The organism is Stenotrophomonas sp. STEN021 (assembly GCF_056760175.1).
The window spans coordinates 1-50,205 of record NZ_JBRREH010000029.1 but is presented as its reverse complement, the minus strand read 5'-3'; the positions used below and the strand labels follow the sequence as shown (position 1 = coordinate 50,205).

At 64.3% G+C, this 50,205-nt stretch carries 42 protein-coding genes; 14 read left to right on the top strand and 28 right to left on the bottom strand.

Going from position 1 to position 50,205, the window contains the following annotated elements:
• The first annotated feature begins 147 nt into the window (after positions 1-147).
• Both ACVOL0_RS08455 and ACVOL0_RS08450 read left to right on the top strand, forming a co-directional pair.
• Positions 148-504, top strand: a complete 357-nt coding sequence (locus ACVOL0_RS08455) for a DMT family transporter (RefSeq protein WP_481548707.1) — start codon at positions 148-150, stop codon at positions 502-504.
• A gap of 1 nt (position 505) precedes the next feature.
• On the top strand, positions 506-820 hold the full coding sequence (locus tag ACVOL0_RS08450) for a DMT family transporter (RefSeq protein ID WP_481548706.1): 315 nt from the start codon (positions 506-508) through the stop codon (positions 818-820).
• A 140-nt stretch (positions 821-960) separates the two neighbouring features.
• On the opposite strand, the gene ACVOL0_RS08445 is transcribed toward ACVOL0_RS08450, so the two are convergent.
• Entirely contained in the window at positions 961-2,274 is a 1,314-nt protein-coding gene (locus tag ACVOL0_RS08445; protein ID WP_481548705.1) for a polyhydroxyalkanoate depolymerase, read from the bottom strand.
• Positions 2,275-2,355: 81 nt separating this feature from the next.
• Complete coding sequence (locus ACVOL0_RS08440) at positions 2,356-2,952, bottom strand: class I SAM-dependent DNA methyltransferase (protein WP_481548704.1); 597 nt, start codon at positions 2,950-2,952, stop codon at positions 2,356-2,358.
• Positions 2,953-3,015: 63 nt separating this feature from the next.
• Between ACVOL0_RS08440 and ACVOL0_RS08435 the strand changes: the two genes are divergently transcribed.
• Positions 3,016-3,471, top strand: a complete 456-nt coding sequence (locus ACVOL0_RS08435; protein ID WP_481548703.1) for a CopD family protein — start codon at positions 3,016-3,018, stop codon at positions 3,469-3,471.
• Positions 3,472-3,599: 128 nt separating this feature from the next.
• On the opposite strand, the gene ACVOL0_RS08430 is transcribed toward ACVOL0_RS08435, so the two are convergent.
• The 5 genes from ACVOL0_RS08430 to ACVOL0_RS08410 all read right to left on the bottom strand — a co-directional run bounded on the left by ACVOL0_RS08430 (position 3,600) and on the right by ACVOL0_RS08410 (position 10,826).
• A complete protein-coding gene (locus ACVOL0_RS08430; protein ID WP_481548702.1) occupies positions 3,600-4,367 on the bottom strand; it encodes an alpha/beta hydrolase in 768 nt (255 codons plus the stop codon).
• Between the two features lie 191 nt (positions 4,368-4,558).
• Positions 4,559-5,314: a tetratricopeptide repeat protein gene (locus ACVOL0_RS08425; RefSeq protein ID WP_481548701.1), complete on the bottom strand. Its 756-nt coding sequence runs from the start codon at positions 5,312-5,314 to the stop codon at positions 4,559-4,561.
• Positions 5,315-5,341: 27 nt separating this feature from the next.
• Entirely contained in the window at positions 5,342-6,301 is a 960-nt protein-coding gene (locus ACVOL0_RS08420; RefSeq protein ID WP_481548700.1) for an acetyl-CoA carboxylase carboxyltransferase subunit alpha, read from the bottom strand.
• A 76-nt stretch (positions 6,302-6,377) separates the two neighbouring features.
• Positions 6,378-9,968, bottom strand: coding sequence for a DNA polymerase III subunit alpha (dnaE, locus tag ACVOL0_RS08415; protein WP_481548699.1), 3,591 nt, complete (start codon positions 9,966-9,968; stop codon positions 6,378-6,380).
• Positions 9,969-10,181: 213 nt separating this feature from the next.
• Entirely contained in the window at positions 10,182-10,826 is a 645-nt protein-coding gene (locus ACVOL0_RS08410) for a hypothetical protein (protein WP_481548698.1), read from the bottom strand.
• Positions 10,827-10,971: 145 nt separating this feature from the next.
• Here ACVOL0_RS08410 and ACVOL0_RS08405 point away from each other — a divergent pair, with 145 nt between their 5' ends.
• Together ACVOL0_RS08405 and ACVOL0_RS08400 are read left to right on the top strand one after the other, a co-directional pair.
• Positions 10,972-13,200 carry a winged helix-turn-helix domain-containing tetratricopeptide repeat protein gene (locus tag ACVOL0_RS08405; protein ID WP_481548697.1) on the top strand — a complete coding sequence of 743 codons (2,229 nt, stop codon included), beginning with the start codon at positions 10,972-10,974 and terminating at the stop codon, positions 13,198-13,200.
• A 50-nt stretch (positions 13,201-13,250) separates the two neighbouring features.
• Entirely contained in the window at positions 13,251-13,715 is a 465-nt protein-coding gene (locus ACVOL0_RS08400; protein WP_481548696.1) for a hypothetical protein, read from the top strand.
• Between the two features lie 17 nt (positions 13,716-13,732).
• Here the strand turns inward: ACVOL0_RS08400 and ACVOL0_RS08395 are convergent, their stop codons facing one another.
• From ACVOL0_RS08395 to ACVOL0_RS08305, 19 genes are all read right to left on the bottom strand, one after another.
• Complete coding sequence (locus tag ACVOL0_RS08395) at positions 13,733-14,350, bottom strand: ribonuclease HII (RefSeq protein ID WP_481548709.1); 618 nt, start codon at positions 14,348-14,350, stop codon at positions 13,733-13,735.
• A 35-nt stretch (positions 14,351-14,385) separates the two neighbouring features.
• Entirely contained in the window at positions 14,386-15,594 is a 1,209-nt protein-coding gene (gene lpxB, locus ACVOL0_RS08390) for a lipid-A-disaccharide synthase (RefSeq protein ID WP_481548695.1), read from the bottom strand.
• Positions 15,591-16,382 (bottom strand): acyl-ACP--UDP-N-acetylglucosamine O-acyltransferase, encoded by a 792-nt coding sequence (lpxA, locus tag ACVOL0_RS08385; RefSeq protein ID WP_062166472.1) that lies wholly within the window; start codon positions 16,380-16,382, stop codon positions 15,591-15,593. Before lpxA ends, lpxB begins: the two co-directional genes overlap by 4 nt.
• A 17-nt stretch (positions 16,383-16,399) precedes the next feature.
• Complete coding sequence (fabZ, locus tag ACVOL0_RS08380) at positions 16,400-16,858, bottom strand: 3-hydroxyacyl-ACP dehydratase FabZ (protein WP_481548694.1); 459 nt, start codon at positions 16,856-16,858, stop codon at positions 16,400-16,402.
• Positions 16,855-17,877: a UDP-3-O-(3-hydroxymyristoyl)glucosamine N-acyltransferase gene (lpxD, locus tag ACVOL0_RS08375; RefSeq protein ID WP_481548693.1), complete on the bottom strand. Its 1,023-nt coding sequence runs from the start codon at positions 17,875-17,877 to the stop codon at positions 16,855-16,857. Before lpxD ends, fabZ begins: the two co-directional genes overlap by 4 nt.
• Positions 17,878-18,202: 325 nt before the next feature.
• Positions 18,203-20,686, bottom strand: a complete 2,484-nt coding sequence (gene bamA, locus ACVOL0_RS08370; protein WP_481548692.1) for an outer membrane protein assembly factor BamA — start codon at positions 20,684-20,686, stop codon at positions 18,203-18,205.
• Positions 20,687-20,757: 71 nt separating this feature from the next.
• Positions 20,758-22,116 (bottom strand): RIP metalloprotease RseP, encoded by a 1,359-nt coding sequence (gene rseP / locus ACVOL0_RS08365; RefSeq protein ID WP_481548691.1) that lies wholly within the window; start codon positions 22,114-22,116, stop codon positions 20,758-20,760.
• A 26-nt stretch (positions 22,117-22,142) separates the two neighbouring features.
• Positions 22,143-23,336, bottom strand: coding sequence for a 1-deoxy-D-xylulose-5-phosphate reductoisomerase (locus tag ACVOL0_RS08360; protein WP_481548690.1), 1,194 nt, complete (start codon positions 23,334-23,336; stop codon positions 22,143-22,145).
• A gap of 2 nt (positions 23,337-23,338) precedes the next feature.
• The gene (locus ACVOL0_RS08355) at positions 23,339-24,157 is read right to left on the bottom strand and encodes a phosphatidate cytidylyltransferase (RefSeq protein WP_481548689.1); all 819 of its coding nucleotides are present in this window, start codon (positions 24,155-24,157) and stop codon (positions 23,339-23,341) included.
• Positions 24,154-24,927 (bottom strand): polyprenyl diphosphate synthase, encoded by a 774-nt coding sequence (uppS, locus tag ACVOL0_RS08350; RefSeq protein WP_481548688.1) that lies wholly within the window; start codon positions 24,925-24,927, stop codon positions 24,154-24,156. The genes ACVOL0_RS08355 and uppS overlap by 4 nt, the downstream gene beginning before the upstream one ends.
• Positions 24,928-24,930: 3 nt before the next feature.
• On the bottom strand, positions 24,931-25,488 hold the full coding sequence (frr, locus tag ACVOL0_RS08345; protein WP_481507893.1) for a ribosome recycling factor: 558 nt from the start codon (positions 25,486-25,488) through the stop codon (positions 24,931-24,933).
• A gap of 75 nt (positions 25,489-25,563) precedes the next feature.
• Positions 25,564-26,292, bottom strand: a complete 729-nt coding sequence (pyrH, locus tag ACVOL0_RS08340) for a UMP kinase (RefSeq protein ID WP_481507894.1) — start codon at positions 26,290-26,292, stop codon at positions 25,564-25,566.
• Between the two features lie 110 nt (positions 26,293-26,402).
• Positions 26,403-27,908 (bottom strand): HDOD domain-containing protein, encoded by a 1,506-nt coding sequence (locus ACVOL0_RS08335; RefSeq protein ID WP_481548687.1) that lies wholly within the window; start codon positions 27,906-27,908, stop codon positions 26,403-26,405.
• A gap of 160 nt (positions 27,909-28,068) precedes the next feature.
• Positions 28,069-28,947, bottom strand: coding sequence for a translation elongation factor Ts (gene tsf, locus ACVOL0_RS08330; RefSeq protein ID WP_313169348.1), 879 nt, complete (start codon positions 28,945-28,947; stop codon positions 28,069-28,071).
• A 134-nt stretch (positions 28,948-29,081) separates the two neighbouring features.
• The gene (rpsB, locus tag ACVOL0_RS08325) at positions 29,082-29,891 is read right to left on the bottom strand and encodes a 30S ribosomal protein S2 (protein WP_481548686.1); all 810 of its coding nucleotides are present in this window, start codon (positions 29,889-29,891) and stop codon (positions 29,082-29,084) included.
• 327 nt (positions 29,892-30,218) lie between these two features.
• Positions 30,219-31,232, bottom strand: coding sequence for a Csu type fimbrial protein (locus ACVOL0_RS08320; RefSeq protein ID WP_481548685.1), 1,014 nt, complete (start codon positions 31,230-31,232; stop codon positions 30,219-30,221).
• Positions 31,229-33,559, bottom strand: coding sequence for a fimbria/pilus outer membrane usher protein (locus ACVOL0_RS08315; RefSeq protein ID WP_481548684.1), 2,331 nt, complete (start codon positions 33,557-33,559; stop codon positions 31,229-31,231). Before ACVOL0_RS08315 ends, ACVOL0_RS08320 begins: the two co-directional genes overlap by 4 nt.
• Positions 33,560-33,572: 13 nt before the next feature.
• A complete protein-coding gene (locus ACVOL0_RS08310) occupies positions 33,573-34,289 on the bottom strand; it encodes a fimbrial biogenesis chaperone (RefSeq protein ID WP_481548683.1) in 717 nt (238 codons plus the stop codon).
• Positions 34,290-34,369: 80 nt separating this feature from the next.
• Positions 34,370-34,882, bottom strand: a complete 513-nt coding sequence (locus ACVOL0_RS08305) for a Csu type fimbrial protein (RefSeq protein WP_481548682.1) — start codon at positions 34,880-34,882, stop codon at positions 34,370-34,372.
• A gap of 375 nt (positions 34,883-35,257) precedes the next feature.
• On the opposite strand from ACVOL0_RS08305, the gene map reads away from it, so the two are divergent.
• From map to ACVOL0_RS08275, 6 genes are all read left to right on the top strand, one after another.
• Positions 35,258-36,034: a type I methionyl aminopeptidase gene (gene map / locus ACVOL0_RS08300; protein ID WP_481548681.1), complete on the top strand. Its 777-nt coding sequence runs from the start codon at positions 35,258-35,260 to the stop codon at positions 36,032-36,034.
• Between the two features lie 20 nt (positions 36,035-36,054).
• Positions 36,055-38,670 (top strand): [protein-PII] uridylyltransferase, encoded by a 2,616-nt coding sequence (locus ACVOL0_RS08295; protein WP_481548708.1) that lies wholly within the window; start codon positions 36,055-36,057, stop codon positions 38,668-38,670.
• A complete protein-coding gene (gene dapD / locus ACVOL0_RS08290) occupies positions 38,670-39,755 on the top strand; it encodes a 2,3,4,5-tetrahydropyridine-2,6-dicarboxylate N-succinyltransferase (protein WP_481548680.1) in 1,086 nt (361 codons plus the stop codon). Before ACVOL0_RS08295 ends, dapD begins: the two co-directional genes overlap by 1 nt.
• A 157-nt stretch (positions 39,756-39,912) precedes the next feature.
• Complete coding sequence (locus tag ACVOL0_RS08285; RefSeq protein WP_481548679.1) at positions 39,913-40,269, top strand: Spx/MgsR family RNA polymerase-binding regulatory protein; 357 nt, start codon at positions 39,913-39,915, stop codon at positions 40,267-40,269.
• Positions 40,270-40,327: 58 nt separating this feature from the next.
• Positions 40,328-41,455, top strand: a complete 1,128-nt coding sequence (gene dapE / locus ACVOL0_RS08280; RefSeq protein ID WP_481548678.1) for a succinyl-diaminopimelate desuccinylase — start codon at positions 40,328-40,330, stop codon at positions 41,453-41,455.
• Positions 41,456-41,511: 56 nt separating this feature from the next.
• A complete protein-coding gene (locus ACVOL0_RS08275; protein WP_481548677.1) occupies positions 41,512-44,394 on the top strand; it encodes a GGDEF domain-containing protein in 2,883 nt (960 codons plus the stop codon).
• A 15-nt stretch (positions 44,395-44,409) separates the two neighbouring features.
• Here ACVOL0_RS08275 and ACVOL0_RS08270 read toward each other — a convergent pair whose 3' ends face one another.
• On the bottom strand, positions 44,410-45,096 hold the full coding sequence (locus ACVOL0_RS08270; protein WP_481548676.1) for a pentapeptide repeat-containing protein: 687 nt from the start codon (positions 45,094-45,096) through the stop codon (positions 44,410-44,412).
• A gap of 97 nt (positions 45,097-45,193) precedes the next feature.
• Positions 45,194-46,090, bottom strand: a complete 897-nt coding sequence (locus ACVOL0_RS08265) for a tetratricopeptide repeat protein (protein WP_481548675.1) — start codon at positions 46,088-46,090, stop codon at positions 45,194-45,196.
• 358 nt (positions 46,091-46,448) lie between these two features.
• Here ACVOL0_RS08265 and asnB point away from each other — a divergent pair, with 358 nt between their 5' ends.
• The 3 genes from asnB (at position 46,449) to ACVOL0_RS08250 (ending at position 50,106) form a co-directional block, all read left to right on the top strand.
• Complete coding sequence (asnB, locus tag ACVOL0_RS08260; RefSeq protein WP_481548674.1) at positions 46,449-48,134, top strand: asparagine synthase B; 1,686 nt, start codon at positions 46,449-46,451, stop codon at positions 48,132-48,134.
• 98 nt (positions 48,135-48,232) lie between these two features.
• A complete protein-coding gene (locus ACVOL0_RS08255; RefSeq protein ID WP_481548673.1) occupies positions 48,233-49,618 on the top strand; it encodes a cation:proton antiporter domain-containing protein in 1,386 nt (461 codons plus the stop codon).
• 59 nt (positions 49,619-49,677) lie between these two features.
• Positions 49,678-50,106 carry a RidA family protein gene (locus tag ACVOL0_RS08250; RefSeq protein ID WP_481548672.1) on the top strand — a complete coding sequence of 143 codons (429 nt, stop codon included), beginning with the start codon at positions 49,678-49,680 and terminating at the stop codon, positions 50,104-50,106.
• Positions 50,107-50,205: the final 99 nt, after the last annotated feature.

The following is a 50,205-nucleotide window of genomic DNA, read 5'->3' as shown; positions in this document are numbered from 1 at the left end:
CCCCCCGCCCGGGCCCCCCCCGGGGGTGTTTTTTTGGGCGCGGCCGGGGGGGGGGGGGGGGCCCCCCCCCCGCCCCCCCGCCGCCCCGCCGGCCCCCCCCCCACTACCTCGCGCTATGCTGATAGCGGCTTTTTTATGGAGAACACCATGGCCGGTAAAGGCTGGTTCTACGTGGCCCTGACCTGTCTGTTCGAGCTGGTCTGGGTGTATGGCTTCAATGTGGCAGCCACGTGGTGGCATTGGATACCGATCATCGCGGTGATCGTGGTGGACTTCCATTGGCTGGCAAAGGCCTGCGAGTCGCTGCCAACCGGCACGGTGTATGCGGTGTTTGCCGCCGTTGGCACGGTGGGCACGGCGCTGATGGACATCTTCCTGTTCGACGGCAGCTTCAGCGTGGCCAAAGGCGTGTTCATGGCGGTGCTGGTGGCGGGCGTGATCGCGTTGAAACTGGCGGATGGCAAGGCGGCCGCCGAGCCTGATGCAAATGGGCAGGGAGGCTGATATGGGCTGGTTTCTGGTGATTGCCGCGGCCTTGATGGAAACGGTGGGCGTGATTGGCCTGAAGCGCTACAGCGGGCGCAAGAGTCTGTTGAACGCGGGCTTGTTCTTCGGCGGGTTCGGCGCTTCGTTCGTGCTGCTGTACCAATCCTTCCGCTACATCCAGCTGAGCATTGCCTATGCGGTGTGGATTGGCCTGGGAACGGCGGCTGCGGTGCTGGTGAACATGCTGTTCTTTGGTGAATCGCGCAGCACGGCGCGCTTGCTTAGCCTGGCGGTGATCGTGGTGGGGGTGGTGGGTTTGAAGGGGGTTTCTTGAATGCAGAAGGCCCCGGGAGTGCCGGGGCCTTGTGGTTTGCTTGTCTGCTTTGGTAGAACCGTCGGTGCCGTGAGCATCTGGCTTCGTTTTACCCTCACCCCAACCCCTCTCCCGGGGGAGAGGGGCTTAAGCGGGGCGGCTCAGCGCTGGGCGCGGCGGCGCAGCGGGGTTACGTTGCTGCTGGCTTTCTTGGTCTTCTTTGCCGCCGGTTGCGCGGACTGGGCGCTGAAGAAATCGCGCATCTTCGGGTACACCACTTCGCGCCAGCGGCGGCCGCTGAAGATGCCGTAGTGGCCGGCGCCTTCGACGATGAAGTGGTCGCGGCGCGAGGCCGGGATGCCGGTGCACAGTGCCTGCGCCGCTTCAGTCTGGCCGAGGCCGGCGATGTCGTCGAGCTCGCCCTCGATGCTCAGCAGGGCGGTGTCGCGGATCGCCGACGGGTCGACGTGTTCGCCACGCACATACCACTCGCCACGCGGCAGCAGGAATTCCTGGAACACCACGCGGATGGTGTCCAGGTAGAACTGCGCCGGCATGTCCAGCACGGCGTTGTATTCGTCGTAGAAACGGCGATGCGCGTTGGCATCGTCCAGGTCGCCCTTGACCAGGTCGGTGTAGAAATCCCAGTGCGACATCAGGTGGCGGCTGGGATTCATCGACATGAAGCCGGCGTGCTGCAGGAAGCCCGGATAGACGCGGCGGCCCTGGCCCGGATACGGCGCCGGAATGGTGTGGATGACGTTGTTCTCGAACCACGACATCGGGTTGCGGGTGGCCAGGTTGTTGACCGCGGTGGGACTACAGCGCGCATCGATCGGCCCGCCCATCATCACCAGCGAGCGCGGCGTGGTTTCGCCACGGCTGGCCATCAGCGATACGGCAGCCAGTACCGGCACGGTGGGCTGGCAGACGCTGACCACGTGCACGTTCTCGGCGCCGAGATGGCGGATGAACTCCTGCACGTATTCGATATAGTCGTCCAGGCCGAACTCACCCTGTTCCACCGGCACCATGCGCGCGTCCACCCAGTCGGTCACATAGACGCGGTGGTCGCGCAGCAGGGTGCGCACGGTGTCGCGCAGCAAGGTGGCATGGTGGCCGGACAGCGGCGCCACCACCAGCACGATGGGCTGGGCGAGCAGGGCTTCAACCTTGGAGGTTTCGTTGCTGTGGCGCTTGAAGCGCAGCAGCTTGCAGAACGGCTTCTCCACTTCGGTAAGCTGGGCGATCGGCACGATCTCGCCATCAAGCTCCAGCTCGTGGATGCCCCATTCGGGCTTCTCATAATCCTTGCCGAGGCGGTGGAACAGCTCGTTCATGGCCGCGAAGCGATCAGCGCCCGGCATCGACGACCACCAGTGGCCCGAATTATTGAAGAACGCCGCATTTGCCTGCGCCTGGTGAACCCAGGGCGCAAGCAGGTTGCGGGTCAATTCATGCAGTTGATAAAGCATGACGTCCCAATATGTACAGTCATATGATGCTGTGCAGCATAGCGCACTATGACATTTGCGGCGTTAAGCAGGTATCGGCCTTTAGTCGGCCCTTTCCAGCGCGGCGATGTCCTCGCTGAACGATGGCCCCAGCCAGCAATGCGAGCCGACGCCGCGGAAGCCCACCTCGCGCAGCTGGCGCTTGTACCAGCGCGCAGGGCGCTGCTGGAAGCCGTCATGGTCGCCATGGAATTCGTCCTCGGCGGTGAACAGCTCCAGGAAAGCGACCCCGCCGCACAGCTCGGCCAGGCCCGGCAGGCCCTGGCGCAGCTCGCGGCTGGGCACGTAGTGCATGACGTCCGAGCAGACCAGCAGGTCGACGGGCGCGCAGGGGCGCAGCCACTGGAAGTCGCCGAAGCCGGCCAGATGCAGGTTGCGGGTACGGCCATAGCGGCGCACCGCGTACTCGCTGCTGTCAAAGCCCATGTACTGCAGCTTGGGCCGCAGCTTGAGCAGCGGCGCGCGCCAGGCGGCTTCGCCGGCGCCGATATCGAGCACGCTGCGGATAGGGCGTTCCAGGTAATACTCGGCCGCGGCAACGGCCAGCTGCACCTTGCGCGCAAGCCGCGCCGGGCCGCCGATATCGTCGCGGCGGTACCAGCGTTGGAAGTAGTCGGCGTCGTACTGCTTGTCCTGCATGTGCGTGTCTTGTGCGGATGGGCGAAAATGGCGCTCATCCTACGCCGCCGATGGAGCCAGCGCATGCAGTCGTACTTTTGGGTAAAGACCTTCCACCTTGTGTTCGTGGTGGCATGGATGGCGTCGGTGTTCTACCTGCCGCGGATCCTGGTCAACATCGCCGAGGCGGCCGGCCAGCCGCCGGTGGTGGAACGGCTGCAGTTGATGGGCAAGCGCCTGTACCGGTTTGGCCATGTGATGTTTGGCATCGCCTTCATTCTGGGGCTGGTGCTGTGGCTGGGCTACAAGGTGCTGCCGGAGTTCCCGACCATGGTGGCGCCGGGCGCTGCCGGTTGGCTGCATGCAAAGCTGGGATTGGTGGTGCTGCTGCTGATCTATTTCATTTTTACCGGGCGCTGGCTGAAGGGCACGCTCAAGGGCAAGGCACTGCCGTCGTCGGGCACGCTGCGTTGGTTCAACGAGCTGCCGTTGGTGCTGTTCATTGCGATTGTGTATCTGGTGCTGGCCAAGCCGTTCTGAGTTTTTTGGGGGGCGAAGATCAAAGGCACCCCTCCCAACCCTCCCCTGCAAGCAGGGGAGGGCTCAGGCTCTGCCCCCTCCCTTTGGCGCAGCCAAGGGGAGGGCTGGGGAGGGGTAAGCTTCAGGCGCTACCGCCCCCGCAACGCCTCCGCAAACTGCGGATAGCCAAACACATCATTGTGATCGGCATCAGCAATGGTCACGGCCTTCGCCACGCCGGGCCGGAATTCGCGCAGCAGCCGCAACGAACTCGCATTCGGAATCACCTCATCCCTGCCGGCGATTATCAGCGTGGTGGGCGCAGTGATCCGCGCGGCGTGGCGCCATGAATCGTAGTGATCGCGTAGCAGCAGGCGCACCGGGAAGGCCGGGAACATGCGTGCAGCCAGTCCACCAATGCTGTCGTAGGGCGTGATCAACACCAGGCGTTGTACCGGCCGCGCAGCCGCGACCTGCACGGCGACGCCAGAACCGAGGCTGCGCCCGATCACGATGATGTCGTCTGACTGGCCGCTGCTGGTGCCGTCATACAGCGCCAAGGCGTCGCCAACAAGGCTGGCTTCGGTGGGTGAGCCGCTGCTGCCGCCATAGCCGCGGTAATGCATGGCGTGGATGGCGGCTTCGGGAAACGCCTGCTGCAGCATTGGCAGCGCCTGCGAGACGTCTTCGGCATTGCCGCCGAAATACAGTACGAGCTGTGTGCTGTGCTGTTTGTTGCTGGAAACGATGATGTCGGCATCGCCGCGCGGCATGGTCCAGTGCGGTACATCGGCACTGCGCGGGGCCGGGTGGTAAAGCATGCTGCGGGCATTGAAGGCGAGCAGGGCGCAGGCGATCAGGTACATGCTGGCGAGCACGCTGATGGCGATCAACAGGACTTTCAGGCTGGTGATCATGCTGCTTGGCCTCGCCGGGGGGAGAAGGCAGGTGATGCGTAAACCGATGCCAGCGAGCAGGCGGCGGATGCATTTGTAGGAGCGGCGTGAGCCGCGAAGCAAGTACATCACCAGATGGCGCAGGTGCCAAGGGCTTCAGCAGGGTCAGCTTCGCGGCTCACGCCGCTCCTACAAAAGCCTTGGTCCTGCGCTCAGCCTGCCGGCGTCAGCTGTCGCAGTTCCTTGCGCGCTGTGTCGATCCACGCGCGCTGCGCCTGCTGGTAGTAGCGCGGTGAGGTTTCGGCACGGTCGAGGATGTTCTGCAGCTGCTTGGCAGCATCATCGTTGCGCCCGGCACGCTTGAGCAGCAAGGCATAGCGCAGGCGCGCTTCCTCACCTGGATAGCCGCCGATCATGGCTTCGTACTCGTGCAGGGCAGCTGGGATGTCAGCGCTGTCTTCCACCGTGCGCGCGTACAGCAGGTGGCCGTCATGCGAGCGGAAGTTGGGATTGGCAGCGATCAGCGCTTCCAGCGTCTGGCGCGCCTGGGCCGGCTGCTGCAGGCCGTACTGGGCCTTGGCCAGGCCCAGCATCAGGTCCGGGTCCTGGCTGTGCAGTCCGCGCAGCGCGCCTTCATACAATGTAGCTGCTTCGGCGTATTCACCGCGGTCCAGGTGTTCCTGGGCCAGGCGCCTGCGGTTGTCGGCGGTGTCGGAAACACGCAGGCGCTGGTCGGCCTGGCGCTTGCCGCGCTGCGGGTCGATCTGGTCGCGGACCTTGCGCAGGCTGCGACGCGCGGTCGGGCTGCTGCGCAGGTCCGGCAGTACTTCGGCGATCACGTAGATCAGCACTGCCAGGTAGGAGAAGAACAGCAGGATGAAGATCCAATACAGCGGTCGCCCGGTGCGCACGACGTGCACGCAGCAGGCGACCTGCAGGATCAACGAAAGCACGATGATTGGACTCATCCGTGTGTCCCCGTTTGCTTGGCGGTATTACGCTGCTTCGTACGCACCGTAGCTGCGCAGGCGCTTGTAGCGCTGCTCCAGCAATTCTTCCACGCTCAGCTTGTCCAGCGCATCCAGCTCATTGAGCAGCACGGCCTTCAGGCGCTTGCCCATCTGGGTCGGGTTGCGGTGGGCGCCGCCGATCGGCTCGCGGATCACCTTGTCGATCAGGCCCAGGCTCTTCAGGCGCGGGGCGGTCATGCCCAGCTGCTCGGCCGCATCCTTGGCCTTGCCGGCGTCCTTCCACAGGATGGAGGCGCAGCCTTCCGGGCTGATGGTCGAGTAGACGCTGTATTCCAGCATCAGGGTACGGTCGCCCACGCCCAGTGCCAGCGCGCCGCCGGAGCCGCCTTCGCCGATCACGGTGCAGATCACCGGCACCTTCAGTTCGGCCATTTCCATCAGGTTGCGGGCGATGGCTTCGGACTGGCCACGCTCTTCAGCATCGATGCCCGGCCAGGCACCAGCGGTGTCGATCAGGGTCAGCACCGGCAGGCCGAAACGCTCGGCCATCTTCATCAGGCGCAGCGCCTTGCGGTAGCCCTCGGGCTTGGGCATGCCGAAGTTGCGGCGTACCTTTTCCTTGGTGTCGCGGCCTTTCTGGTGGCCGATCAGCATCACCGGGCGGCCGCCGATGCGGGCCAGGCCGCCAACAATGGCCTTGTCATCGGCAAAGGCGCGGTCGCCAGCCAGTTCCTGGAACTCATCGCAGAAGATGCGGATGTAGTCGAGCGGGTAGGGGCGCGACGGGTGGCGGGCCACCTGCAGCACCTGCCACGAGGACAGGTTGCGGAAGATCTGGGCAGTACGCAGGCGCAGCTTGTCTTCCAGCGCCTTGACCTCAGCATCGACATTGACCGCCGGCCCGGCGCTGGCATTGCGCAGGTCCTTGATCTTGGATTCCAGATCGGCGATGGGTTGCTCGAAATCGAGGTAGTTCGGATTCATCGGAAACCGTCAGCAATGAAAGGGGGGAAGTGTAGCCGAACGCGCCGTATCAACCCGTACGCGTCCGTCCGGACAATCAATTGGCCCAGGGCGGGCTGTACTTGACCTTGACCCGGCGCACGGCGGGGTCCTCGCGCAGGGCGTCGAGCAGCTTGGGCGTGACCCGCACCGAGCCGCTGCTGCCGAGGTCGAGCATGCCGGCAATGCTGCCGGGCTTGCCGTTGAGCAGCAGGTCCAGGCGCAGGGGGGTACGGCCCGGGCGGGCGGTAGCGAGCAGGGCGTCGATGCGTTGCCAGATCGGGCCGCCGCGGCCATCCACGCGCATCGACAGGCGCAAGGCGTGGTCGGCGCAGAGCTGCTCGTAGTCCCAGCACTGGCGGATGCGCAGGGCATAACCGCCGTTGAACTCGTCTTCGCGCAGGCCGCCCTTGACCACCAGGATGCGGTCCTTGGTCATCAGGTGGCCGAATTCGGCCAGGCCATCGGAGAACGCGCTGCATTCGACCCGGCCCTTGCCGTCTTCCAGGGTCACGAAGACCTGGCTGTCGCCCTTGCGGCGGACACCAATGACCATGCCAGCCAGGATTACCGGGGATTCCTGACGCCAGGCGCGCTTCTCGCCGTCCTTGGAGGGGAAGGCGGGGGCAATCAGTTTGTCGAGGCCGCCGAGGTCGGTGCCGACCAGTTCCTTGACGTCATCGGCGTAAGGGTCGAACGGGTGGCCGCTGAGGAAGAACCCCAGCGTCTCGCGCTCGCCGTTAAGCAGCTGGGCCAGCGGCCATTCCTTGCTCTCGGGCAGATCGAGCTGGCTGGCGGTGCTGACCGGGTCCGGTGCACCAAACAGCGAGTTCTGCCCGGAAGCCTTCTCGCGCGCCATCTGCTCGGTGGCCTTGATCACCTCCGGCAACTGCAGCGCCAGCGTCGCGCGGTTCTTGCCGATGCCGTCGAAGGCACCGCAGTTGATCATCGCTTCCAGCGTGCGACGGTTGAGCTTGCCCGATTCCACGCGAGCGCAGAAATCCAGCAGCGAGGCGTACTCACCGCCACGCTCGCGTTGTTCTACTACCGCTTCGCAGGCGCCTTGGCCAACGCCCTTGATCGCACCCAGGCCGTAACGGATGGTGTCGGCGTTGGCTGCCTCGAACATATAGGCCGAGTCGTTGACGCGCGGCGGCAGCACGGTCAGGCCCAGGTTCTTCACCTCGGCCAGGAACCCGACCACCTTGTCGGTGTTGTCCATGTCCGAGGACAGCGTCGCGGCCATGAACTCGGCCGGGTAGTGACGCTTGAGCCAGGCGGTCTGGTAGCTGACCAGTGCATAGGCGGCGGCGTGCGACTTATTGAAACCGTAGCCGGCGAACTTCTCCATCAAGTCGAAGATTTCGTCGGCCTTGGGGCCGTCGACGCCACCGGTGGCTGCACCTTCGCGGAAGATCTCGCGGTGCTTGGCCATTTCCGCCGGCACCTTCTTGCCCATCGCACGGCGCAACAGGTCGGCGCCGCCCAGCGAGTAGTTGCCGACGATCTGCGCCATCTGCATCACCTGCTCCTGGTACACCATGATGCCGTAGGTGTCTTTCAGGATGACTTCGGTACGCGGATCGGGATAGATGATTTCTTCCTGGCCGTGCTTACGCGCGTTGAAGGAAGGAATCAGGTCCATCGGGCCGGGGCGGTACAGCGACACCAGTGCGATCAGGTCTTCGAAGCGGTCGGGACGCGCGTCCTTCAACAGGCGGCGCATGCCCGAGGATTCGAACTGGAACACTGCGCCGGTATTGCCGTTGGCGAAGATGTCCTTGTAGGTCGGGGCGTCGTCCAGCGGGATATGGGCGATGTCGATCGGCGGAATGCCGGCGCGCTCATGGCGCTTGTTGATCGCCTTCACCGCCCAATCAATGATGGTCAGCGTGCGCAGGCCGAGGAAGTCGAACTTCACCAGGCCGACTTCTTCAACGTCGTTCTTGTCGAACTGGGTGACTGGGTTCTTGCCGATGCCGCCATCGTCATGTTCGGCGTACAGCGGGCAGAACTCGCTCAGCGGTTCCGGCCCGATCACCACGCCACCGGCATGCTTGCCGGCGTTGCGGGTCAGGTCTTCCAGCTGCAGGGCCAGGTCGATCAGGTCGCGGACGTCGTCTTCGGATTCGTAACGCTGGATCAGCTCGGCCGAGGCCATTTCCGAACTCGTGCCTTCCTTGCCCTTGCCCAACGCATCCTTCAGGTGGATGCCGAGGATGTTGGGAATCAGCTTGGAAACGCCGTCGACCAGGCCGTAGGGGAAGCCGAGCACGCGGCCGGTATCACGCACCACCGCCTTGGCCGCCATGGTGCCGTAGGTGATGATCTGGCTGACGCGCTCGCGGCCGTACTTGCGTGCAACGTAGTCGATCACCTCGTCGCGGCGATCCATGCAGAAGTCGATGTCGAAGTCGGGCATCGACACGCGTTCCGGGTTGAGGAAGCGCTCGAACAGCAGGTTGTAGGGCAGCGGATCCAGATCGGTGATCTTCAACGCCCAGGCCACCAGCGAACCGGCACCGGAACCACGGCCCGGACCGATCGGAATGCCCTGGTTCTTACCCCACTGGATGAAGTCGGCCACGATCAGGAAGTAGCCGGGGAAGCCCATCTTGATGATCGTGTTGAGCTCGAACTCCAGCCGCGCGTCATAGTCCTCACGGGTCATGCCGGTGGCAATTGGATGCACCTGCAGGCGTTCTTCCAGGCCGTCGCGCGAGATCTTCTGGATCCAGCTGTCCAGGGTCTGGTCGTCGGGCACCGGGTAATTGGGCAGGAAGTAAGTGCCCAGCCGCATCTCGACGTTGCAGCGTTCGGCCAGTGCCAGGGTGTTGTCGATCGCGTCGGGGATGTCGGCGAACAGCTCGCACATCTGTTCCGGCGTCTTCAGGTACTGCTCGGCGCTGTACTCACGCGGACGCTTGGGGTCGTCCAGCACGCGGCCGGTGGAAATGCAGACGCGCGCTTCGTGCGCGTAGAAATCATCCGGCGACAGGAAGCGCACATCGTTGGTCGCCACCACAGGCAGGCCGCGTTGGCCGGCAGCCTGCAGCGCGAACTGGTTGAAGGCTTCCTCGCCATCGCGGCCGGTACGGGTCAGTTCCAGATGCAGACCGTCGCCGAACACGCGCTGCCAGTCGGCGAGCTGCTGCTCAGCCAGATCGTGGCGGCCGTCATTGGCCAGGCGCCCGGCCAGGCTGTGGCGACCAGCCAGCGCAAACAGATTCTTGCAGCCGTCCTTCAGCCACTGCGGGTGCACGGCGACGCCACCTTCGTTGCGATGGCCTTCCATCCACGCACGGGTGAGCAGTCGCGACAGGCTCAGGTAGCCCTCGCGGTCGCGGCACAACAAGGTCATGCGCCAGGGGTCCTGGCCGTCCTCGGTGATCAGCAGGTCGGCGCCGGCGATGGGCTTGATGCCCACGCCTTCGGCAGCCTTGTAGAACTTCACCAGCGCGAACATGTTGTTCAGGTCGGTGACGGCCAGCGCCGGTGCCTTCATCTCGACCGAGCGGCTCAGCAGGTTGGCCTGCTTGGCCTTCTTGGGGTCGGCCTGATCGGGCTTGGCGGGTACGCGGATGGTGGAGTCCACCATCGAGAATTCGGTGTGGACGTGGAGATGGACGAAGCGGGAAGAAGTAGACATGCGGAGCCAGAAGTATGCCGGTGCAGGGTAGCGACGGGGGCGGGGTGGGGCAAGGCTTGACATGCCTGCGACCCGCGCCGGCCCGGGCCAATGGCCCGCAGGTGCACACTATCAGGACGGGTGCAGGCCCGGCTGGCCTGATCGCCACGCCCCGCCCGTCAGGGCTCCAGCATGCGCTTGGCGGGTCTGGCTGGAGCCCTGTCGGTGTCGCTGTCAGTGAACGCGGAAGTAGCTGAGCGGTTCAGGTGCGTAGCTGCTTTCACGCACCCGGCGCTGGTGCTCGTGCAGGCGGGCTTCGATCTCACGCAGCTCCAGCCAGCTGCGGCGGTTGAAGGCGATGTCATGGTAGCCGCGGCCCTGGCGTTCGGCCTCCAGCTGGCGCAGGCGCTGGTAGTCGAGGAAGTTGGCCACTTCCCCGGCCAGTTTCGGCCAGGCGGTATCGATCACGATGGCCTGGTCCAGCTGGCCGACACCGGGAACCGTGTCAGGGATCAGCTGGTGGCTGGCGTGCAGATAGGCAATGACCATATGCAGCTCGCAGCTCACTTCGGCAGCGGGTTCCCAGTCGGTCTCCTGCAGCAGCTGTTCCAGCAGGTGGGCGTGGCGCATTCGTTGCTCGATGCAGGGTGATGCGCTGTCGTCCCGGGTGGCATTGTTCAGGTTGCGGGCGGCGGTGGCCAACTGGTCGGTCTGCAATGGCGGCTGGGTGCGGCCGAGGCGGGTTAACAAGCGATTGAAATGATCGACTTCACGCGGAACCAACACGTAGTCGTTCACATGGCTGCGACGGTGGGGGAGGCCGCTCGGGTACTGGTCCAGAACCTGCGGCAGCGGAAGGCGGGGGTCGATGGTGTACATGGTCGTGCTCCTGCGGGTGGGGGGGCGTCCGGGAGGGGAGAACGCAGCGCCAGCATCCGCTTGGGCGTAGCATTGGTCATGATGGCAGGCGGAGCCTTCAGACAGTCATTGCGCTGGTTTCTGAGGAATTCATGAGGGCTTGCCGATGGGTGCGGTCGAAGACCCTGGTGACACAGGTCAAGCGGTCGAACGCTACCGTTTCGACGGCATCGTGGTGGATGCGCTGGCGCATACGCTCAGCCGTGACGGCCAGTATCAATCGCTGGAGCCCAAAGCATTCGCCGTGTTGTTGATGCTGTTGCGGCATGCCGATGAATTGCTGGTGCGCGACCAGTTGCTGGATGCTGTCTGGGGCCATCGGCATGTGACGCCGGGTGTGCTGACCCGTGCCATCGCGCAGTTACGTTCGGTGCTGGACGACCATTCGCATGAGCCGCGTTACATCCAGACCCAGCACGGCCTGGGCTACCGCTTCATTGGCAAGTTGTTGCCGCCGGAGAACACGGCTTTATCCGCTTCGGTCGTTGAGCCGAGTTCCACTTCTACGGCCGCGGAGCAGGCTGTTGAAGTTGCTGAACCCGCTGAACACCTTGCTGTGGATAGTGATCCGCTTGCCGAACCGTCGTCGCCAGAACGGCGAACGTCGCGCTGGTGGCGAGAGGCGCCGACCTTGTCGCTACCAGCGTGGATGCGTTCACGCGCATTCCTGATCGGTTGCGCGCTGTTGCTGTTGCTGCTGTTGCTGTTGGGTGCGGGTTACTGGTGGTGGAGCCGCACGCCGGTTGTGGCGGGTGCTTCGATTGCGGTAATGCCATTCAGCAGTCTCAGCGACGATGCCGCCGATCGCTACTTTGCCGATGGCCTGGCGGTGGAGATGCACGATGCCCTGACCAATGTGCCGGGTCTGAAAGTGGCCGCGCGGCAACTCGCGGTTCCTGCCGGCAGCGACACCGACGGCGACGATGTGCGTCGGATCGGGCGCCGTCTGGGGGTGGCGACATTGCTGGATGCCAGCGTGCGTCGCGAGGGCGGGCGGGTGCGGATCAGTGCGCGCCTGTCCGATACCACTACCGGTTTCACTCTGTGGGCGGAAACCTATGATCGGGAGATCAATGACGTGTTCGCGCTGCAGGGCGAGATAGCCAACAAAGTCGTGCACGCCTTGCTCGGTCACCTGCCCGGAAAGACATCAGGGGTCGCGCAGCGATTAAGCCCGACCAACGATGTCAACGCCTACGACGCCTATCTGCGCGGGCTGGCGCTGCTGCAACGACCTGTCGGCGAAGCCGGCAACGAGCGTGCGATGGCTGCCTTCGCACAGGCGCTGGCGATTGATCCGCACTTCGCGCGGGCCCAGGCCGGTATCTGCCGCGCGCAGATCGCGCGGCTGGAAGGCGTGAGTGACGCAGGCGCGTTTGAGCGCGCTCGCCAAGCCTGTGCGCGTGCGCAGGCGATGGACCCCGGATTGCGCGAGGTGAGTCTGGCAATGGCGGAGATCGCCCGCGTCAGTGGCCAGAACGAACAAGCGCTGAAGCTGTACCAGCAGGTCATCGATGATCCGGCGCTGCGCGCCGACGGTCTGGTTGGACAGGCGCGCACCTATGCCGCACTTGGCAAGGAGGAGCAGGCGCTGCAGTCGTTCCAGCAGGCCATCGCGGCGCGCCCCAGTGACGCGCAGATCTACCGGCTGCTGGGCTACCACCATTGGTTGCGCGGGGATGTGCCCAAGGCGATAGATGCGTTTGTCACCGCCACCGTGCTGCAGCCGGAAGACAGCCGCCTATGGGGCAGCCTGGGCGGGTTGTATCTTGCGCAGGGCGATACCGTGCAGGCCGGGCATGCGTTCAACATGTCCTTGTCGATCGAGCCCAATGCCGGCGCCTTGACCAATCTTGGCACGATGAAATTCGATCACGGCGAATACGCGGTTGCTGCGGAGTTGTTCCAACAGGCAACGGTGCTGGAGCCGGAGGACTATCTGCACTGGGGCAATCTTGCCGATGCGCTGGCCGCTGCCCCCGCAACCGCAGCGCAGGCACAGGCGCCGTATCTGCGTGCGGCGCATCTGGCACAGCAATATGTCGACGTGCGCCGCGATGATGCTTATGCCTTGGCCTTGCTGTCCTGGTACCGCGCCAACCTGGGCGAGCGAGCACGCGCGCTGCAGGATCTGCAGGCGGCGCGTGCGCTGGGTACGCAGGCGGCCGAAGTCGCGTTGTGGTGTGCGCAGACCTTGACCCTGCTCGGCGACAAGCCGGGCGCGAACAGCTGCGTTCAAAGTGCGTTGAAGCAGGGCATTCCGCAGCAGCGCATCGATGCCTTGCTGTCGCTGCAGCGTTACGCGCTGGTCGGCAGCGGCGTGCGCAAGGAGTAAGTGCCGGTTTTTCCGTCCGTGGCGGTGGACCTCAGCGAGGAGTGGTCGTCATGAACCATAAAGTGTGGCTCTATCTTGTCGTCTCCGCCGGAACGGTTGCAGGCGTTGCTGCCTGCGCTACCCAACCGCCGCTTCCGGGTGAAGTATTGCAATGCACGGAGAATCTACCGCCGCGTATCGTCAAACTGGTCTACGTCGATGTGGCGTCTGGCCCAGACGGGCCGGTCATCACGCCGGATGCGTGCACGGTGCGCAGTGGTACACAGGTGCTCTGGCGCACCGCAGAAGATGTATTGGACCCGTTCGCATTGGCGTTTGCCGAATCTCCCGGCGCAGCGGCGTACTACCGCAGTGCAGGCAGCACGGGGCAGAAGGACTTCAATTCCCAGCGCATGGGTAAACGACAGGAAGTGCTGATCGTTGCAAAAACCGTGGCCAGCGAGAGCAACATCAAGTACGACGTGCGCATCGGCTCAACCCACCTCGACCCCGGGATCAAGATCATGCCGCGCTGACCGGCGCGGCATGCAGCTCAGGATGCGTCCAGGCTCGCACGCACCGGCGCAAAACTGCGGCGGTGCTGCGGGCAGGGACCATGTGCGCGCAGCGCAGCCATATGGAAGGGTGTGCCATAGCCCTTGTGCTGGTCGAAGCCGTATTCGGGATGCTGCTGGTGCAGCTCCAGCATGAAGCGGTCGCGGCTGACCTTGGCCAGGATCGAGGCGGCCATGATGCTGCGGTCGATGGCGTCGCCACCTACCAGCGCTTCGGCGGGGCAGGGCAGGCCCTTGGGAATCTTGTTGCCATCGATGCGGGCGAACTGTGCCACATGCGCCACGCCTTCCACTGCCAGGCGCATGCCCTGCATGGTGGCCTGGAAGATGTTGAGGCTGTCGATCTCGGCCACGTCGACCATCACGATCTTGTAAGCCAACGCGCGTTCGATGATGCGGTCGTAGAGTTGATCGCGGCGGAGTGCGGTCAATGCCTTGGAGTCATCCAGGCCATTGATGCGTGGGCGTTCGGGATCGAAGACAACGGCTGCCACTGCAACCGGGCCGGCCAGCGGACCGCGTCCGGCTTCGTCGACGCCAGCGACCAGGCGCGGGGCCTGCCGTGCCAGCAAGGCGGCATCGTCAAACAAGGACAGCGAAACATCCGCTGCCTTGGGGCTACGTCTTGCAGTCACGGCTGACCTTGCTTGCGCGGTGTCTGCAGCAGTCCGGCGACAGCGTCGGCGGCGCGTGCCGAGGCGTCCTGGCGCAATTGCTGGTGCAGCTGCTGGTAGTCATCCTGCAGACCGCTGACGCAGTCGGGATGCTCAAACCAGTTGCGTACTGCAGCGGCCAGATTGTCTGGCGTGCATTCGTGCTGGATCAGCTCCGGCGCTAGGTCCTTGCCGGCCAATACATTGGGCAGGGCGAAGCGCTTGACCTTGATCAGGCCCAGCGCCTTGACGATGCGATAGGTGAGTTCGGCCACACGGTAGCCGACCACCATCGGTCGCTTGACCAGCATGGTTTCCAATGTGGCGGTGCCGGAGGCCAGCATCACCACGTCGGCGGCGATCATCGCTTCGCGTGCCTTGCCATCGAGCAGATGCAGGCGCGCGCTGGGTAGCGCTGCGCTGCGGATCTGCTCGGTGATCATCGCCTTGCACTTGGCATTGGCCGCGGGCACGACGATATGCAAGCCGCGGTCTTGCTCGCACAGTTGCCAGGCGGCGGCGAAGAACGGCGGTCCGAGCCGGCTCACTTCGCCCAGGCGGCTGCCAGGCAGTACCGCGAGCAACTTTGCCTGCTCTGGAATGCCCAGCGCTTGCCGTGCGGCAGCGCAGTCAGTGTGCAGCGGGATTTCATCGGCCATCGGATGGCCAACGAAGCGCGCGTCAATGCCGTGGCGGGCGTAGATCGGCGGTTCCATCGGGAACAGACACAGCACCAGGTCGGCGCTGGCACCGATCTTTTCCGCACGCTTCTCGCGCCAGGCCCAGACCGAGGGGCTGACATAGTGCACGGTGCGCAGGCCGCGTTGTTTGAGCCACTTTTCCACGCCCAGGTTGAAATCCGGTGCGTCGATGCCGATGAATACATCCGGCTGCCAGTCGAGCACGCGCTGGCGGAATTCCTTGCGCAGCTTGAGCAGGCGCGGCAGATGGCGCAGGATTTCAGCCAGCCCCATCAGTGCCAGTTCGCTGGCATCAAACCAGGTTTCGCAGCCGGCATTGCGCATGGCATCGCCGCCGATGCCGGCAAATTCGGCCTCGGGGTAGCGCGCACGCAGGGCATTGACCAGGCCGGCACCAAGCAGGTCGCCCGACGCCTCACCGGCTACCAGCGCGATGCGTAGTTTGCGGCCAATCGCCAATCGGGAGTCCTGGATTACAGCGCTCATCGCTGCAGCGGACGCTCGCCGTGCTCGATGAAGTCCAGCATCTGCTTGACGTCATCGCTGCTCTGGGCCTGCTCGGCCAGCGCCAGCTTGGCTTCGGCCAACGGCACACCGGCTACGTAGATGGTGCGGTAAGCGCGCTTGATCGCACTGATGCGCTCGGCGTCGAAGCCACGTCGCTTAAGGCCTTCGCTGTTGATGCCGCGCGGACGGCCATGACCATCGATGCCGACCATGGTGAACGGCGGAATGTCGCCGGTGACCAGTGCACCCATGCCGAGGAAGGCATGGTCGCCGATGCGGCAGAACTGGTGCGCACCGGCGAAGCCGCTGATGATCACCCAGTTGCCGACCGAGACATGCCCGGCCAGGGTGGTGTTGTTGGAGAACACGCAATGGTCGGCGACATGGCAGTCATGGGCGACGTGTACGTAGGCCAGCATCCAGTTGTCGTTGCCGATGCTGGTCACGCCACCGCCGCCAGCAGTGCCGCGGCTGAGGGTGACGAACTCGCGGAACACGTTACGGTCGCCGATTACCAGCTCGGTGCGTTCACCGGCGAACTTCTTGTCCTGCGGCTCGCCGCCGACCGCGACGTGGCCGATGAAGCGATTGTCGCGACCGATCCGGGTCGGCCCGTGGATGCTGCAATGCGGCCCCACTTCGGTGCCGTCGCCGATCTCGACGTCGGCGCCGATCAGGGTGAATGCACCCACGCGCACGCCTTGGCCGAGCTTGGCCGAAGGATCGATGACCGCGGTCGGGTGAATCAGGGGGGCGCTATCGCTCATCGTGTGCTCCAGGCAGATTATTCGCGGGTGCCGGCGCACAGCACTTCGGCGTGTGCGACCACTTCACCATCCACCTTGGCTTCGCCGTAGTAGACCGCCATGTTGCGGATCATGCGCTTGACCTGCACATGCAGTTCCAGCACGTCACCGGGCACGACCTGCTTCATGAAGCGCACGTTGTCGACCTTGACCAGGTAGAACAGCTTGGACTGCGCGTCGCGGCCAAGGCTGAGCTGGGTCAGCACGCCACCGGCCTGGGCCAGCGCTTCGATGATCAGCACGCCGGGCATGATCGGCTGGCCCGGGAAGTGACCCTGGAAGTAGGGCTCGTTGATGGTGACGTTCTTGTGCGCAATGATGCGCTTGGCGTCCACATCCAGATCGACAACCTTGTCGACCAGCAGGAACGGATAGCGGTGCGGGATCAACGTCTGGATGGTTTGGACGTCGATGGGCATCTGCAGTGGTGCGTTCATTCCTTCTCCTTGCTCACAGACAGGATGCGCCTTGCCAGCGCATCAAGCTGCTTGAAGCGCGCGGCGTTTTTGCGCCACGTGCGGTTATCGGTCAATGGGGTACCCGACGAGTATTCGCCCGGTTCGGTAATCGAGTTGCGCACCACCGAACGGCCGGTGATGACGACGTGGTCGCAGATTTCCAGGTGGCCAACCACGCCGACCGAGCCGCCCAGCAGGCAGTAGCGGCCGATCTTGGCGCTGCCGGCGATGCCGGTGGAGCCGGCGATGGCGCTGTGTGCGCCGATCTGTACGTTGTGGGCGATCTGCACCAGGTTGTCCACGCGCACGTCTTCGTCCAGCGTGGTGTCCTCCAGTGCGCCGCGGTCGATGCAGGTGTTGGCGCCGATCTCGCAGTCGTCGCCGATGCGCACGCCACCGAGCTGCGGCACCTTGATCCAGTGGCCATTGTCCATGGCCAGGCCGAAGCCTTCGGCACCAAGCACGGCGCCCGGATGGATGCGCACGCGCTTGCCCAGTTTGACCCGGGCCACCAGGGTGACGCGGGCCAGCAGTTCGCTGCCGGCGTCGACCACGCAGTCATCGCCGATGATGCTGCCGACGCCGATGATGCAGCTCTCGCCAATCACGCTACGCGCGCCGATGCAGACGTGCGGGCCGATATGGGCGCTGGCGGCCACCGTCGCGCTGGGGTCGATGACCGCGCTGGGGTGGATGCCGGGCTCGCGTACCGGAACGGTCTCGAACAATGCGCCGATCTTGGCGAAGCTGGTATACGGGTCCTTGGCGACCAGGGCTGTGCCCGGCGCGGCCTCGGCGTCATCGGCACGCAGCAGGACGATGGAGGCCTTGCTGTCGGCCAGTTGGGCCCGGTAGCGCGGATTGGCCAGGAAGGTCAGCTGCCCCGGGCCGGCATGCGCCAGCGTGGCAACACCGTGGATGGCGACCGAAGGGTCGCCGTGCACCTGCAGGCCAAAACGGTCTGCAAGTTCCTGGGCGGTATAGGTAGGAGTATTCACGCAGCAAGTTTACCGTGTGCGCCGATGGCGGTCATGCGAACGGACGTTATCACCCTTGCATGGCAAGGGCAGCGGAGAATGTGACGTATCAAACAGCATGGCGGGTAATGGCCATCCGTGCTTCATGACGTTGGCAGAGCTGGCAGCTCGCGCAGCGGGCGAGCGTGTTGATCCCAAGTGGGCCGGCTGGAGCAGAGCCCCCTTCTGTTAAGGGGGCGCGCCGAAGGCGGGGGGATAGGCAGGCCAAGCCCAGGGGCCCGGATTGTGGCGAAGCTGCAATCCGGGCTGGTCGGGGCCGATGGCCCCGGCCAGTGGTCAGTTCGTCTTAGAACTGACCACCAAAGGTGAACTGCAGACGCTCGATTTCGTCGCCATCTTCCTTCTTCAGCGGGAAGGCATAGCTGATCGAGATCGGGCCGACCGGGGCGCGCCACAGCAGGGCGACACCGGCCGAAGCACGCAGCTCGTTGGCCTTGAAGTTCTTGGTGCCGTTGTAGACGTTACCGAAGTCGAAGAACGCAGAAACGCGAGCCGACGGGCTGTCAAACAGCTTCGGGAAGTAGGCTTCGATCGAGCCCACCGTCTTCACCGAGCCACCCAGCGGCTGGCCGTTGTAATAGCCACCGATGATTTCCGAACGCGGGCCCAGGGTGTTGTCTTCGAAGCCGCGCACCGAGTTGGTACCGCCGGCGTAGAAGTTCTCGAAGAACGGCAGGCCGGTTGCCTTGACCTGGCGATGGTTGGCGGTTGGGTTGGTTCCGCAGTCCACCACTTCGGTGGTACCTGCGGTGCCGGGGGTGCCGGGTACTGCAGGCGTGGTATCCGTGGCCGGCGTCCCGGGGGTGCCAGGAGTGCCCGGAATATCGTTCCAGCAGATATCGCGGACCTTGTCCTTGCCGTAGGAGTCGCCGTAGCCCAGTTCCAGCCGGGTGTTGATGACCAGTGACGGGATGATTGGCCAGTACTTGGAGAACTGATAGCTCAGCTTGTAGTACTCGACGGTCGAGCCCGGCAAGGTGGCTTCAAGGCCAAGGCGCTGGTAGGTACCACGGGTCGGCATGAAGTAGTCGTTGCGGGTGTCGCGTGCCCAGCCCAGCTCCGAACGCCAGGAGTGGAAGGTGCGCGTGCCGACTGCATCGATGTAATCGATGATCGCCTTGGGCGTGTAGCCGTTGTAGGTGGTGATCTGGTTGCTGTCGATGCCGAACATCAGCGAGAACGCATCGTTCTCGGTGATCGGAATGCCGAACACCACCTGTGCCGCGCCGTTGGTGCTGTTGTACTGGGCGGTGTTGAAGTCGGAGTAGTCCAGTTCGCGCCAGGACAGGTTGTAGCCTAGCGAGACGCCGTCGTCGGTGAAGTAGGGATTGGTGTAGCTGAAGCCATAGCGCTGCAGGTAGCTGCTGCGCGATGCTTCAACCGAGACGCGGTTGCCGCCACCGAGGAAGTTGTTCTGCGACAGCTGTACCGAGGTGGTCATGCCGTAGGACTGCGAATAGCCCAGGCCGAACACGAAGCTGCCGGAGGTGGTTTCCTTGACGTTGTAGACCACGTCCACCTGGTCGTTGCTGCCGGTGACCGGCTGGGTCTCGACGTCAACCGACTCGAAATAGCCCAGGCGCTGCAGACGGATCTTGGAACGGTCGATCGCGGCCTGCGAATACCAGCTGTTCTCGAACTGGCGCATTTCACGGCGCAAAACCTCGTCGCTGGTACGCGCGTTGCCCTTGAAGACGATGCGGCGCACGGCCACACGCGGGCCCGGCACCACCTGCATGTTCACCGCAACGGTACGGTCGGCGCGGTTGCTGGTCGGGATCGGATTGACCTTGGCGAAGGCATAGCCGACGTTGGACAGGCTGTTGGTGATGCCGTCGGCACTGAACTCCAGCAGGGCGCGCGAGAACGTGTCGCCCGACTTCTGGATGACCATCTTCTCCACATCTTCCTGCGGCAGGATGGTGTCGCCGGTGACCTTGATCTCGGAGATCTTGTACTGCTCACCCTCGGTCACGCCGGCGGTGACGAACATGTCGCGCTTGTCCGGGCTGATCGAGACCTGGGTGGAGTCGATGCTGAAATCGACGTAACCACGGTCCAGATACCAGGAGTTGAGCTTTTCCAGATCGCCGGACAGCTTTTCCTTGGAGTACTGGTCGTCGCGGCGGTACCACGAGGCCCAGTTGTGCTCCTTGGATTCCCAGGTATCAAGGATGTCGGCGGCTTCGAACTTCTCGGTGCCGATCAGGTTGACGTGGCGGATCTTGGCTGCCTTGCCTTCCTTGACGGCGATGGCAACGTCGACGCGGTTACGATCCAGCGGGCTCACCGTCGGGGTGATCTCCACGTTGTATTTGCCGCGGTCGTTGTACTGCCGGCGCAGCTCCTGGGTCACCCGGTCCAGACTCAGGCGGTCAAAGGTGCCGCCTTCGCTCAGGCCGATGTCGGCCAGACCCTTGAGCAGCTGCTCGCTCTTGATGTCCTTGTTGCCGGTGACGGTCAACTTGTTGATCGCCGGGCGCTCCTTGACGGTGACCACCAGGATGTCGCCCTGACGGTCCAGCTGCACGTCTTCGAAGAAGCCGGTCTTGTACAGGGCGCGGATGGTGTCGCCGATCTTGGCGTCGTCCACGGTGTCGCCGCGCTCCACCGGCAGGTAGGTGAACACGGTGCCGGAGGAAATGCGCTGCAGGCCGTCCACGCGGATGTCGCTGGCGGTAAAGGGCTCGGCCGCCTGTGCGAGCACAGGCAGGGCCAGACCAGCAGCAAGTGCGAGGGCCAGCAAGCGGCGATTGGGAAGTCGCGTCATATCACGTCCGGTTGGAGTCGATTTCGATAATGCGTGGGTGCCGGCGTAAGACGACGACAGCGGGAAAAAGTTCATCGCGGAACCAAACTGAGGATGTCGTTGTAGAACGCCAGTCCCATCAGCCCGGCCAGCAGCGCCAGACCGATGAATTGGCCGGCAGCCATGGCACGCTCGCTAAGCGGGCTGCCCTTGACCAACTCGATAAGGTAATACAGCAGATGCCCGCCGTCCAAGACGGGGATGGGCAGCAGGTTGATGATGCACAGGCTCAGCGACAGCAGGGCCAGGAAATACAGGAACCAATCCAGCCCGCGTTCAGCCGAGGCATTGGCCACGCGGGCGATGGTGATCGGTCCGGAAATGTTCTTTACCGAGGCGTGGCCGGTCAGCATGCGGCGCATCATGCCCAGCGAATCTGCTGCCAATTTGCCGGTTTCGCGCACCGCAGCGGGCAGCGCGGCCAACACGCCGTACTGCTGACGGGCGTCGTAGGCAGGGGCTTGGTTGGTGGCGAAGCCGACCCCGATCAACCAGCGCAGCTTGCCATCCGGGCCTTGGCCGGCCTGTGGGGTCAGCTCCAGCGCCAGCCGCTCGCCATTGCGCTCGACCTCGACCATGCCCGGGCCGCCGCGCTGGCCGAGTTGCTGGATCAGCGGGGTGACCTGGTCGGCACTGTCCACGCGCTGGCCGTCCACGGCCAGGATCAGGTCGCCGGTCTGCAGCAAACCGGAGGCGGCCGAATCGGCGGAAACCGAGTCAACCCGCGCCGGCTGCAACCAGAACTGCCAGATGAACCCGGCCTGCGCCGGGACCTGGCGCTCATCAAAACCCGCCGGCAGCTGCGACAGCGGCAGTACCCGGGTGCGCTCGTTGTCGAGGTTGTCGCGGACGCGGACATGGGCATCCTGGCGGTCCATGGCAGCGGTGGTGAAGGCCATGCTGGCCTCGGCCCAGGTGTCGACGCTGCGGTCTTCCACGGCCAGAATGCGGTCGCCGGCAACAAAGCCGGCCTGCGCGGCAATGCCGGAGGTGCGGCCGACGGTGGCCGAATAGTCCTGACGGCCAATGACGAACATCGCCCAAAGCAGGGCGATGCACAGGATCAGATTGGCGGCCGGGCCGGCGACGACAATGGCGATGCGCTGCCATACGGTCTTGTTGTTGAAGGCGACGGCGCGTTCACCGGCCGGTACTTCGACCTCGCGTTCGTCGAGCATCTTGACGTAGCCGCCGAGCGGAATCGCGGCGATGGCGAATTCGGTGCCGTTGCGGTTGCGGCGGCTCCACAGTGGCTTGCCGAAGCCCACCGAGAAGCGCAGGACCTTTACCCCGCAGCGGCGGGCCACCCAGTAGTGGCCGAATTCATGAAACGTCACCAGCACGCCGAGGCTGACGATCATCCACCACACAGACCCCAAAAAATCAGCCATGGGCACAGCTCGGTTGTAAGGTGGAATCAGACATTCGGCAGGCGGGCAATGGCGGTTTCGGTGATATGGCGGGCCTGGGCATCAGCTGCCAGCAGGGCGTCCAGTGTATCGGCCGCCGCGTAAGGCAGGGTAGACAGGGTGTGCTCCACCAATGCCGGAATCGACAGGAAGCCTATGCGGCCCTGAAGAAAGGCTGAAACAGCGACTTCATTGGCGGCGTTCAGGATGGCTGGGGCGCTGCCGCCGGCCTCCATCGCCTGCCAGGCCAGGCGCAAGCAGGGGAAAGCGTCCATGTCCGGCGCCTCGAAATCCAGCCGGCCCTGGCTCAGCAGGTCCAGCCCGGCGACGCCGGATTCGATGCGCTGAGGCCAGCCCAGGCCAACCGCCAGGGTGGTGCGCATGTCCGGCAGGCCAAGCTGGGCCAGGGTCGAACCGTCGATGAACTCGACCAGCGAGTGCACCAGGCTCTGCGGGTGGACCAGCACGTCGATGCGCTTGCCTGGCACGTTGAACAGGTGGTGGGCCTCGATGACTTCCAGGCCTTTATTCATCAACGTCGCCGAATCGACCGAGATCTTCGGCCCCATTGACCACTTCGGGTGGGCAACGGCCTGGGCCACGGTCACCACTTCCAGCTCGGCGCGGCTGCGGCCTCGGAACGGGCCGCCGGAGGCGGTCAGGATGATGCGGCGAACACCGGCTTCCAGCCGCGCATCGCGCGAGCGCAGGCATTGGAAGATGGCGTTGTGCTCGCTGTCGATCGGGATGATCTCGGCGCCGGCGGCGGTGGCCTCACGGGTCAGCAACTCGCCGGCCAGGACCAGTGATTCCTTGTTGGCCAGCAGCAGGCGCTTGCCAGCGCGGGCGGCGGCAAGCGTTGAAGACAGGCCGGCGGCGCCAACAATGGCGGCCACCACGGTGTCGCAGCAGTCGCTGGCTGCCAGTGCATCGATGGCTTGCTGGCCGGCGTGCGCTTCGGTTGCCAGTCCTGCGTCTTTCAGGCCGTCACGCAGGTGCGTGAACAGGGCCGGGTCGGCGATCGCGGCGTGATCCGGGCGGTGCTGTTGGCACAGTGCGATCAACGCATCCACATTGCTGCCCGCAGCCAGCACGCTGGCGCGCATCTGCTGCGGGTGGCGGGCCATCACATCCAGCGCCGAGCTGCCGATGGAGCCGGTGGCGCCAAGGATGGCGACCTGACGTAGAGAAGAGGTGGACATGCTTAGAAGCCGAAGATTTCCTTGCCCAGCGCGAACACCGGCAGGGCAGCCAGGACGCCGTCAATACGGTCCAGAACGCCACCGTGGCCGGGAATGATATGGCCTGAGTCCTTGGCGCCGGCATGCCGCTTGAGCAGGCTTTCGAACAGGTCGCCCAGTACCGAGGCCAGTACCGCCACCGCGGTAACCAGCATCAACCAGCCGAACTGTGACATCTGCACGCCAGCACACCAGCCAAATACGCCGGCGGTAACCAGGCCGGCGAGCAGGCCGCCCAGCAGGCCTTCAATGGTCTTGTTGGGGCTGATGCGCGGGGCCAGCTTGTGCTTGCCAAAAGCGCGGCCGGCGAAATACGCGCCGGAATCGGCCGCCCAGACCAGCGACAGTGCGGTCAACAGCCACAGGTGACCATTGGCGCTGGCGTGGATCAGTACCAGTGAAGCCCAGGCTGGAATGATCGCCAGGCTGCTGGCGGCAAGCTTGAGCATGCGCGCACTGCTTTCATCGTGCGCGCCAAAGTCGAAGAAGCGCAGCCACAGCAGCGCCAGCAGCCAGAAGCCGACGCCCATCAGTGCCGCCAGTTGGAACAACACCATGCTGCCGTCCGACGCCCAGACCAGCAGCACCATCAGCAACAGGTTGAGGACCACCAGGACGGTGCGCGGCAGGCCGACAACACCGGTGAGCTTGAGCCACTCCCACAGGCCGATCAGAAACACCAGGGCGGCTGCAGCGGCCAGCCACTGGGTCGGCAGGAACAGGATCGCGCAGATCGCCACGGGGGCCATGATCAGCGCTGCAATCACACGGGTTTTGGTCATGAATGTGCGCTCGGTGCCGCATTGGCGGCGATCTGGGCGCTGGTCAGACCGAAGCGGCGCTCGCGCCCTGCATAGTCATCCAGTGCCAGTTGAAGGACGGCCGCATCGACATCCGGCCACAGCACGTCAGTGAACCACAGCTCGCTATACGCCAGCTGCCACAGCAGGAAGTTGCTGATGCGGGTGTCGCCACCGGTGCGGATGAACAGGTCCGGCGGCGCCATGTCGGCCAAAGCGACGTGTTGGCCCAGCAGTGATTCGTCGATCTGTTCCGGCTTCAATGTGCCAGCGGCAACCTGCTCGGCCAGCGTCCGCGCAGCCAGTGCGATGTCCTGGCGGCCACCATAGCTGGCGGCGATGCTCAGGGTCATCGCAGTATTGCCGATGGTCCGCTGTTCGGCCTTGTCCATGCGCTGGACGATGCTGCCGGCAAAGCGGCTGCGGTCACCAATGAAGCGCACACGCACGCCGCGGCGGTGGAGTTCATCCACCTCGCGGTCCAGTGCGCCGAGGAACAGCTTCATCAGCGAATCGACTTCTTCCTGCGGGCGGCCCCAGTTTTCACTGGAAAACGCGAACAGGGTCAGTGCGCGAACGCCACGTTCGAGGCAGAAATCGATGCTGCGGTTGACCGCGCGCGCGCCGGCACGGTGGCCAATCATGCGCGGCCGCCGCCGTTGCTGTGCCCAGCGGCCATTGCCATCCATGATGATGGCAATGTGCCCCGGCACGGCTGCGGTGGCGGTGTTGCTGTGCGGGACGGAGGACACGCCTCAGACCGCCATCAGTTCCTGTTCCTTGAGCTTGACCACTTCGTCGACGTCCTTGATCGCCTTGTCGGTCAGCTTCTGGATGTCTTCCTGGCTGCGACGGTCGTCATCCTCGGTGATCGCCTTGTCCTTGAGCAGCTTGGCCACTTCCTGGTTGGCATCACGGCGGATGTTGCGGATGGCGATCTTGGTTTCTTCGCCTTCCTTGCTTACCGACTTGGCCAGTTCCTTGCGGCGCTCTTCAGTGAGCGGCGGCAGGTTCAGGCGGATCACGGTGCCCATGGTGGTGGGGGTGATGCCGATGTCGGAGGCGTAAATGGCCTTTTCCACTTCCTTGATCATGTTCTTGTCGAACAGGGTGATCACCAGCGAGCGTCCTTCGGACACGCTGATGCTGGCCACCTGATTCAGGGGCGTGTCGGTGCCGTAGGCCTTGACCTTGATGCCGTCCAGCAGGGCCGGCGACGCGCGGCCCGTGCGGATGGTGGTAAGGGTGTGGCGCAGAGCATCGATGCTCTTGGTCATGCGCGCCTGCGCATCTTGCTTGATATCGTTGATCATCGGCCGAATCCTGGATGTTTCTAGAACCGGCCGATTATAGGCGATTACCCCTGCCCACCGCGCCGGCGGCGTGGGTTAGTGGGCGTCGCGGCCGTGGACCAGGGTGCCGATGTGCTCGCCGTGCAGGATTTTCAGCAGTTCGCCGGGCTGGCTCATGTCGAAAACGCGCAGCGGCAGGTCGCTGTCACGGGCCAGGGCAAAGGCGGCCGTGTCCATGACTTCCAGTCCCTGGCTGATGACCTGGTCATAGCTCAGGCTCTCGTAACGGACCGCATCGGCATGCTTGTTCGGGTCCTTGTCATAGACGCCGTCGACCTTGGTGGCCTTCAGCAGCAGGTCGGCGCCGATCTCGATCGCGCGCAGGGCGGCGCCCGAGTCGGTGGTGAAGAACGGGTTGCCGGTGCCGGCGGCGAAGATCACCAAGCGGCCCTTTTCCAGATGGCGGATGGCGCGGCGGCGGATGTAGTCCTCGCACACGTCGTTGATCTTGATCGCGCTCATCACGCGGGCCTTACCGCCGGCTTTCTCAAGCGCGTCCTGCATGGCCAGGGCATTGATGACGGTTGCCAGCATGCCCATGTGGTCGCCGGTGACCCGGTCCATGCCGCCTGCGGCCAGGCCGGCGCCGCGGAAGATGTTGCCGCCACCAACCACCAGTGCGATCTCCACACCGGCATTCTGGGCCTCGATGACTTCATGGGCCAGGCGGTTGATGACCTTGGGGTCGATGCCGTAGTCCTCGTCTCCCATCAGCGCCTCCCCGGAAAGTTTCAACAGGATGCGGCGGTAGGCGAGCTTGGACATGGTGACCTCAGATGGCTGGAAAACGCGGGGGATTCTAACGGATGCCGCAGTTTCAGGTGACATCTATTGTTGCAGCGCAGCGACAAAAGGCCGGTCAATCGCAATCTGGTTCAGCAGGCGGTGGGGTGGAGGTCTGGTGCGCGGGCAATTACCCGGTTGCGGCCGAGGTTCTTGGAGCGGTACAGCACGTCGTCAGCGGCCTTGAGCAGGTCGCGCATATCGGTGAAGCGCTCATAGGCACCATGGGTAGCCACACCGGCCGAGAAGGTCACGTGCAGCGGCATGTCGGCGACGGTGACGATCGGGGCCTGGGTGATGGCACCAAGCACGCGCCGGATCACTTCCAGTGCGGTCTGCTCGTTGGTGCCCGGGAACAACACCACGAACTCCTCGCCGCCGAAGCGTGCCACGGTATCGCTGCCGCGTAGCTGGCCCTGCAGCTGGCTGGCGAAGGCCTGCAGTACCTGGTCACCGACCAGGTGGCCGTGCTGGTCGTTGATCTTCTTGAAATCGTCCAGATCGATGAAAGCCACCGACAAGGGGCGGTCTGCACGGGCGGCGCGGTCGAATTCCTGTGCCAGCACTACTTCCAGCTGGCGCCGGTTAAGAAGGCCGGTCAGGGCGTCCAGGTGGGCCTGTTCGGTCAGCCGGCGTGCCTGTTGCTCGAAGTCATCGGCACGTCGTTTCGAGGCGCTGGCATCCTGCAGCTCGCGCAGGTTGCGCAGGGCCATCAGTTCGCTGGCGTGATCAAGCAGGTAGGTGATGCGTGCCGGTGACGGCACCGGCACGTCAAACAGCGCGCTGATCTCGGGCAGCATCTGGCTGACCTGCTGCAGGACCTGTTCGAACTGGCTGCTATCCATCTGCAGCTGCGCATGCACCAGGCGCAGCGCCTGGTCGCGAGCTTCGTCAGTGTCGGGGCTGAGCCAGATCTCGGCAATGCTTCCGGAGAGCGCGACGCAGCGCTCGAACAGGTCGGCTGGCTCCGCCGGCGCTTCGCTGTGGCGGATTGCTTCGACGAGGTAGTGCGGCAGGCCCCACTGTTCGCACAGTGCGGCACCGACATCTGCGTGGCTGCAGTCGAGGATGGTGCGCTCGCGTGCCAGTAGTTCGTCGTTGTTGCCGGCGCTGCCCAGCAGGCCCGGGTAGCTGTCGCTGCGCAGTTGCAGCAGGGCAAGAATGCCGATGTCCTGCAGCAGGCCGGCCAGCATCAGTTCTTCGACGCGGCGTACGTTGCGCGCCAGTCCCAGGTAGCGTGCTCCCAGTGCGCTGAGGATGCTGCGGCGCCATACGGCGTCCAACTGGTTTGCATGAGTCTGATCATCGCGCAGGGCGCGAGACAGGCTGAAGCCCAGTGCCAGCTGCAAGGTGGCGTTGAGGCCAAGCATGGTCAATGCCTGGCCGAGATTTTCGATGCGGCGGCGGCTGGCGTACAGCGGTGAATTGGCGATGCGCATCATGCGTGCGCTCAGGCCCATATCCAGTGCAATGACGTCGGCAGCGCTGGCGATGTCGGTTTCCGGATCCTGTGCAAGCTCGATCAAACGGACAGCGATGGCCGGTGGCGAGGGCAGGTTGCGGCAGAGGGACAGGGCTGCAGTGAGCTCGGGGGACATGTCGAAGAGGCAGGCGGCAGTGGTTCAAGCATACAGGATGGCTTAAGCAAAGGCCGGGTATTGCAGTCCAGTGCCGCGAGTGTGGTGTCGCGGGTACTTTGCGGCAAAGAAAAAGCCGCGGAAATCCGCGGCTTTTTCAGCTGTTGCGGGCTGCGGGTGCTTAGACCTGCATCGCCTTGGCAACTTCGGCGGCGTAGTCTTCCACCACCTTCTCGATGCCTTCGCCGACAGCCAGGCGCTGGAAGCCGACGACGTCGCCGCCAGCGGCCTTGACGGCCTGCTCGACGGTCTTGTCGTTGTCCAGCACGTAGCTCTGGCCGTACAGGGTCACTTCGCTGATGATCTTGTTGATCTTGCCGCTGATGATCTTCTCCAGGATGTCGGCCGGCTTGGCCTTGTCCTTGTCGGTCATCTTGGCCAGCTCGATTTCCTTTTCCTTTGCAACGAAGTCGGCCGGGACGTCGGCAGCCTTGTTGTGCGGCGGGTTCATCGCGGCCACGTGCATGGCCAGGCCCGAAGCCAGCTCGGCGTTGCCGCCGGCCAGTTCGACCAGCACGCCGATCTTGCCGTTGCTGTGCACGTAGGTGCCGACGGTGTTGTTGCCGTCGATCTTGACCAGGCGACGGATCTGGATGTTTTCACCCAGCTTCTGGATCGCGGTGGCACGGGTTTCTTCAACGGTTTCGCCGCTGGCCAGCTTGACGGCCTTCAGGGCTTCAACGTCGGCAGCGCCCGAAGCCAGGGCGGCAGCGGCGACGGCGTCGACGAACGCCTTGAAGTTGACGTCGTTGGCAACGAAGTCGGTTTCCGAGTTCACTTCGACCAGCACGGCCTTGCCGCCATTGCTGGCAACGCCCACGCGGCCTTCAGCGGTGACGCGGTCGGCCTTCTTGTCGGCCTTGGCAGCGCCGGACTTGCGCAGGGCTTCCGCCGCTGCGTCGATGTCGCCGTTGGTTTCGGACAGAGCCTTCTTGCACTCCATCATGCCGGCGCCGGTGCGCTCGCGCAGTTCCTTGACCAGGGAAGCAGTGATTTCCATGGAATTACCTCATCAATAGAAAGGGGTAGGCCGGCCATGATGGCCGGCCGTTGTTACGCAGCCCTGTCAGTGCTCGGCGCCATTGGTGCCAGCACAGGGGAAGCGGGCGCAATCGCTGCGCCCGCCGGTGGGGATCAGGCCGAAGCCTCGTCACCCTTCTTGGCCGGAGCCTTCTTGGCCGGAGCGCGGCGGGCCGGCTTGGCCTCTTCGCCAGCAGCGGCTTCGCTGAACTCTTCTTCGCGCACGGTGGCGGCGTTCGGAGCAGCGGCCTTGCCTTCCAGCACGGCGTCAGCAGCGGCGCGAGCGTACAGCTGCACGGCACGGATGGCGTCGTCGTTGCCCGGGATGGCGTAATCGACCAGTTCCGGGTTGTAGTTGGTGTCAACCACGGCGATCACCGGGATGCCGAGCTTCTTGGCTTCCTTGATGGCGATGTCTTCGTGACCGATGTCGATGACGAAGATGGCGTCGGGCAGGCGGTTCATTTCCTTGATGCCGCCCAGCGAGGCTTCCAGCTTGTCGCGCTCACGGCGCAGGCCCAGCACTTCGTGCTTGACCAGCTTGTCGAAGGTGCCGTCGGTTTCACCGGCTTCCAGTTCCTTCAGGCGGGCAACCGACTTCTTCACGGTAGCGAAGTTGGTCAGGGTGCCGCCCAGCCAACGCTGGTTCATGAACGGCATGCCGCAACGCTCTGCTTCTTCCTTGATGGATTCGCGTGCGCTGCGCTTGGTGCCCAGGAACAGGATGGTGCCGCGCTTCTGGGCAACCGACGAGATGAAGTTCATCGCATCGTTGAACAGCGGGACGGTCTTTTCCAGGTTGATGATGTGGATCTTGCCGCGGGCGCCAAAGATGTACTGGCCCATCTTCGGGTTCCAGTAGCGGGTCTGGTGGCCGAAGTGGACGCCGGCTTCCAACATCTGACGCATGGTGATCTGGGGCATTGCAAAACTCCTGATGGTGGAACTGACACCGCGCGCGACCGGTTTGTTGGGGTCGTGCTGCGATGCGCGGCTTTTATGCAGAGCGCGCAAACAGTTCCGGGGTTGGGCTTCCCTGGTGCCTCCGTGGCCGAACCCTGTAAAACAGGGCACCCCGGCACGGATGGGGGCGACAGGTGAGGATTCACCGGTTGACGCCCGGTGTCAGCGTGCTTCAGGGGGCATGAGCCCGAAAAAGCCGGCGAAGTATAGCTTCCGACTGCGCCGGATGCAATTTGGCCGGACTGATGCCTGGATGCGCCAGACTGAACAGGCACTAATAAGCAGGCACTAGTAAGTAAGCGTCACGGTGACCGTATCGCTGTAGGTGCCAGGTAAGGGCGTGGTTTGCGGAAACACCCGGCCATATACCGGGATTGCCACATCCAGGTTCACCCCCGCTTCGCTGGTGCCGGTTTCCCTGGTATTGCCCCACGGTATGTTCAGGGTTGGGTCCTGGTAGAGCTCATAGTTGATGTAGCTGCCATTGGACGCCATGCGCCGCTGGCCATTGTCCGGGTTGATGCCTTGGTCCAGGGTGATGCTCCAGGGCGTGTCGGTGGCGCAGCGCATGCGGATTTCCGAGATCTGGTCGAGCGGGCGGTCCAGGGCGCTGGCGCTGCCGAAATCCAGATCGCTGGCCATGTCCAGCACGCAGGTATTGGCGGCGCGGGCCTGCACCGTGCCGAAGGTGAAATTGCTCAGCCCGGCACCGCCGAACAACGGGCTGGTTCCGTCACGGCAGTTTTCCGCGCTGGGCGAGGGCAGCAGCTGCGAGCCGTAGCTGTAACGCACCACGGAGGCACCGGGCAATGCGGTGTAGACATAGGCGGCCGGCAGCGCCTGGGCGCGAGGGATGCGTCCATAGATGGTGAAGTTGATCTGTAGCTGGGCTGCGGTGGCAATCGGAAAGTTGACTGCATAGATCGGATAGCCGCCACCGAAAGGACCGAGCAGTTGGGTCCGGGCGGGGTTGGAATAGAGGTCATAGTTCATCAATGCGCCGGCTCCGTTGCTCATCCGGCGCGGCGCCATCCCACCGGGTGAGCCAAGGTCGATGAAAATGCAGGCGGTTATCTGCGCACTGAAGGTTGGCGGGCCTTGGCAGCTGAGCGTGACGGTGGTCTGTGCATCGGTATTGGCTGTTGGCGAGGTGGTTCCGAAGTCCAGCGTGGGCGTGTTGCTCACCTGACAGGTTTGCGCCAAGGCCGGCGCAGCCAGCGTTGTCCACAGCAGGGCGAGCACCGGGGACAATAAAATGGCAGCGGCATGGCCTTGTCGCCCAGTAGTGGCGGTATGGGTCATGGTCGGCACTGCAGCGCCACCGCGTAGCCTGGGTCGGCTTGTTGTGCGGTGACTGGCAAGGAAATCACACAGTCGTGGTCATTGTCGGTGACGATGCGCAGCCGTGCGCCGGCGAGGGCGTCCTGCAGATAAACCTCGCCCTCATGTCCAACGACGGTGGTTGCGACGGTCTGGCCGCCACGTTCGACGATGACAGGGCTGCCGACGCCCGGCCATTTCCCATCCGCGCCGCGCAGTTGCAGGCGTATCGGGTGGCTGGGTTTCAGCTTGAAATCCACTCTTGCACCGCTGCCGGATGCAGGTACCACCTGCCGTTGTGGCGTATCCAGTTGCATGTCCATCGGCAGGTCCAGAGTGTCGATGCTGATCAGGTTGCGCTGCCAGGCATGCAGCGGTGTGACCAGCAGCTGGCCATGCGCGTCGGTGTTGCCGACCAGGCGGTTCTCCAGCCGCACCGGAACCTGTGCCACGCCATTGGTGGAGACCAGGGCAAAGGCGTCGTCAACCTGGCGCAGGGCGTGCACGCCCTGCCCAAACCACACCACGCTGCCGTTGGCATCGGCGTACGCCAGCGTACCGCCGGTGGCGCTGTAGTCCATGCCGATGCGCCATTGGCCTGCATCGCCAAGATTGCGCAGTTCGGCGCTGGCGCTGCGGTATGCGCCCATGCTCGCCTGTGCGCGCCAGCCCCAGCCGCCCGCGTCCACAGGCAAGCTGCGATTTGCTTCCACCGAGAGCACATTGCCATCAGTGCCGTGGCGCAGCGAGCTGCTGAGCTGGGTCAGGCGGCCCAGGGGCAGGGAAACGTACAGGTTGGCGCTGTCCATCTGGCGGTCGTCCAGATCGTGCTGGAGCTGCGCGCTGAACCAGGCGCTGCTGCGCAGGTTGCGCGACCAGCCCACGCCGGCCAGGCGCGTACGCGGATTACCCGGGTAGCTCTGGGACACGTAGCTGAGGCTGAACTGGCCGCTGCGGGCGTTGCCCAGGCCCACGAACACCTGCTCGGTACGTCGCGACATGGGCGCATTGGCGAGAAGCGCAGCCGCATCGCGGAAGCCGGGGCTGCGCCGCTGGGTGCTGGCCGAGACACTGAAGCCGTGTGTGTTCCATTGATAGCCGAGCGTCTGCTGGCGGCCCTGCAGCGCACCTGTGCGGCTGGTGGTGAAAGAGCTGCTCAGTATTCCAGCGTGCTTTCCGAGCAGGCCTACCGCGCCGACGCCGGCCAGTTGCAGGTCCGCGCCGAGTTCGGCATGCGCTTCGATGGTCAGCTGGTTGTACAGGCCGTGGCGAACGCTGCTGCTGGCCATTGGCCTGCCGCCATAGGCGAAGGAATGCAGACCGTAGTCCTGGCGTAGCACGCCGATATCCAGCGACCAGTCCGTCAGCCCCGTCTGCAGCAGTGTCGGTGCCCCATACAGCGCAAATTCCAGCATGCGTTGCTGGCCGTTGATGTCGGTCAGCAGCAGCTGTGCCTGGCCGCTGCCATTGAGGGCGGGCGCAGTATCCAGCTGGAACTGGCCGGGCTGCACGTTGCGGCTGGCCTGGCGGATACCGTTGATGTATAGGTCAACCGTGGACGGCAGGACTGCCTCACCGGTGAACGAGGCCAGCGGCGTGGTCACCCGGTAGGGTTGCAGCGAGAAATTGCGCGACAGGTGGATGCCGCCGATGCGGGTGGCGCGCGACCAATCAAGTGCGCTGGTTATGCAGTCACCCACGCTCAGGCTGAGCATCGGACCGGGCAGGTCCAGCTGCCAGCGGCTGTCCAGCCGGACGTTTCTGCCCTGCCAGCGGCCGCTGCCAGCATCCAGGCGGCTGCCCTGGGTGCTGGACCAGATGCCGGGTCCCACGCCGAACAGGCGCATTTCGGTGAATCCGCTGACGCTGCGGAAGCCGCTGTGCTGTTGCGCATGCAGATCATAATTGAGCAGGAAGCCTGGGCTGCTGTCGCTGACTGCAGGCGTCGCAGCTGGGGTTGCAACGCTCAGGTGGGTGAGCGGGCGATTCAGCGCTGTCAGTGGCAGCTGTAGTGCAAGGCGCTGATTGGCTGCGTCGTAGTCGATCTTGATGCCCGGTAGTTGCGCAAGATCAACTGATCGCTGGCCGCTGGCAACGCCTGTGGGCAGGCGCAGGCCCAGTTCCAGCAGTGTTGCCGCGCTGGCGGACAGTTGCGTCCCGGACACGATGAAGCGTGCAAGTTGGCTGGCGCTGCTCTGGTTGATCTGCACTTCCAGATACAGCTCCTGTGGCGGTTGTTCGGTGATGTTCGTAGGTGCTGCATCCATGCGGGCAAGTGGCGCGGCGGAAATGGAGGAGCTACCGACCATGAGCATCGCCAGGTCAAAGCTCAGCAGAGCGCAGCGGCTGCGGGATGGCGGCATCGTTCAGCCTTGCCTGCAAAGTGCCGGTGAGGGGGAAGGGGGTTGGTAGTGGCAGCGTCCACTGCATGTGTTGCCCCGCCAGCACATAGCCCAGCAGGCCAGGCGTCAGCTCAATCGGCGGCCCGCTCTCGGGCAGCCAGCGCAGCTGGCTCAGGCGCACGCGCTGGGCACCTGCGTTGTGCAGCGTCAGAGTCAGCACGCCAGCCTCCACCCGCCAATTGGCCCGCAGCCCGGTGGTGTCAGTGGTGGCCTTGTTTTCCCGCTCGCGTGGCACCGCGCCAGCGGGGAGTACAAATGCCGGGATGGAATAGCGCAGCAGGAAATTCAGGCCCAGGGCAGGTCTGGCCTGGACAGCCGGCAGCTCATCCACCAGCAGGCGGTAGGCCTGTTCCTGTGCGACGGTCGCTGGCAATGGCAGGGGCCGCAGTACGCGTACCAACTGCCGCTGGCCGGCGCCGATCTGGACGATGGCCGGGCGCGCCAGCAGCATCTGCGAGGGCTCAAGCACGTCGCCTGCGTTGCTCTGGGTCCAGCGCTGTACCCGCACCTGCGCATGCAGGGGGGGGTCGCCAGTGTTCTCCAGCCACAGCGCCTGTGCCTGCTGGTCATCGCTGAATTCAATCAGGATGGGCGCGACCTGCAGCTTGCCGGCGCAGGCCAGTGGTGCCAGCAACATCAGCGCCCAGGCTACCCGCGCTGGGGGGCGGGGCAAGGTGTGGGGTGGGAGCAGATCGGGTGGCTGCATCGGACCGGGACTCAGTAGGTGATCGTGGCAATCACCGTGTCGCCGTAGCTGCCGGCTGGCGCATCGGTCGAAGGCACGCGGCCATAAACCGGAATGGTCTGTGCAGTGGCGGTGCCGGTGCCGGCGAGGGTGTCGGTGCCGATCACCTCGCCCCAGAAGTTCTGCCGGCCGGCATCGCGGTACAGCCCATAGGCGACGAAGTTGCTGGCACCATCGCTCATGCGCCGGTTGTCGGCGGCGGCCGTGGTGCTGGTGGCATTGGCGCCGGGATCCATGCCGATGGTGTACGGGGTGCCGTTGGTGCAGTTCACCTCGAGCGTGCCCTGCGCGTCGAGCGGAGTGCCGGTGGTGCGGGCCACGCTGCCAAAATCGATGTCGCCAGCGGCGACCGTCTGGATATCGCAGGACTCGGTGATGACGAGGCGCACCTGGAACTGTGCTGTCTGGGTGGCTGCGTGGGTGGGACCTGCAATTTCCAGCAATGCGATGCTGGCGGTGGTGATCAAGCGTGTGCGCGTGAGCATGTCGATTCTCCCGGCGGTTGGCGGCAGCGGCGAGGCCATGGGGCTTGGTCCCGGTGTGCGCGCAGAGCTAAGCACGGCAGTGCAGCGCTGACACGTGTTCACGTGGGCAGTTTCGGCTGAACAGGGGATCCTGCTAATTTCCGTCAATTGGCCCTTTGCGTTCCCAGGCGGGGGCGTTCTTGCGGGCTCGGTGTTTGCGGGCGGGTGCTGCGGCCCGGTGCCTGTGCGGTGCGGTTCGCTGGAGCAAGCATGGTGCTGGCAGATCAGCTGTCCCCGGTCAGGAAAGTCCAGGGCCATGGCGAGCCAGGTGCCTGATTCCGCGTTCATTAATGTGAAATACTTAGCGGAATAGCCCAAATGGGGGATAATCGGCACATGGCAATCCAACTGAAAACCCCCGAAGAAATCGAGAAGATGCGCATCGCCGGCCGTCTGGCGGCTGAGGTGCTCGACATCATCACCCCGCACGTCAAGCCCGGTGTCACCACCGAAGAGCTGGATCGCATCTGCAACGACCATATCGTCAACGTGCAGGGCACCATCCCGGCCAATGTGGGCTACCGCGGATTCCCCAAGACCGTGTGCACCTCGGTGAACAACGTCATCTGCCACGGCATTCCCAGCGAAGCCAAGGTGCTCAAGGATGGCGACATCATCAATATCGACGTGACCGTCATCAAGGATGGCTGGCACGGTGATACCAGCCGCATGTACTACGTCGGCACGCCGTCGGTGATGGCCAAGCGCCTGGTGGAAACCACCAAGGAAGCCATGTGGCGCGGTATCCGTGCGGTCAAGCCGGGCGCGACCCTGGGCGATGTGGGTCATGCGATCCAGGAATTCGCCGAAGGCGAGCGCTTCAGCGTGGTGCGTGAGTACTGCGGCCATGGCATCGGCAAGGTCTACCACGACGAGCCACAGGTGCTGCATTACGGCCGTCCCGGCCAGGGCCTGGTGCTCAAGCAGGGCATGACCTTCACCATCGAGCCGATGATCAACGAAGGCACCCGCTACACCAAGGTGCTACCGGATGGCTGGACCGTGGTGACCAAGGACCGCAAGCTCTCGGCGCAGTGGGAGCACACCATTGTGGTGACCGAGGATGGCGTTGAGGTGTTGACGTTGTCGCCGGCGGAATCCGCGCAGGCATGACCTCACTGCCGGCGGGCCCGATTCTGGACACGCCGGCAGATCCTGCCGGTGACGCGCAATGGGCTGCCGATGCACGGCAGTCACTTGCCCACACCGATGCCCGCCTGGGCAAACGCTTCGAGCAGACCGACAATGTCGAACGCCTGCCCGGTCTGCGCGCGCGCGCGGTTGATCAGCTGATCATTGAAGCCTGGCAGCGCTGCATTCCTGCGGCGGCTGGTTTGGCCCTGTTCGCAGTCGGCGGCTACGGCCGTGGCGAGCTGTTCCCGCGCTCGGACATCGACCTGCTGGTGCTGGCCGAAACCGACGTGCAGCAACGCCACGAAGCCGCACTGGCACGTTTGTTCGCCCTGTTGTGGGATGCCGGCTTGCCGGCCAGCCATGCAGTGCGTTCGGCAACGCAATGTGTTCACGCCGCGGCTGATCAGACCGTGTTGACCGCCCTGATCGAGGCGCGCCCGCTGGTCGCTGATGCAACCGCCCAGCACGGTCTGGCGCGGGCAATCGCGCCGAGTCTGGTATGGCCGCCGCGTGACTATTTCCTGGCCAAGCGCGAAGAACTGCTGGCGCGCCACCAGCGCTTTGGTGACACCGCCGACAACCTCGAGCCGGACATCAAGGATGGCCCGGGCGGTCTGCGTGATCTCAATACGCTGGGCTGGATGGCATTGCGCGCCTTCGGTGTCAGCAATATCGACGCGCTGGTCGGCTTGGGCCATCTGGGCCTGGACGAAGCTGCCGCGCTGAAGCGCGAGCGCCAGGTACTGGCGCGGCTGCGCTTCGGCCTGCATCTGGTTGCCCAGCGTCCGGAAGAGCGGTTGCGTTTCGACTACCAGAAGACCTTGGCCGCACGCATGGGGTTTGGCGATGACGCCGAAAGCCTGGGCGTGGAAAAAATGATGCAGGGCTTCTACCGCAGCGCGACGGTGATCCGCCGCATCAGCGACCGCCTGCTGCAGCGCTTTGAAGAACAATTTGACGGTGAGGCGACACCGCAGCCGGTAGGCGAAGGGTTCTCGCTGCGCCGCGGCTACCTGTCAGCCGACGATCCGTTCTGGCCGCACGGCGACATCCGCAGCATCTTTGCCTTGTTCGCCTGCTGGGCACGCACCGCCGACGTGCGCGGACTGCACTCGATGACCGCGCGTGGCCTGGCCGAGATGCTGGACGAAATTCCTGCCTATGCTGCCGTGGACGAGACCGTCCGCGAGCAGTTCATGGCCTTGCTGCGCGGCCCGCGTGCGGTCGATACGCTGGCGCGGATGGCGCGTCTGGGCGTGCTGGGGCAGTGGATTCCCGCATTCGCCGCGGTGTCCGGGCGCATGCAGTTCGACCTGTTCCATGTCTACACGGTAGATCAGCACACCTTGATGGTGCTGCGGAACATGGCCCTGTTTGCCAGTGGCCGTGCCGATGAGCGCTTCTCCATCGCGCACGAAGTCTGGCCGCGCCTGCGCAAGCCGGAGTTGCTGTTGCTGGCCGGCCTGTTCCATGACATCGCCAAGGGCCGTGGCGGTGACCACTCCGAACTGGGCGCGGTGGATGCGCGCGAATTCTGCAGCGCACATGGTTTGAGCAGCTCCGATACCGAGCTGGTGGCGTGGCTGGTCGAGCAGCACCTGCGCATGTCGGTGACCGCGCAGAAGCAGGACATCACCGACCCGGAAGTGATCCACCGTTTTGCCGGCCTGGTTGGCGACCGTGATCGTCTCGATTACCTGTACCTGCTGACCTGCGCCGATATCGCCGGCACCAGCCCCAAGATGTGGAATGCGTGGAAGGACAGGCTGCTGGCCGACCTGTATTTCGCCACCCGCCGCGCGCTGCGCGAGGGTCTGGAACATCCCTTGCCGGAGGCCGAGCGGGTGCAGGAAGCACGCGACAATGTGCGCGAACAGATGCGCCTGCTTGGCCATGACGATGCGGTGATCGATCGCCAGTTCGCGGCCATGCCTGACGAAAGCTTTGTTCGCTTCCGCCCCGAGCAGTTGGTGTGGCAGGCGGCCTCGCTGGTGGAAATCCATAAGGGCGGCACCTTGGTCAAGGTGCGACGGATCACGCCCGAGAGTGATGCGCTGGAAGTGTTCGTGCATTCGCCGGACCGCGACGGCATGTTTGCCGCCATCGTGATGACCCTGGACCGTGCCGGCTACGGCATTCACCGCGCGCGCGTGCTCGACGGCCCCGACGACACCATCTTCGATACCTTTGAAGTGACGCCTGCAGGCAGCTTCGCTGACGGCGACGCCACGCGCCTGGAATCCGTGCTGCGCAAGGCGCTGGCCGGTAATATCCTGATCCTGCGCCCCTCGCGACGGGTGATGCCGCGCCAGCTCAAACACTTCCGCTTCGCCCCGCGCATCGAGTTTCTCGACGCCAGTCATGAAAGCCGGACTGTCTTGAACCTGGTGGCGCCGGATCGCCCCGGCCTGCTCGCCGATGTGGCGCATGTACTGCGTGACCAGCGCCTGCGCGTGCAGGATGCACGCATCGCCACCTTCGGTGAGCGCGCCGAGGATCAGTTCCAACTTACCGATCGCCACGATCACCCTCTTACCGAAACCTCCATGCAGGCGTTGCGTGATGCATTGCTTGCCTGCCTGGATCCCGACAACAAGCCAGGAGACCCCCACTGATGGCAAGCAAGCCCGCAACCAAGAAGACCGTGACCAGGAAGACCGCCAAGAAGGCTGCGCCTGCAAAGGCCGCGCCGAGCAAGGCCGTAGCGCCGAAGAAGAAGGCCGCAGCTGCGACCAAGCCGGCCGCCAAGCCTGTTGCGAAGACGGTCAAGGCACCGGTCAAGAAGGTTGCCGCTGCCAAGCCGAAGTTGAGCAAGCCGGTGACGCCGTCGGTGGGCCCGCGCAGCCTGCGCAAGCCGCCGGCACCGGGTGTGGCCGAGCTGAAGTTCAGCATTGAGAGCGCATTCGAGCGCCGCAGCATGCTGACCATGGACGAGATCGAAGGGTCCACCCGTCCGCTGGTCAACCGCGTGATCGACGGGTTGGAGTCGGGCGAATTCCGCGTTGCCGAGCCCGATGGCAATGGCGGCTGGAAGGTCAACGAATGGTTGAAGAAGGCAGTGCTGCTGTACTTCCGTGTCAATGACATGGCGGTGATGGACGGCGCCCCGGCACCGTTCTGGGACAAGGTCGAGTCGCGTTTTGAAGGCTACGACGAAGCTGCCTTCCGCCAGGCTGGCGTGCGTGTGGTGCCGGGCGCGATTGCCCGTCGCGGCACGCACTTCGGCAAGGACGTGGTGCTGATGCCGAGCTTCACCAACATCGGTGCCCATGTGGGCGAGGGCACCATGGTTGATACCTGGGCCACGGTCGGCTCCTGCGCGCAGATTGGCAAGCACTGCCATCTGTCCGGCGGCGCCGGCATCGGTGGCGTGCTTGAGCCGCTGCAGGCCAGCCCGACCATCATTGAAGACCATTGCTTCATCGGCGCGCGTTCGGAAGTGGTGGAAGGCGTGGTTGTCGGCCACCACAGCGTGATCGGCATGGGCGTGTTCCTGAGCCAGAGCACCCGCATCTACAACCGTGCCACCGGCGAGGTGACCTACGGCTACGTGCCGCCTTACAGCGTCGTGGTCAGCGGCTCGCTGCCGTCCAAGGACGGTACCCATTCGTTGTACTGCGCGGTGATCGTCAAGCAGGTGGACGCCAAGACCCGCAGCAAGACCAGCGTCAATGACCTGCTGCGTGGGTTGGCGGATTGACCTCATCCTTCTCCCTTCGGTAGAAGGTGCCCCGAAGGGGCGGATGAGGGTTGGCGCGAAGCGCTTCAGTACCTCGCCTGCGCGAGGCTTCGCTCTTACCCTCACCCCAACCCCTCTCCCGAAGGGAGAGGGGTTACATCACCGCGAGCTTTGAACCATGACCACGATCTACGGACTTAAAAACTGCGACACCTGCAAGAAAGCCACCAAGTGGCTGGACCGCTTCAATGTCGGCTACACCTTCGTCGACTATCGCGACAACAAACCCAGCCCGGAAACGCTGCTGGAGTGGGCTGGCAAGGCCGGCGGTTTCGCCGCGATGATCAACAAATCCTCGACCACCTGGCGGCAGCTGCCGGACAACCGCAAATCGCCCGAGTCCGATGCCGAGTGGAAGCTGCTGCTGCGCGAGTACCCGCAGTTGATCAAGCGCCCGCTGGTGATCACCGACGACGGGACCTTGAGCCAGGGTTTCAGTGACAATGGCTTCAAAGCCCGCTTCAACATCGCCTGATCCACCACCGCATGTAGGAGCGGCGCAAGCCGCGAAGCCACTGATCCAATAGGTCCCCATGAACGACGTACTAGCCCTGACCTGCGACCTGGTCGCACGCCCCTCGGTAACCCCGGAAGACGCCGGCTGCCAGCAATTGATCGCCGGCCGCCTCAAGGCTGCCGGCTTCAACTGCGAGCACCTGCGCCTGGGCGAGGTCGACAACCTCTGGGCTACCCATGGCAGCGGCGCGCCGGTGCTGGTGCTGCTCGGCCACACCGACGTGGTGCCGACCGGTCCGGTTGAGGCCTGGAGCAGCGATCCGTTCAAGCCGGAAGTGCGCGATGGCGTGCTGTACGGGCGCGGCACTGCCGACATGAAAGGCAGCGTTGCCGCCTTCGTGGTTGCCGCCGAGCAGTTTGTTGCCGCCCACCCGAACCACCCCGGCACGCTGGCGGTGCTGCTGACCAGTGACGAGGAAGGCGATGCCATCGATGGCGTGCGCCACGTTGCCAGGCTGTTTGTAGAACGTGGGCAGGGCATCGACTGGTGCATTACCGGCGAACCTTCGTCCACTGCCAGGCTCGGTGACCTGCTGCGTGTCGGCCGTCGTGGCAGCCTCTCGGCCAAGCTGCGCATCAAGGGCGTGCAGGGCCATGTCGCCTATCCGGACAAGGCGAAGAACCCGATCCACCTGGCCGCGCCCGCCCTGGCTGAGCTGACCGCCAGGCATTGGGATGATGGCTACGAAAGCTTCCCGTCCACCAGCCTGCAGATTTCCAATATCAACGCCGGCACAGGTGCCAACAACGTCATCCCGGGCGAGCTGCAGGTGATGTTCAACCTGCGCTACAACCCGCACTGGAATGCGGACAAGCTTGAGACCGAGATCGGCGCGCTGCTGGACCGTCACGGCCTGGACTACGACCTGCACTGGCACCGTAGCGGTGAGCCGTTCTACACGCCGGAAGGCCGCCTGCGCAGTGTTGCGCGCGCGGTACTGGCCGAGTTCGCTGGTGCCGCACCGGAAGAAAGCACCGGCGGTGGCACTTCCGATGCCCGCTTCATTGCCCCGTTGGGTGCGCAGTGCATCGAAGTGGGCCCGGTGAATGCGAGCATCCACCAGGTCGATGAGAACGTGCGCGTGGCCGACCTGGAAGCGCTGCCAGACCTGTACCGGAAGCTGATCGAAAAGCTGTTGGACTGAACTGTTACGGTGCGGGTGCACAATCTTGCCGGGGGGGCGAGATGGACAGGGTTCAAATGGGGTTCCGTAAAGGGCTGATGGCCCTTGTGCTGGTGTGGGCGCTGCCGTTCGCGCACGCCACCGCCACGATGCATGGCCTGCCACTGCTGCGGCAGTTCGGGGTGAGTCAGCTACCAGCGTCACCAACCTATCCCGGCGTGGTCATTGACCGCGCCGGTGATCTTTATGCGGCCAGTGGCGAAGGGGTGATGATCTTCCGCAGCGGCGTCTGGGAGCTGCTGGAGGTGGCGGGCGAAGCGCCGGTGTACTCGATCGTGCTGGCGCGCGATGGCAGCATCCTTGTCGCAGGTGCGGGTGTGTTCGGGCGGCTGCTGCGGCAGCCCGATGGCACCCACAGATTTGTCGATCTGCTGCCGCGCTTGGCCAGTGCGGGCCTGGTGCAGGTGCCGGTGGAGGTTTTTTCGCTAGGCGAAACCGCGCGCGGCGTACACGCGGTCAGCGCCGGGGCGTTGTTCGTATTGGAAAAAGACGGCAGTACTACGCGGTTGCAGCTTCCCCCCGGCGCACGTACACGCCCGCTGGTGGCTGGCGAGAATGTCTATTTCCGGGTGCCGGGTGTAGGCCTGTATCGCGTGGATCGGGCCGCAATGGTTCTGGCTGAAGGCACTGAACCACTTTCAAAAATGCGTGTTCCTGCTGCCTGGCCGTATCGCGGCGGCCTGTTGTTTGCTGCTGGCGATGGTTTTCATCTCAGCGATGGCAAGCGCCTGCGCAAGCTCGACGGCGAGGCCGACACTGCCTTCGGCCTGCATGAACCCTATACCGGAATTGCGTTGGCCGATGGTGGCTTTGCCGTTGGCAGCTTCGACGGCACCATCATGCGCTTCTCGCCGGGCTTGAGGCTGCTCGACAGTTTTGCTGCCAGTTCGGGTGAGATGCACGATCTGGTGGAGGATCACGAAGGTGCGGTGTGGGTCTCCAGCGAGAGCGGAATCGCGCGCCTGCGCTGGTCGCTGCCGTGGACGCGCTATGGGCGTTTGCATGGGCTGAGCGGGCGCATCTTCGACAGCACCTGGTATGACGGTCGCCTGTGGGTTGCGGGCATGGGCGTGTGGAGCGCGCAGGCTTCCACGGCGGGTACGCCGATGTTCTCGCAGTTGCGGTGGCCCCACCATGATCTGGAAACCTTCGCGCTGGAAGGAACAAGCGCCGGACTCCTGATCGGTGATCGCTACGGTCTGGCGGTGCTTGATCCAGGCCACACCCAGCCCCGGCGGTTGCTGCCGCCGGTGCTCGGTGACAGTGTCAGTGAACTGCTGACCTCGGCGTTCGACGCAAACCGCATCTTCGCTGTGGCCAATGGCCGAATCGTCGTGCTTGGCCTGCGTGAAGGGCGTTGGCAGGTGCAATCGCAATGGCATGTCGGCGCCAGCACGGTCAATGGATTCTATGCAGCTGCCGTGGACGAGGTGTGGGCAGGCGACGCAGGCGGCGGCGTGCGGCGCTGGCGCTTCGCGGTGGGCAGTGGCCAGTTGCTTGCCGAGCAGCGCTACGGGCCGGCGCAGGGCTTGCCTGTAGCAGCAGGGCAAGGCACCCGTCTATTCCGCAGCGATGGTGTGCTGTATGCGATCTCCGGCCAACAGGTGCATCGCCTGCAGGGCGAACAGTTCGTGGCCGCCGCATTGCCCGTGCTGCCAGGGCTGCAGGCACCGATGGAGCTGAAAGGCGAGGACAACGTCAAGGGGAGCTTCGCGTGGACGGCGCGGCAGCTGTGGTGGCGTAAGCCAGGTGCCAGCGTGTTCCAGTTACAGCAGGTCAGCGACAGCCGCGTTCCCGGTTTCATGACGGTCGCCCTGCACGGTGACGGGCAGCTGCGCGTGGTCAGCCGCGACAGTGTGTTGCAGTTGGATCCTGCTGCGGTTGAATCCATCGCTCCAGCACCGCAGGCGCGGCTGGACCGTATCGAACTGCAAGGCCCTAATCATCCGCCAGTGTTGCTGCCGCTGTCGCCGCAAACGACGGCGCAGCTGCCGGCCGGCGCGGGTCTGGCCTTGCGCTTCGGCGTGCAGAGCATGGAGCCGGAAGTCGAGTTCCGTTATCGCATGCCGGGTTACCACCACGAGTGGTCGTCCTGGGCAGGCGGGCGTGAGCTGACCTACCAGCGCTTGCCGGCCGGTGCGTATACCTTCCAGTTGCAGGCGCGTGTACTGGGCGGTGCGCCCACCGAGGCGATGAGCTATCGATTGCAGGTTGCGCCATTCTGGTATCAGCGGCCATGGGTTCGGGTGGGATTTGGCGTGGCGGGCCTGTTGTTCGTCGTCGCCGTGGTGCGGCTGCGCACCCGCGCCATCAACAAGCGGAACCGCTTGCTTGAAGAGAAGATCAACGAACGCACGGCCGAACTGCAAAGTGCCAACTCCCGGCTCTCAGTCTTGGCGGTGACCGATGGACTCACCGGTGTGGCAAACCGGCATGCGATGGAAAAGGCGTTGCCGCGCGCTTGGAGGCGCTGCGCGGAGCGACAGCAACCATTGGCGGTGATGATGATCGATGTGGATCATTTCAAGCAATTCAACGACACCCACGGTCATCACATCGGCGACCTGCAGTTGCGACGGGTAGCGCAGACGCTGGCCGCGCAGGTAACAGGTGCCGAAGAGCTGGTTGCACGCTACGGCGGCGAGGAGTTCGTGCTGATCCTGCCAGGCTGCGATGAGCACGTGGCACTTGTGCGTGGCGAACGCCTGCGCAGTGCGGTGGAACAGGTCAGCGGTGCGGCAGGACAGCGGGTGACCATCAGTGTTGGGGTTGCAGTCTGCACGCCTGTACTTGAGCAGGACCCGATGGCCTTGCTGCGTTGTGCCGATCAGGCGTTGTACCGGGGCAAGCGTGAGGGGCGAAATCGGGTGGATGTTGCCTGCCTTCAAGCAGGGGCGTAGCTCACCACTTTCGCCTCAAGCGACAATCAAGCCGAACGCCGCCAGCGCCGCAGCAGCCTGCCGCTGCGAGATCACTGCTTTCTTGAAGTACTTGGCATCCATCACGTTGAGTCCGCTGATATCGGTATTGCGCAGGTCGGCACCTTCGAAGCGGGTCAGCCGGGTCTGCGCGTTGCGCAGGCTGCCGCCGGTGAACACGGCATCGCGGAAGTCGCAGCCGGACAGGTCGGCGTCGGAGAAGTCCAGGCCCTCCAGTTCTGCCTTGCGGAACGAAAGCCCGCGCAGGTCGGCGCTGACCAGCAGGCAGTCGTGGAAATCCAGTGCCCAGCCACTCACTTCCTGCAGGTGGGCGCCGGTCAGCTTGCAATCCTTGAACTGCACCGACGACAGCGTGGCGCGTCGCCAGAAGCTGTTGTTGAGATCGCAATGGTCGAAGCGTGAATCGCTGAGCTGTGCTGAACTGAAGTCGCAGTGGCTGCCACGGCATTTCTGCCACTGTGTTTCCTCCAGTGCTGCAGCCAGCCAGTTTGCTCTGGCAAGCGAACAGTGTTTGAACTGGTAGCCGTCCATGTCCAGGCGCGAGAAGTCACCCTCGTCCAGCGCGCAGGATTCGAACACCGCTGCGCGCGGATGCGCACGGATGATCTGCTGCATGCGTGCGCGGTCGATGGTTTCTTCGCGGAAAACAGGAGGGTTCGTCATGTCCAACTCTGCAGGTGCCAGCGCCTCATTCTGCGCGACATCGATGCGCTGATGCAGTCTTGCCGCGCGCCGTGTTGTGTGTACAGATCTGCGCGTTCTACTCGAAGATGAAGAACGGCGGCGCGATGGCCCGGCGCCAATACGACTCATCAGCCAGATAGAACTCCTGTGCCTTGGCGCGCGCGAACCATGCCGCCGCTGCAGCCTCGTCTTTCTGCAGGCCCTTGCTGCCACGACCGAGCGCCAGCCCGCTGAAGTACTGGCCGTAGACGTTGCCTTGCTCGCCAGCGCGCTGGTACCAGCGCAGCGCCTCGTTCATGTCCGCAGGCATGCCGATGCCTGCTTCGTGCAAGGTGCCCAGATCAACCTGGGCCTCGGCGTCACCACGCGCGGCCCGGCGTTGGATGCGGGCGATGGCCGTATTGGTGGAGGGCTGGCCGCTGGCAGGGCGCGCCGCTTCGGTCGAGGCGCGGGTTGCATCGCGCAGTGCGTCCAACTTGTACAACTCACGCATGTACACCGCTGAGCGCAGCCGCCAGCGCAGGGCGCCCGCCATGTCGCCCTGGCGCTCGTGCCAACGTGCCAGGTCGTGCATGGCATAAGGTGAGCCGTGGTAGGCGGCGCTGTGGTACCAGCGCAATGCCTTGCGTGGCGATGGTTTGAAGCGAATGTCCTGCGGCCTCTGCGGTTCTTCACCGCTGTCCAGGCGGCCACGCTCAAGGATCCTGCCCAGTTGTTCCTCGGCGCTGGTGCTGCGGTGGCTGCGTGGCGTTGTCGCCGCTGCGCGCGCGTACCAGTCCAATGCGCGCGGGTCGTTCCAGGCCTGGTACATCTTGGCCACCCGTAGGGCGGAATCGAACTGCCCATCGGCGGCTGCGGACAGCGCCTCGCGCTCGGTGTCGCTGGGCGGGCGGGTGTTGGGTGTTGTCGCGCACGCCAGCAAGGTGAACAGGGGCAGGGCATACAGCAACGCGCGGGGCGTGGGACGGGGCATCCAGCAGGTCCGGGCAAGGTGGCGGGCGATTATCACGGAGAGCGCCAGCCCAGCTGCTGAATCGGTTGCCAAAGCAACAGTTGCGCCGCCGTCAATACCGGGATAACGTCAGCGCCATGTCCTCGCTCCTGGCCTCCGCCGTCAACAATAACAACCGCAATAATCTGCGCGCGAATAATCGTGCGCGGCCACTGCGGGACTGCGACCAGAGCTAGAACAGGCAACACGCTCAGGACACCAGAAAACCCGCATCGGCCGATGCGGGTTTTTTTGTGGCCGGGGCGGGAACACCGAGCGGCTGCAGGTCTTCAAGCCGTTGCTTCCAATGTTTGTCCCCACACAACCCAGGAGCTTTCCCATGTGTTCCATCTTCGGCATTTTTGGCTTGCAATCCGGTGACGACCTGCAGGCGCTGCGTCGGCAGGCACTTGAACAATCCCAGCGCCAGCGGCACCGCGGCCCGGATTGGAGCGGTGTCTATGTAGACGACGGCGCCATCCTGGTGCACGAGCGGCTGGCCATCGTCGACCCGGCTGGCGGTTCGCAGCCGCTGCTGTCCGATGACGGTCAGCTGGCGCTGGCGGTGAACGGTGAGATCTACAACCACCAGGAACTGAAGAAGGAACTGACCCAGCCCTACGCCTTCCAGACCGGCTCGGACTGCGAGGTGATCAACGCGCTGTACCGTGAGGATGAGCCTGCGTCCTACTTGAACAGGCTGAACGGCATCTTCGCGTTCGCGCTGTGGGACCGCGCCAAGCAGCGCGTGATCATCGCCCGTGATCCGATCGGCGTGGTGCCGCTGTACTGGGGGCACGACAAGCAGGGGCGGCTGTGCGTGGCCTCGGAAATGAAGTCGCTGTCCGATACCTGCGCCGACGTGGCGCAGTTTCCGCCCGGCCATTGGTATGACAGCAGCACCGATACGCTGAGCAAGTACTACGAGCGTCCATGGCGCGATTACGACGCGGTTGAGGGCGTCGATGTGTCGTTGACCGAGTTGCGCGAGGCCTTCGAGCGCGCCGTGCATCGCCAACTGATGACCGATGTGCCGTACGGCGTGCTGCTCTCTGGTGGTCTGGATTCGTCCTTGGTCGCGGCGGTTGCGGCGCGCTATGCGCGCAACCGCGTCGAGGACGGTGGCCAGAGCGAGGCCTGGTGGCCGCGCCTGCACAGCTTCGCTATCGGTCTGAAGGGCTCGCCTGACCTGGCCGCGGCCAAGGTGGCGGCGGAAATGCTGGGCACCGTCCATCACGGCTTCGAATACACCTTCGAGGAAGGCCTGGATGCGGTGCCGGAAGTGATCCGCCACGTCGAGACCTATGACGTCACCACCATCCGCGCGTCCACGCCGATGTTCCTGCTGGCACGTCGGATCAAGGCAATGGGCGTGAAGATGGTGCTGTCCGGCGAAGGCAGTGACGAGATCTTCGGCGGCTATCTGTACTTCCACAAGGCACCGAACGCACGCGAGTTCCATGAGGAACTGGTGCGCAAGCTCGATGCGCTGAACAACTACGACTGCCTGCGCGCGAACAAGTCGATGATGGCCTGGGGCGTGGAGCCGCGCGTGCCGTTCCTGGACCGTGAGTTCCTCGACGTGGCGATGAAGATGGATGCGCGCCACAAGATGGTCGACAAGGCCAGTGGCCGCATCGAGAAGGCCGTGCTGCGCGAAGCCTTTGAAGGCTATCTGCCCAAGGAAATCCTGTGGCGGCAGAAGGAGCAGTTCAGTGATGGCGTCGGCTATGGCTGGATCGACGGTTTGAAGGCGCACGCCGAGGCACAGGTCAGCGACCGCGTGCTGGCCGCCGCCGACAAGCGCTTCCCGCACAACCCGCCGCAGACCAAGGAGGCGTACTACTACCGCCACGTGTTCGAGCAGTTCTTCCCCAGCCATGCGGCTTCGGAAACCGTGCCTGGCGGCAAGTCGATTGCCTGTTCGTCACCGGCGGCGATCGCTTGGGATGCCAGCTTCGCCAGCATGGCTGATCCTTCTGGCCGTGCCGTGGCCGGGGTGCATGAGCAGGCCCTGGCTGGCTGAGTGACTGCGCACGGCCCGTAGTGGTACGGGCCGTGCGTTTGCAGCTGCCGCAGTGCAGTCGTGGGCCGTATCATCGCCGGCTTACGCAAGGGAAGATCATGGACGCAGGAACGCATCGCCCCGGCTCGCGGGTGCACTGGGGCTGGCTCTATCTGGTTTGGGCCGCGCTGCCGCTGTTGGCTGCGCTGCTATTGGCCCGCTATGCCGGGATGGACGTGCCAGCGCCGGTGCAGCAGGCCGTCAAGGCTGGCTCGGCGGCACTGCATTCGAGTTCGCCCTTGGGTCTGTTCCTGCTGCAACTGCTGGTATTGCTGCTGGTGGCCAAGGGAGCAGGACGGCTGTTGCGCTGGTTTGGCCAGCCGGCCGTGATTGGTGAGATGGCCGCCGGCTTGATGATGGGGCCGCTGCTGTTTGGCAGTGTCTTCCCGCAGTTGCAGAGCGCGCTGTTCCCGGCCAGTTCGTTGGGCCCGCTTGGTCTGGTCAGTCAGCTCGGTGTGCTGATGTTCCTGTTGGTTGCTGGTGCCGAGCTGGATCTGGGGCGGTTGCAGGGGCGTCGACGGTTTGCCATTGCAGTCAGCCACGCCGGCATTGCGGTGCCCTTCCTGTGTGGCGTGTTGCTGGCGATCTGCTTGTATCCGGCGCACGGCCCGGCCGGCGTGGGCTTCACCTCGTTTGCGCTGTTCATCGGTATCTCGCTGAGCATCACTGCCTTTCCGGTGCTGCTGCGCATTCTTGCCGATCGCGGTATGACCCACAGTCCCTTGGGGCAGACCGCGATTGCCTGTGCAGCGCTGGGCGACGCCACGGCCTGGTGCATGCTTGCGTTGATTGTTGCGGCAACGCAGGCGGCGGGGTGGGGCGCAGCAGGTTTCAGCCTGGCCTGTGTGACGGCTTTCATCGGGCTGATGTTGGGCGTGGTGCGGCCATGGTTTGCGCGCCAGCAGATTGCCGCCGGACGCGAAGGGGCATGGTTGCTGGGCATGCTGTTGCTGACCCTGGCCAGCGCCTTGTTGACCGAGACCCTGGGAATCCACGCCCTGTTCGGTGCGTTTGCCGCCGGTGTGGCCGCGAACTCCAATGCGCAGCTGCGCGAGTTGATCATCAACAAGGTCGAACCCTTGGCAGTGACCTTGCTGTTGCCGCTGTTCTTCGCCATGACCGGCTTGCGCCTGCGCGCCGATGCCTTGCAGGTCAGCGACCTGTGGCTGTGCCTGCTGGTGATAGCGGTGGCCAGTGTCGGCAAGCTGCTTGGCACGTTTGCCGCTGCGCGCAGTGCAGGCATGCCGGCCCACGATTCACTGCGCTTGGGTGTGTTGATGAATACCCGCGGCTTGATGGAACTGATCGTGCTCAATCTTGGTTATGAACTCGGCTTGCTTGGTGATCGTCTGTTTGCGGTATTGGTGATCATGGCCTTGGTGACGACGGCGATGACCGGCCCGTTGCTGGGCTGGAGTGGGCGCGGCAAGGGCAGGGCGGGTTGAGTGTTTTTGCAAGCGTACTTCCGTAGCTGTTGTTCCTCTCACTTCAAAAGGATTTTTCGATGCGCGTATTGCCGTTGTTGATGCTGGGGTTGTTGAGCAGTGCATTTGTCGCGACGGCCAAGGAGGTGCCGCTGGAACGGCATCAACTGGGCAGCTGGGAAGTGGATATCGGCTATACCGGCGTGGTGCGTGATGGCGACACGCTGCATGTTTCCGGCGTGCCCTGCAGGGGCGCGGACATGCAGGCCGCAGTACGTGATTGCTATGGAAAACTGAGCAAAATCCTGCAGCAGTTTGATGCCGACAGCAGCCAGGTGGTCAAGGAAACGGTATTCACCACCGATATGGATGGCTTGATCAAGGCGATTCCCGAACGCAAGACCTTCTTCGCCGACGGCAAATATCCAGCCGCCAGCTGGGTGCAGATCAGCCGCCTGTTCGACGCCGAGGCCAAGCTCGAAGTGGAGTGGACGGTGCGGTTGAAGTAAGGCCGGAACCCAGGCCGGTCGTTTGTGGGAGCGGCGTAAGCCGCGAAGCAGGAACACCATCAGATTGCACACGCATCAAGGATTCCAGCAGAACCAGCT

Bases quoted from the DNA above. Each gene is read 5' to 3' on its own strand.
- ACVOL0_RS08455 (WP_481548707.1), top strand. From the start codon at position 148: ATGGCCGGTAAAGGCTGGTTCTACGTGGCCCTGACCTGTCTGTTCGAG.
- ACVOL0_RS08450 (WP_481548706.1), top strand. From the start codon at position 506: ATGGGCTGGTTTCTGGTGATTGCCGCGGCCTTGATGGAAACGGTGGGC.
- ACVOL0_RS08445 (WP_481548705.1), bottom strand. From the start codon at position 2,274: ATGCTTTATCAACTGCATGAATTGACCCGCAACCTGCTTGCGCCCTGG.
- ACVOL0_RS08440 (WP_481548704.1), bottom strand. From the start codon at position 2,952: ATGCAGGACAAGCAGTACGACGCCGACTACTTCCAACGCTGGTACCGC.
- ACVOL0_RS08435 (WP_481548703.1), top strand. From the start codon at position 3,016: ATGCAGTCGTACTTTTGGGTAAAGACCTTCCACCTTGTGTTCGTGGTG.
- ACVOL0_RS08430 (WP_481548702.1), bottom strand. From the start codon at position 4,367: ATGATCACCAGCCTGAAAGTCCTGTTGATCGCCATCAGCGTGCTCGCC.
- ACVOL0_RS08425 (WP_481548701.1), bottom strand. From the start codon at position 5,314: ATGAGTCCAATCATCGTGCTTTCGTTGATCCTGCAGGTCGCCTGCTGC.
- ACVOL0_RS08420 (WP_481548700.1), bottom strand. From the start codon at position 6,301: ATGAATCCGAACTACCTCGATTTCGAGCAACCCATCGCCGATCTGGAA.
- dnaE (WP_481548699.1), bottom strand. From the start codon at position 9,968: ATGTCTACTTCTTCCCGCTTCGTCCATCTCCACGTCCACACCGAATTC.
- ACVOL0_RS08410 (WP_481548698.1), bottom strand. From the start codon at position 10,826: ATGTACACCATCGACCCCCGCCTTCCGCTGCCGCAGGTTCTGGACCAG.
- ACVOL0_RS08405 (WP_481548697.1), top strand. From the start codon at position 10,972: ATGGGTGCGGTCGAAGACCCTGGTGACACAGGTCAAGCGGTCGAACGC.
- ACVOL0_RS08400 (WP_481548696.1), top strand. From the start codon at position 13,251: ATGAACCATAAAGTGTGGCTCTATCTTGTCGTCTCCGCCGGAACGGTT.
- lpxB (WP_481548695.1), bottom strand. From the start codon at position 15,594: ATGAGCGCTGTAATCCAGGACTCCCGATTGGCGATTGGCCGCAAACTA.
- lpxA (WP_062166472.1), bottom strand. From the start codon at position 16,382: ATGAGCGATAGCGCCCCCCTGATTCACCCGACCGCGGTCATCGATCCT.
- fabZ (WP_481548694.1), bottom strand. From the start codon at position 16,858: ATGAACGCACCACTGCAGATGCCCATCGACGTCCAAACCATCCAGACG.
- bamA (WP_481548692.1), bottom strand. From the start codon at position 20,686: ATGACGCGACTTCCCAATCGCCGCTTGCTGGCCCTCGCACTTGCTGCT.
- rseP (WP_481548691.1), bottom strand. From the start codon at position 22,116: ATGGCTGATTTTTTGGGGTCTGTGTGGTGGATGATCGTCAGCCTCGGC.
- ACVOL0_RS08360 (WP_481548690.1), bottom strand. From the start codon at position 23,336: ATGTCCACCTCTTCTCTACGTCAGGTCGCCATCCTTGGCGCCACCGGC.
- ACVOL0_RS08355 (WP_481548689.1), bottom strand. From the start codon at position 24,157: ATGACCAAAACCCGTGTGATTGCAGCGCTGATCATGGCCCCCGTGGCG.
- frr (WP_481507893.1), bottom strand. From the start codon at position 25,488: ATGATCAACGATATCAAGCAAGATGCGCAGGCGCGCATGACCAAGAGC.
- pyrH (WP_481507894.1), bottom strand. From the start codon at position 26,292: ATGTCCAAGCTCGCCTACCGCCGCATCCTGTTGAAACTTTCCGGGGAG.
- ACVOL0_RS08335 (WP_481548687.1), bottom strand. From the start codon at position 27,908: ATGTCCCCCGAGCTCACTGCAGCCCTGTCCCTCTGCCGCAACCTGCCC.
- tsf (WP_313169348.1), bottom strand. From the start codon at position 28,947: ATGGAAATCACTGCTTCCCTGGTCAAGGAACTGCGCGAGCGCACCGGC.
- rpsB (WP_481548686.1), bottom strand. From the start codon at position 29,891: ATGCCCCAGATCACCATGCGTCAGATGTTGGAAGCCGGCGTCCACTTC.
- ACVOL0_RS08320 (WP_481548685.1), bottom strand. From the start codon at position 31,232: ATGACCCATACCGCCACTACTGGGCGACAAGGCCATGCCGCTGCCATT.
- ACVOL0_RS08315 (WP_481548684.1), bottom strand. From the start codon at position 33,559: ATGGTCGGTAGCTCCTCCATTTCCGCCGCGCCACTTGCCCGCATGGAT.
- ACVOL0_RS08310 (WP_481548683.1), bottom strand. From the start codon at position 34,289: ATGTTGCTGGCACCACTGGCCTGCGCCGGCAAGCTGCAGGTCGCGCCC.
- ACVOL0_RS08305 (WP_481548682.1), bottom strand. From the start codon at position 34,882: ATGCTCACGCGCACACGCTTGATCACCACCGCCAGCATCGCATTGCTG.
- map (WP_481548681.1), top strand. From the start codon at position 35,258: ATGGCAATCCAACTGAAAACCCCCGAAGAAATCGAGAAGATGCGCATC.
- dapD (WP_481548680.1), top strand. From the start codon at position 38,670: ATGGCAAGCAAGCCCGCAACCAAGAAGACCGTGACCAGGAAGACCGCC.
- ACVOL0_RS08285 (WP_481548679.1), top strand. From the start codon at position 39,913: ATGACCACGATCTACGGACTTAAAAACTGCGACACCTGCAAGAAAGCC.
- dapE (WP_481548678.1), top strand. From the start codon at position 40,328: ATGAACGACGTACTAGCCCTGACCTGCGACCTGGTCGCACGCCCCTCG.
- ACVOL0_RS08275 (WP_481548677.1), top strand. From the start codon at position 41,512: ATGGGGTTCCGTAAAGGGCTGATGGCCCTTGTGCTGGTGTGGGCGCTG.
- ACVOL0_RS08270 (WP_481548676.1), bottom strand. From the start codon at position 45,096: ATGACGAACCCTCCTGTTTTCCGCGAAGAAACCATCGACCGCGCACGC.
- ACVOL0_RS08265 (WP_481548675.1), bottom strand. From the start codon at position 46,090: ATGCCCCGTCCCACGCCCCGCGCGTTGCTGTATGCCCTGCCCCTGTTC.
- asnB (WP_481548674.1), top strand. From the start codon at position 46,449: ATGTGTTCCATCTTCGGCATTTTTGGCTTGCAATCCGGTGACGACCTG.
- ACVOL0_RS08255 (WP_481548673.1), top strand. From the start codon at position 48,233: ATGGACGCAGGAACGCATCGCCCCGGCTCGCGGGTGCACTGGGGCTGG.
- ACVOL0_RS08250 (WP_481548672.1), top strand. From the start codon at position 49,678: ATGCGCGTATTGCCGTTGTTGATGCTGGGGTTGTTGAGCAGTGCATTT.